Here is a 57,671-nt window from a genome sequence, read left to right on the forward strand (position 1 = left end):
TTCGGGGGTGTACCGAAGGGGTGGTTGGTGGCGGCCGGAGGCCGGTGATAGGATCACGGGATGCAGTTTCCTGATACAGGAGCGCCCCATGTCCAGCCTCGACACTGACAGCCTGTCCCCGCACGAAGCCGTGTTCCTGGCCATGCAGGCGGTGGAGGGCGTGCGGGTCGGCACCGGAGAGGTGGCATTGGACGCCGCCCTGCGCACCGCCCGCTATATGACGCTGCGCCGGCGCTATCTGGTCAGCGACCAGAGCATCCGGGGCGGCAGCGTCATCCTGCGCGGTACCCGCATCACCGCCGCCTCCGTCGCCGCCCGTATCGATTATGGCGAGGCGCTGGGCGAGATCGCGGCGGAAAGCCCGGAGATTCCGTCCGAAGCGTTCGAGGCGGCCCTGATCTTCGCCAAGGCGCAGAAGGAAAGCCGGCGCGAGCAGGTGGCGTGAGGGAAAGTCGGGTTATTCCAACATCAGGAATGCAGAAACCGCGATGATTCTGGTGCGGCCATGTCGGCGCAACGACAGCAGGTCTCGCTTGTCACCCGTGACGAGGAGATCGGCCTGTCCAGCCATGGACAGTGCCAGCAGGTAATTGTCGAACGGATCGGGACAGACATCGACCTTGGGCAAATTCTCGATCAAGATGGCAAGGTCGCGCAATTCATTGATCAGCCGGCCTGCCAAGGCAGGCGGTAAGCGTTCCCTGATCTTTGGATAGCGTGTGACCCGCCGCAAATCATCAAGCTGTTCATCGCAGGTGAGCAGGGTGAAATGCCCGTGCCGCCACAAGCTGATCAGCGCGGCAGGCGGGGATTTGGGTGACAGCAGGGCGCTGATCAGGATGTTTGTGTCAATGACCAGCCGCATGGGCTCATCCGCGAGCGCGGGTCGCTGTTACCGCTTCATCCAGCAAGGCATCAAGTTCATCGGCCGGCAGATCGGCGAATTTCCCGCGGGCTTCCGCCATGGTCTGGTCCAGCACCCGCCATTTCACCGCCTCTTCGATGAACCTGGACAGGTCGCCCTGCTTCATGCCGCGCTGTGCCAGATGACTGCGCACCGTGTCGTCCGTGTCCTTCGACACGCTGACCGTCCAGCGGGTGATGTTGTCAGCCATGATGGAGCCCCGGGGCAAGTTCATTGAACGGTCAGTTTAGACACAGATGCCCGGTCTCTCAACTCCCCCGATAGGTCGAATAGCTCCACGGGCTGAGCAGCAGCGGCACGTGGTAATGGCCGTCCGCCTCGGCGATGGCGAAGCGGAGGGGGATCTGGTCCAGGAAGGGCGGATCGGCCAAGGCCACGCCATGGGTGCGGAAATAATCCCCGGCATGGAACAGCAGTTCATAGGCCCCCACCGTGATCGTGTCGCCAGACAGCAGGGGCGCGTTGGTGCGGCCGTCATTGTTGGTCCAGTCGGTCTTGACCAGGGCACGCTGGTCCCCTTCAAGACGGAACAGTTCCAGCTTCACGCCCGCCGCCGGGCGGCCGCTGCTCGTGTCCAGCACATGCGTGCTCAGGCGGGCCATGTCGTGCTCACCAGTTCGGGTTGATCATAGGCCTTGAGATCGGCCAGGAAATGGTCCTGGTCGGCCAGCCACAGGTCGCGGATCAGGCTCTGGACCAGCCGCTGCACCCCGTATTTCATGCCGCTGATCGAAGCACCCGACAGGCCCATGGAAAGCGTGGCGCCGAAGGTGAAATTGTGGATGTTGGCCAGGTGCGGGGCGCAGCCGGGCACGCGCTCGGTGAACTGGAAACCATCGCCCAGGTAGGGGTAGCGGATCAGCAGCGGGTTGCCTTCGCCCCTGGGTGGGGTGAAACGGTCGGCCCAGGTGGCGATATCCTTGGCAAAGGCGGCCACTTCCGGCCGGAACGCCGCCTCCACGATGAAGCCGGTGCCCACCACCAGGAAATCGAACGCCATCACCCCCTTGGGCGTGCCGACATGGATTTCGTTGCCATCCATGCGCAGCCATTCCCACGGGCAGGAGGTATGGAAGGCGAAGTTGGGATGCATGGCGCAGCGGTGGAACGTGTCCTGCGGCGGCGGCTGGTTCAGGTCGAAGATATGGCGCATGTAACGCCAGCGGTTCAGGTCGCCCATCGCGGCGAAATGGCCCAGGAAGCCGGAAAACTCCATCCAGCGATAGGGGTTGACGCGTGGCAGGTCGGGCCGGCGCAGGCAGAGATCGACCGAGGCCACGCCCGCCTCCAGCGCCGTGCCGGCATTGTCGAAGGCGGACGCGCCGGCGCCCAGGATGCCGATGCGCTTGCCCCGCAGACGGTCGAAATCGATGAATTCCGAGGTGTGGGCGTAACGGTCCTCCGGCACCACGCCGCGGATGAAATCCGGGACATGCCAGCGCCCGGCCCCGTCGATGCCGGTGGCCAGCACCAGCTTGCGGGCCAGGATCAGGGTCTCGCCGGCCGGCGTGTCCACCGTCAGGCGCAGGATGCCGGTATCATCCTCCGGATCGATGCGGACCAGATCGTGCTGGTTGCGCACGGGGATGGCGAGGGTGCTTCGGTACCAGTTCAGGTAATCCTGCCAGATTTCCTTGGGCAGCTTGCCCAGGGTCGCCCAGGCGTCGGTGCCGTACTTGGCCTCGTACCACGCCCGTGGCGTCAGGCTGGGCACGCCCAGATCGGGACCGGTCAGGTGCTTGGGCGTGCGCAGGGTGATCATGCGGGCAAACGTCGTCCACGGCCCTTCGTCGCCCGCCTTGTTGCGGTCGATGACCAGGATATTGCCCACTTTCTCCCGCATCAGGCCGAAGGCGGTGGCAAGGCCAGCCTGGCCGCCGCCGACGATCACCACGTCGAAGACATGCCCGTCGGCATGGGCGCGGGCCGGCACCCAGGGGCGGGCCGGGTAGTCCAGCAGGGTCAGGTCACGGGCGACCTGGGCCTCCAATGCCGCCAAACCATCTTCATTCATGTCCCAAGAAGCCCCTCCAGGCGGAATTTGGCGATCTTGGCGACTTCTCCCAATGCTGTTTTCAATTCCACGGCGGGATCGTTGTCCAGCCGGGCCGCCAGGGCGGTCTTGATGCTGTCCCTGGTATTTTCCTTCACCGCGATGATGAAGGGAAAGCCGAAGCGTTCACGATAGGCCGCATTGTGGCGGTCGAACCAGTCAAATTCCGCGTCGCTCAACCGGTCCAGGCCCAGACCCGCCTGTTCGGCCGTGCTGTGCGCCGTCAACCCGCCACCCCTTGCCAGCTTGCCGGCAAGGTCGGGATGGGCGCGCAGCAGGGTCAGTTGGGCGGTCTCGCCGGCATTAGTGACGGCGCGCACCATCTCATTGTGCAATGCAGCAATATTTGCGAAGGGGGCGGCGGGGAAGGCGGCGACGGCGACCCAGGGGCTGTCCTCCCATATGGCGGACAGACGTTCGACGAAAGCCGCGCGCGACAAGGCGTTCAGCGCAGATAACGTTGGTCGTTCGAGGGTGTCGTTCTGATGTTCGGCCATATCATATGGTGCCACGGATTTTTTTGTGCGCAAGCGAAACGATGCGTGACATCATTCGTGAAAATCCAGCCTCCGACGGACAGGATATTGCCCATGGCCGATGCCTATCCCCGCGACCTGATCGGCTATGGCGCCCACCCGCCGCATCCGCGCTGGCCGGGGGATGCCCGCATCGCCGTGCAGATCGTGATGAATTACGAGGAGGGCGGGGAGAATTGCCTGCTGCATGGCGATGCCCATTCGGAGGCGTATTTGCAGGAGGTGGTGGGCACCCAGCCGCTGGTGGGGCAGCGTAACCTGTCGGTGGAGTCGGTCTATGAATATGGCAGCCGGGCCGGGTTCTGGCGGCTGATGCGGCTGTTCGACAAATACGGCATCAAGATCACCTGCTACGCCGTGGCCATGGCGCTGGCCCGCCATCCCGACGCGGCGAAGGCCATGGCGGCGGCGGGGCACGAGATCGCCTCGCATGGCTGGCGCTGGATCGACTATCAGAACGTGCCGGAGGATGTGGAGCGGCAGCATATGAAGCGCGCCATCGACACGATCCGCGAGGTGACCGGGGAGCGGCCGCTGGGCTGGTACACGGGGCGCATCGGGCCGAACACGCGGCGGCTGGTGGTGGAGGAGGGCGGCTTCCTCTATGACGCGGACGCGTATAATGACGATTTGCCCTATTGGCTGGGGCCCGGGACCTATGAGGGGCAGGGGGAGCCGCATCTGGTCATCCCCTATACGCTGGACGTCAACGACATGAAGTTCGGCACGGCCCAGGGGTTCAACCAGGGCGACGATTTCTTCACCTATGCCCGTGACGCCTTCGACGCGCTGTATGCGGAGGGGGAGACGGCGCCGAAAATGATGTCGGTGGGGCTGCACACGAGGCTGATCGGAAGGCCGGGGCGGGTGCGGGGGCTGGAGAGGTTCCTGGACCATGTCCTGGCGCATGAAAAGGTCTGGATGGCGCGGCGGGTGGATATCGCGCGACATTGGCGCGCGGTGCATCCCTGGCGCGGATGAGGTAGACAGGATTGTTAAGACCAAGGAGGGGTGTGGCGTGGATCTGAAGCCTTTCATTCCCTATCTGATCATGGGCCTCGTCGTGCTGATGCTGGCACGGCGCACGCACAAGGCCCGCCGGGTGCGCAGCTGGGGCGTGTTCATCGTGCTGGGGCTGCTGACCCTGGGGGTCGGCGCCTATATTTTCGGCCATGTCATGGTCGGGCCGCATGTCGATGCGGGGGGCTGGCTGATCATCGCCGTGTCGCTGCTGGCCGGGGCGGGTTGCGGCGCCTATGCCGCGCGCCATATTCACCTGTTCCGCGATCCGCAGACGGGACATGCCATGTCGCGGCTGACCCTGACCGGGCTGCTGTTCATCGTGGGGCTGGTGATGGTCAAGCAGGTGGCGCGCCAGCTGGGCCTGGAAAGCCCGGAGGCGCATGGGTTCGGCCTGCTGTCCGACAGCCTGTTCGCGCTGGCCATGGGGACGGTGTTCGTGCGCCAGATCCTGATGCTGCGCCGGCTGCGGGCGCTGCCGGTGGTGGCGGACTGACAAAACGGGTGGGTTTGAGATTTTCGGTGGTGCGAGGTGGGCTGCTGGGGTTTCGCCATCATCTACCGTCACCCCGGCGGAGGCCGGGCCCCAGGTCGTAGAGCGAAGCGCTTGTCACTTGGGCCCCGGCTTCCGCCGGGGTGACGGTGGAGGGGTGGGAATGAAGGTGCCTAAACTGAAAGGGCGGCCGTTGCGGGCCGCCCTTTCGTTTTTCGCTGTGTCGAGACCCTTACCGCGCCTCGCGCAGTTCCGTGAAGTCGCTGTCCTGTTCGGTCAACCCGCCCAGCTCACCCCGCGCCCGGGCCTTGCGGCCATAGACCAGTTCGAACAGGGGCGAGGCCATGAGCGTGGTGATGATGGCCATCAGCACCAGCATGGAGAACAGGGCCGGGCCGATGATGCCCTTCTGCAACCCGATATTGATGATGATCAGTTCCATCAGGCCGCGCGCATTCATCAGGGCGCCGATGCCCAGGGCCGTGGCGTTGTCCTGGCCCGTCAGGCGGGCGGCGGCCCAGCAGGCACCGCCCTTGGCCAGGATGGAGGCGGCCAGGATGCCGAGCGTCACCAGCACCAGACCCCAATTATCCACCAGCGTCAGCTGGGTATGCAGGCCGGAATAGGTGAAGAACATCGGCAGCAGCACGACGACGGCGAACGGTTCCAGCTGCTTGCGCAACTCCGTGGCCAGCACGCCGCGCGGGATGACGCAGCCCAAGAGGAAGCCGCCGAACACGGCATGGATGCCGGCCGCATCCATGGCCCAGGCCGACAGCAGGAACAGGATCAGCACGATGCCCAGCGTGGAATGGCTGACCTTGCCTTCCCGCTCCGCCTTGGCTCCAAGCGGGGCCAGCAGGCGGGGTCCCAGGGTCAACATGAAGATGGCGAAGGCGGCACCGCCGCCGATGGCCTTCACCGCCACCATCGGCCCTTCGCCGAAGGTGGCCAGTACGATGGCCAGCACCGTCCAGGCGCCGGCATCATCGATGGCGCCGGCCGACAGCGACAGGGTGCCCAAGGGCGTGCCCGACAGGCCGCGTTCATGGATGATGCGGGCCAGCATGGGAAACGCGGTGATGGCGATGCAAGCACCCATGAACAAGGTGGCCTGGGGAATGGTCAGGCTCTCATTGAAAAGACCATGGCTCATCAGCCAGGGCGTGATCAGGATGGCCAGCAGGAAAGGGGCGGCCATACCCGACAGCGACACGGCGGCCGCACTGCCGGCATTGGACTTGAAATGGTCGCCACGGAAGCCCAGCCCGACCAGGAACATGTAGAGCCCCACGCCGAACTGCGCGCCCACGAACAGCACGCCCTTCGATTCCTTGGGAAACAGCATCCCCTGCGCCTCGGGCCAGAACAGGCCCAGCAGCGACGGCCCCAGGATCACGCCGGCGATCATCTCCCCCACCACCTGGGGCTGGCCCAGATAGCGCTTGGCCAGCCAGCCGACCCCGCGGCAGGCGATGATGATCACGGCCAATTGCAGAAAAAATACCACGCTGAGCTGAGCTGGCGTCATGAGCCCCTGTCCTCCCACCGGACAACGTTGTCTGAAAAGCGTTAACCGCTTCTTAAGAAAAGTTCCAACCAGACAGCCTATATCAGCGCTGTCATTCCTGTGAAAGCGCCAAATTTCCCCGCTGGAATTTCGGCGCTCCCGCCTGGAAGGACTCTGTCCTGCCCGCTTCCTCGCGTGGGTAAAGTCATCGCGGTGCAGCATGCCTTTCCTGCATGTCACAAAACCGTCATAATCCGTTCTGTACTTGGCCCCTGTGGTTAATCTGCATCACCGTCATGGTGACGTCACACAGCAGACCTTGCGCCATCTTGAAAGCCCGCCCGGCCCACTCCATGCTGTAGCGCAACATGGGCAGGAAAACCCGGCCGGGGCGACCCGGGCGGGTTTTTCCATGCGGAATTACGGCGAACGCCTCTCAGGCAACAGAGAAGGGGCGGCGCCTTGGACCGGAATCGACGCTGGCGGCATGAACCGCCGCAAACAAGTTGGCTCTGAAGGGGGCATTCCATAATGCGTAAAGGCAATCCGTCTTTCGTCCGGCTGCTGGCCGGCGCCACCAGCCTTGTCGCCCTGTCGATGGCGGCACCCGCCGCCGTGCAGGCCCAGGCCGTCCTGGACGAGATCATCGTCACGGCCACCAAGCGCGCCGAGAACCAGCAGCAGGTGCCGGTTTCCGTGGGCACCGTGTCCGGCGAGAAGCTGGGTGCCGTCCTGTCGGGCGGCGTCGACCTGCTGGCCCTGTCGGCCCAGGTGCCCAGCCTCTATGTCGAGTCCACCTTCGCCCGCACCTTCCCGCGCTTCTATATCCGCGGCCTGGGCAACAGCGATTTCGACCTGACCTCCACCCAGCCCGTCGGTCTGGTGATCGACGAGGTGGTGCAGGAAAACCCGATGCTGCGCGGCTTCCCCGTGTTCGACGTGGAGCGGGTGGAAGTGCTGCGCGGGCCGCAGGGCACGCTGTTCGGCCGCAACACGCCGGCCGGCACCGTCAGTTTCATCTCCAAGAAGCCGACCCAGGATACCTCGGGTTACCTGACCGCCAGCTATGGGTCCAAGAACACGATCGGTGCCGAGGGCGCCATCGGCGGCGCGCTGGTGGACGGCATCCTGTCGGCCCGCCTGTCGATGAAGTATGACCGCAAGGACGATTTCATCGACAACACCTATACGGGTGAAAAGGACGCCATCGGCGGCCATAACGAGGTCGCGGCCCGCCTGCAGATGCTGTACGAGAAGGGCCCGCTGACGGCCCTGTTCAACGCCCATGCCCGCGACCTGGACGGCTCTGCCCGCGTGTTCGTGGCCAATGCCATCACCAAGGGCAGCAACAACCTGTCCTCCACCTTCTCGCGCAACTCGGTGTTCCAGAACGGCCAGAACGAGGCCAGCGTGTCCAGCCAGGGCGGCAGCCTGAAACTGGAATATGATTTCGACGGCGTCATCCTGACCTCCATCACCGGCTACGAGACGGTGGAAGTCTATACGCGCGGCGATATCGATGGCGGCGTGGCCGGCACCGGCCCCGGCTTCATCCCGTTCGACAGCGAGACGGCCGATGCCGTGCCCGACCATGCGCAATGGACCCAGGAACTGCGCCTGTCGAATGCCGACGGCGAGCGGTTCCGCTGGCAGGGCGGCCTGTTCTATTTCAACGAGGACGTGACCGCCCACGGCTTCTCCTATGGCAATGCCGCCGATCCGCGCGGCATCGGCATCTTCACCAACAGCCAGCAGGAAACCAAGACCTGGGCGGTGTTTGGCCAGGCCAGCTATGACCTGACCGAGCAGGTCACGCTGACCGGCGGCGTGCGCTACAATGATGAAGAGAAGGACTTCACCGTTGTCCGCACCATGCCGGGCGTGCCGGGTTCCACGAACGGCAATGCCGACCTGACCGACGGCCAGGTGACCTGGGATGTCAGCCTGACCTACAAGGCCACGGACGACATCAACCTGTTCACCCGCATCGCCAACGGCTATCGCGCGCCGTCGATCCAGAGCCGTCCGCTGTTCTATTTCGGCAACAACATCAACCGCGACGCCCTGTCGGTGGCCAAGGCCGAGACGCTGATGTCGTATGAAGCCGGCATCAAGTCGGACCTGTGGGAACGCAAGGCCCGCCTGAACGTCACCGCCTTCTATACCGACATCGAGGATCAGCAGTTCACCGCCGTCGGCGGTGCGTCGAACAACAACACGCTGATCAATGCCAAGGGCGGCGAAGGCTATGGGTTCGAAGCCGAGCTGGAGCTGCTGCCGACCGAACAGCTGCTGCTGACCGGCGGCCTGTCCTACAACCACACGGAAATCAAGGACAACACCCTGCGCATCCCCGTCTGCGGCGGCGGTTGCACGGTCACCGACCCGGTGGTGGGCGGCTTCGCCCTGCTGGACGGCAATTCCTTCCCCAACGCGCCGAAGTGGATATTCTCCGCCACGGCCCGGTATGGAATTCCGGTGGAGTCGGGTGAGTTCTATGTGTTCACCGACTGGAACTACCGCTCCAAGGTCAATTTCTTCCTCTACACGTCGGAGGAGTTCTATTCCGACAGCAAGCTGGAAGGCGGCCTGAAGGTCGGTTACGTGTCGGATGACGAGAAGTTCGGCCTGGCCGTCTTCGGCCGCAACATCACCAACGAGAAGTCGCTGGAAGGCGCCATCGACTTCAACAACCTGACCGGCATCGTCAACCAGGCGCCGTTCTATGGCGTGGAGTTGACGTCGAAGTTCTAAACCTGCTTCCAGCAGGTTTAGAGTTTTGCATGTTCCCTCAGGCGCCGGGCGCCGCCATCCGGCGGCTTGGCTTACGCGGCACGTGCCGCGCGGCGGCGGTCGCCGCCGGAGTGGTTTGCGAAAACACGCAAACCACTCTGTCTGAGATTTGCTTGCGATCGTGTAAGGGCCGTGCCGGGAAACCGGCGCGGCCCTTTTCATGTGGGTGAAGCGCTGAATGGGGAGCCGTAGGTCAGGTCGAGCAAAGCGAGCCCTGACACTTATCGGCACTGTCGCTTGTCAGGGCTCGCTTTGCTCGACCTGACCTACGAAACGGAGACGGCTTTATACCGCTCCCACCACAGGGTCCGCGCCGCCGCCTCATCCATCACGATGATCGGGTCGGTCCATAGCTTGCCGCGGTAATTACCGCCGATATCGCGGCGGGCAAGCTTCTCCGGCCAGCCCATCAGCTGGATCGCCTCCGATATGGCGATGATGCGGTCGGCCTTCTTGATCAGGTCGGTCTGGGCCTGCGGCAGGGGCCAGGGCAGGCCGGCGGCCAGGAACAGGGCCCGGTCCAGCCGCGCCTTGACCTCCTTCAACCCGGCCGTGGCGAACAGCTTGCCATAGGGCGTGACCACGTCGCCCAGCCCCCCGCCCTCATGCAGATCATGCATCAGGGCCGCCAGCCGCAAGGTGGGGGAGGCATCGGGGGCCAGCAGGGTGAGGAGCACCTGTTCCAGCAGCACCGAATGCTGGAGGACGTTATAGGCCAGGTCCCCCCGCGTCTGCCCGCCCCAGCGCGCCACGCGCGAGGCGCCCGTCACCCAATCCTCCAGCACGATGTCGGCGGGGGAGGGATCGTACAGGTTCACCCAGCGCCCCGACCGCATCAGCAGGTTGGTGCGCGGGGCGTCGAGATGGGTGGGGACGGGGGAGGGCTTGTTCATGGGCCCATGCCAGCATCCGTGCCCCTCGACGTCAATGGGGAAGCACCCGATAAAGTTTGGGCTGTGCGGGTTCCATCAATCTCTACCGTCACCCCGGCGGAGGCCGGGGCCCAAATGACAAGCGCTTGGCTCTACGACCTGGGCCCCGGCCTCCGCCGGGGTGACGGTAGAGGGGTGGCAACGAAGGTGCCTTCGCTTCCACCAGAAGGCCTCACCCCAGGATCCCCGGCAGGTCCAGCCCCTTCTCCCGTGCGCAATCCCGCGCGATCTCGTACCCCGCATCGGCATGGCGCATCACGCCGGTGGCCGGGTCGTTCCACAGCACGCGGCCCAGTCGCCTGGCGGCCGCTTCCGTGCCATCGGCGACGATGACGACGCCGCTATGCTGGGAGAAGCCCATGCCGACGCCGCCGCCATGGTGCAGCGATACCCAGGTGGCACCCGATGCGGTGTTGAGCAGGGCGTTCAGCAGGGGCCAGTCGGAGACGGCGTCGGAGCCGTCCATCATGGCTTCCGTCTCGCGGTTCGGGGAGGCGACGGAGCCGCTGTCCAGATGGTCGCGGCCGATGACCACGGGAGCTTTCAGTTCCCCCTTGGCCACCATCTCGTTGAAGGCCAGGGCCAGCCGGTGGCGATCGCCCAGGCCGACCCAGCAGATGCGGGCGGGCAGGCCCTGGAACTTGATCTTTTGCCGCGCCATGTCCAGCCAGTTATGCAGGTGGGCATTGTCGGGCAGCAGTTCCTTCACCTTGGCGTCGGTCTTGTAGATATCCTCCGGGTCGCCTGACAGGGCCGCCCAGCGGAAGGGACCGATGCCGCGGCAGAATAGCGGGCGGATATAGGCCGGGACGAATCCTGGGAAGGCGAAGGCGTCCGTGACCCCCTCCTCCAGCGCCATCTGGCGGATATTGTTGCCGTAATCGAGCGTCGGCACGCCGGCGGCGTGGAAATCCAGCATGGCCTTGACCTGCACGGCCATCGAGGCGCGGGCGGCTTTTTCCACGGATTTCGGGTCCTCCTCCCTTCCCTTGGCCCATTGGTCGAGCGTCCAGCCGACGGGCAGGTAGCCGTTGATCGGGTCGTGGGCGGAGGTCTGGTCGGTGACCGCGTCGGGGCGAACGCCACGGCGGACCAGTTCGGGGAACACATCCGCGGCATTGCCCAGCAGACCGACGGAGACGGGCTTTTTGGCCTTGCAGGCCTCATTGATGATCGCCAAAGCCTCATCCAGGCTGTCGGTGGCGCGGTCCAGATAGCCGGTGCGCAAGCGCATGTCGATGCGCGAGGGCTGGCATTCCACGGCCAGGCAGGAGGCGCCGGCCATCACGGCGGCCAGCGGCTGGGCTCCGCCCATGCCGCCCAGACCGCCGGTCAGGATCCATCGGCCGCCCAGGTCGCCGCCATAATGGCGGCGGCCCACTTCCACGAACGTCTCATAGGTGCCCTGGACGATGCCCTGGGTGCCGATATAGATCCAGCTGCCGGCCGTCATCTGGCCGTACATCATCAGGCCCTTGGCATCCAGCTCGTGGAACTTGTCCCAATTGGCCCAGTGCGGCACCAGGTTGGAATTGGCGATCAGGACGCGCGGCGCATCTTCATGGGTGCGGAACACGCCCACCGGCTTGCCCGACTGCACCAGCAGGGTCTGGTCATCCTCCAGCTGCTTCAGCGCTTCGACGATGCGGTCGAAGCTGGCCCAGTCGCGCGCGGCCCGGCCGATGCCGCCATAGACCACCAGTTCCTCCGGCCGTTCGGCCACGTCGGGGTCCAGGTTGTTCATCAGCATGCGAAGCGCTGCTTCGGTCAGCCAGGATTTGGCCTGCAGCGTGGTGCCATGGGCGGCGCGGATCAGGCGGGTATTGTCGATGCGGGTCATTGCTTCACTTCCCCATGGGTCGCCCAGCCGATGCAGGCGTTCAGGATGCGGGTCAGCGCCTTCACCATCGGGGCGGCATAGGCGGCGTCGAAGGAGGGGGGCCAATTGTCGGGCGCCGGTTCCTCGTCGGGTTCAAGCATGTAGCCGCGGCAGGCCAGTTCCATCTGTACGGCGTGCACGCCCTTCTGGGGCTGGCCGTAATGGCGGGTGATGTGGCCGCCCTTGAAACGGCCATTGGTCACGCGGGTGAATTGTGTGACGTCACACGCCGCCTCGATCACCCTGGTCAGGCCGGGATCGCAGCTTTTGCCCTCATAGGTGCCGATATTGAAATGCGGCAGGGCGCCATCGAACAGGCGCGGCACGAAGGACCGGATGGAGTGGCAATCATAGAGCACCACACGCGGATGGGTGCGGCGCAGGCGCAATATCTCCGCCATCAAGGCGGCGTGATAGGGGGCGTGGAACAGCTCGCGCCGGCGCAATGTCTCCATGGCGTCGGGCTCCCGCCCCGGCTGGTACAAAGGCTCGCCATCGAAGCTGGTCAGGGGGCAGAGGTCGGTGGTGGCCTGACCCGGATAGAGCGAGGCGCCGTCGGGCGGGCGGTTCACGTCGATCATGGTGCGTGAACAGGTGGTCTGCACGATTGTGGCACCCAGATCGCGGGCGAAGAAATACAGCTGGTCCACCCACCAGTCGGCATCCTTGCGGGCCAGCCAGGGGTCGGCCAGGCCCTCCTCGATCTCCTCATCGATCTCCGTGCCCGCATGCGGGATGGAGAGGATGAGGGGGGCGTCGCCTTGGTGGATGATCAGCCAGTCCGGATGTTCGGCCATGATGTTCCCCCGCGTGATCGATCAAACCGTGGGCAGGTCCACGCCGCCCGCCGTCACGGCGGACAGCAGGGCACCGGAGCGGACCAAGGTCAAGGCGGCCTGGATGTCGGCGTGGAAATAGCGGTCATTGTCGAGATGCGGCACCGCCGCGCGCAGGGTGGCGCGCACGCCCTCCAGCACCGTGGAGCTGCTCAGGGGGGCATGGAAGTCGCAGCCCTGCGCTGCCGCCAGATATTCGATGGCGATGACGCCGTCGGCATTCTCCACCATGGACATCAGCCGCCTTGCGCCATGGGCGGCCATGGAGACATGGTCCTCCTGGTTGGCGGAGGTGGGGATGCTGTCCACACTGGCCGGATAGGCCCGCTGCTTGTTCTCCGACACCAGGGCGGCGGCCGTGACCTGCGGGATCATGAAGCCGGAATTCAGGCCGGGCTTGGGCGTCAGGAAGGCGGGCAGGCCGGACAGGGCCGGGTCGACCAGCATGGCGATGCGGCGTTCGGACAGGCTGCCGATCTCGCACACCGCCATGGCGATCATGTCGGCGGCGAACGCCACGGGCTCGGCGTGGAAATTGCCGCCGGACAGGACGCTGTCATCCTCGGCGAAGACCAGCGGATTGTCTGAGACGGCGTTGGCCTCGGTCAGCAGCGTGTGGCCCGCCTGACGCAGCAGGTCGAGCGCCGCCCCCATCACCTGCGGCTGGCAGCGCAGGCAATAAGGGTCCTGGACACGGACATCATCCTCGCGGTGGGAGGCGCGGATGGGGGAACCATCCATCAGCTGGCGCAGCGTGTCGGCGACCGCGATCTGACCCTTGTGACCGCGCAGCAGGTGGATGCGCGGGTCGAAAGGCGTGTCGGAGCCCTTGGCGGCCTCGGTCGACAGGGCACCAGTGGCCAGCGCCGATCCATGCAGGCGCTCGGCCTCGAACAGGCCGGCGAGCGCGTAGGATGTCGAGAACTGGGTGCCGTTCAGCAGTGCCAGCCCTTCCTTGGGACCGAGCGTCAGGGGTGACAGGCCGGCGGCGGCGAGCGCTTCGGCTGCGGCCATGCGGGTGCCGTTGGCGATCACCTCGCCATGGCCGATCATCGCGGCGGCCATGTGGGACAGCGGCGCGAGGTCGCCCGAGGCACCGACGGAGCCCTGGGCGGGGACGACGGGCAGGATATCCTTGACCAGCAGGGCTTCCAGCAGGTCCAGGGTTTCCGGCCGCACGCCCGAGGCGCCCACGGCCAGGCTGGACAGCTTCAGCGCCATCATCAGGCGCAGCACATTGCGCGGCATCGGATCGCCCACGCCCGCGGCATGGGAGAGCACGATGTTGCGTTGCAGCAATTCCAGGTCACCGGTGGCGATGCGGACCGAGGCCAGCTTGCCGAAACCGGTATTCACGCCATAGACCGGATCGCCCTTGGCGATGATGCGGGCGATGGTGGCGGTACTGCGCTCCACGGCGGGGCGGCAGGCGGGGTCCAGCTTGATCCCGGCACCCTGGTAGATCTGGCGCCATTCGGACAGGCTGACGGCACCGGGACGCAGCGTGACGGTCATTAAATCCCCCTGTGGACACGGGCATGCAAGGGGTTGAACCCCATGCGGTAGACAAGTTCGGCGGGACGCTCGATATCCCAGATGGCGAGGTCGGCCTGCTTGCCGGCCTCCAGCGTGCCGATATCGTTGAGGCGGCCCAGGGCCTGGGCAGCATGGCGGGTGGCACCCAACAGGCACTCCTCCACGCTCATCCGGAACAAGGTGGCGGCCATGTTCATCGACAGCAGCAGCGAGGTCAGGGGCGCGGTGCCCGGGTTGTTGTCGGTGGCCACGGCCATGGGCACGCCATGGGTGCGGAACAGGTCGATGGGCGGGACCTTGGTATCGCGGGTGAAATAATACGCACCGGGCAGCATGACGGCGACGGTGCCGGCTTGGGCCATGGCGCGCACGGCCGGTTCGTCTACATGTTCCAGATGGTCGGCCGACAAGGCCCCGCATTGGGCGGCCAGGGCCGCACCTTGCAGGTTGGACAGCTGTTCGGCATGCAGCTTCAGCGCCAGCCCATGGGTCTTGGCGGCATGGAAGACGCGGCGGACCTGGGTCAGCGAAAAACCGATGCTCTCGCAGAACCCGTCCACGGCGTCGGCAAGCCTATGCTGCGCAACATGCGGGATCATGACGCGGCAGACCAGATCGATATAGGCGTCGTGGTCCTCGGCATATTCCGGGGGCACGGCATGGGCGCCCAGGAAGGTGGTGGCGACATCGACGGGGCGGTGGTCGGACAGCGCGCGGGCGGCGCGCAGCATCTTCACCTCGTCATTGAGGGTCAGGCCATAGCCGGACTTGATCTCGATGGTGGTCACGCCCTCGGCCAGCAGCGCGTCCAGGCGGGGCAGGGCCTGGCAGACCAATGCCTCTCCGGTGGCCGCTCTTGTATGGCGCATGGTGGAGACGATGCCGCCGCCGGCGCGCGCGATCTCCTCGTACGTGGCACCCTTCAGCCGCAGCTCGAACTCGTGCGCGCGGTCGCCGGCATGGACCAGATGGGTGTGGCAATCAACTAGGCCCGGCGTGACCCAGCGGCCGGCCAGATCGGTGGTTTGGGCGGCATCAATAGCGGGGGCGTCGGCGCGGGGGCCGGCGTAGAGGATGCGGTCATGCTGCACTGCAACAATCGCATCTTCGATGATGCCCAGGCCGGGCATATCGGCGCGCATTGTGGCCAGCCGCGCGTTGGTCCAGAGATGGTCAGCCTGCATGGATCACCCCCGTTTCCCGGCCCTCTGCGTCATCCCGGCGAAAGCCGGGACCCAGGGGCCAGATCCCCGACCTGACGGCTGCGTAGAAGGGGGTGAAGACCGGCGTGGTGCCTGTGGCCCCTGGGTCCCGGCTTTCGCCGGGATGACGGGAAAGGGCCGGATGGGGGAGGTGGCTGAAAAAACCATGCCGCATGTCCGAAACCTTTTCCCCGCTGAACCGTTCATATCGGCGTCTGGCGCGCCTCTCCCCTTCTTTTATGTCTATACATAATTTATGTCTATACATTAATATATGAAGGAAGAATGAAAATCTGGGGGTACGGGTGATGGCCGGGTTCTGGTTCCAGCAGGCGCTGCTGCCGGGCGGTTGGGCGGATGGGGTGCGGGTGGAGGTCACCGATGGGGTGATCCACGCCGTGACGCCGGATTGCGCCGCCGACCCCACCGATGAACGCCATGCCATCGCCCTGCCGGGCATGCCCAACCTGCACAGCCACGCCTTTCAGCGCGGCATGGCCGGTCTGGCGGAGGTGCGGGGGCCCGGCGATGACAGTTTTTGGACATGGCGGGAGGTGATGTACCGCTTCGCCCACCGCATCGGCCCGGACGAGATGCAGGCCATCGCGTCGATGGCGTTCGTGGAGATGCTGGAGGGTGGGTTCACCCGCGTCGGCGAGTTCCACTATATCCACCATGACCTGGACGGCCATTCCTATGACAACCCGGCCGAAATGGGCGTGCGGCTGGCGGCGTCGGCGGCGGAGACGGGCATCGGCCTGACGTTGCTGCCCGTGCTGTACCAGTATGGCGGCTTTGGCGCGCAGGCGCCGAGCGAGGGGCAGAAGCGGTTCATCAACGGGCTGGACGCCTATGCCCGCCTGCTGGAACGCTCGCGGGCGGCGGTGGCGGGGTTGCCCGACGGGCTGGTGGGGGTGGCGCCGCACAGCCTGCGCGCCGTGAACCCGGCCAGTCTGGCTCAGGCGGCTCTGCTGGCCGAGGGCGGGCCCATCCATATCCATATCGCCGAACAGATCAAGGAAGTGGCCGACTGCCATGCCTGGTCGGGGCAGCGGCCGGTTTCCTGGCTGTTCGACCATGCGCCGGTGAATGCGCAATGGTGCCTGGTGCATGCCACCCACATGGATGCGGCGGAAACCGCCCGGCTGGCGGCCAGCGGGGCGGTGGCCGGCCTGTGCCCGATCACCGAGGCCAACCTGGGCGACGGCATCTTCAATGCCCGCGATTTCCAGGCGGCCGGCGGGCTGTTCGGCATCGGGTCGGACAGCAATGTGCTGATCGATGCGGCGGAGGAATTGCGCAGCATGGAGTACGCGCAGCGTCTGGCGCACCGGGCGCGCAACGTGCTGGGCCGGCGCGACACGCCGTCCACGGGCCGCGTGCTGTTCGAAGGCGCCTTGGCCGGTGGGGCGCGGGCGCTGGGCCGGGCGGCGGGGCTGATGGTGGGGGCGTCGGCGGATTTCGTGACGCTGGAGGCCACGCAGCCCAGCCTGGCGGCACGGCGCGGCGATGGGCTGCTGGATGGCTATATCTTCGCCGGGCAGCGCATGGTGGACGGGGTTTGGCGGCGCGGGCGGCGCGTGGTAAGCGGGGGTCGCCATGTCGTGCGCGACGCCGTCGCCGCGCGTTACCGCCTGGCCCTGGGAACCATCCTGTCATGAGTCTGGCCGAGACCGTTATCGCTCCCCTGCATGCCCGCATCCGCGCCGATATCGAAGGGGCCATCCTGTCGGGCACCTTGCGCCCCGGCGACCGCATTCCGTTCGAACATGAACTGATGGCGCAATATGGCTGCGCCCGCATGACGGTGAACAAGGCGCTGTCCGGGCTGGTGGAGGCGGGGCTGCTGGAGCGGCGCAAGCGGGCCGGCACCTTCGTTTCCCGCCCGCAGATCCATATGGCCGCATTGGCCATTCCCGACATCCAGGCCGAGGTGACAGGGCGCGGCCAGACCTATCGCCTGGAGCTGCTGGCGCGCGACGTGCTGCCGGCGATCAGCGTTGATCCGGAGCGGATGAAGCCGCCACGTGGCGCCAAGGTGCTGGCCCTGACCTGCCGGCATCTGGCCGATGGGGTGCCGTTCGCGGTGGAGGAACGGTTGATCAGCCTGAAGGCGGTGCCCGAGGCGGCGACGGCGGACTTCACCGAGGTGGCGCCGGGGTCGTGGCTGCTGGCGCATGTGCCGTGGACGGAGGCCGAGCACCGCATCACGGCGGCCCCGGCCGGGCGGTTGGCAGGCGCGCTGGGCGTGGCGGAGGGCACGGCGTGCCTGGTGCTGGACCGCCGCACCTGGCGCGGGGATCAGCCCATCACCCATGTGCGGCAGGTGTTTCCGGGCGAGGGCTTCGATCTGGTGGCGCGGTTCACGGGGGCTTGAGCATGGATATCCTGCGCGCCGCCGACCGGGTGGCCACGCCTTGGAAGAATGGCGGCGGGGAGACGTCGAACGTGGCCGTGTACCCGGAAGGGGCCGGCCTGTCGGATTTCGACTGGCGGGTGTCCATCGCGCGGGTGGATGGCGACGGGCCGTTCTCGTCCTTTCCCGGTATCGACCGGACGCTGACCATCCTGTCGGGTGGGGCGATGGCGTTGAACGGTGTAGTGCTGACGCCGGAGAGCGCGCCGTTTTCCTTCGACGGGGAACGACCGGTGATGGCGACCGTCAGCGGCGGGCCGATCCATGACCTGAACGTCATGACGCGGCGGGGGCGGTTCACGCATCGCGTCGAACGGGTGGCGGGGCCGCGCGTCCTGCCAGCGGCGGCGGGGATGCGGATGCTGCTGGCGCTGGATGATGGCGGGTTGCCCGGCCTTTCCCGCTGGGATGCCTGGATTCTGCCGGCGGCGGCGGTTCACATCGCGGCCGAAGGCGATCTGATCCTCATCACCCTCACGCGGGTTCGCTGAACCAGAGCGAATAGTTGAGGCGGGACCAGCCGGCCGCGGCCGGCGACAGCGGTTCCACCGCATGTTGGGTGGAGACGTTCGGGCTGAAAACGACCAGGCGGTTGAACAGCGGGTCGATCCTGTCGATCCCGTTGCCGTCCGCGCGCTGCATCAGCAGGCGCCCATCATAGGCCGGCTGCCAATCGTCATGCAGGTAGATCACCATGCAGAGCGCGCGTCCGGGGGACCGGTCGCTGTGCCAGCGCAGGAAATGGTCGGCGTTCAGCCGCTTCAGATTGACATTCTGCAACGCGCCGATCCCCAGGCCGGTGATGGCGGAGAGGAAGTCGGCAAAGGGCCTGCTGCCGACAAACATCCGGAACAGACGGTCATGCAGGGTGGGCTGCGACATGGCGTGCCCCGGCTTGGGACCCGTATAGATATGTTCGTGGATGAACCGTTCCTCATCGGGCGCCTGGACGAACCGGTCCCCGTCGACCCAGCCCGATTCGGTGTAGAGCTTGTAGGCGGTCCTCACCTCCCCCTCCTCCTGGATGAGGTGGCGGATCTGGGCCAGCCTGGCGGGGTCCATGATGTCGTCCAGAACGACATAGCGTTCGTCGCGGCCGTTGAACGCGCGATGGGCTGCCGCAATGGCATCGGGTGTCAGGTGCCGGGCGGTGATCCACTTGCCCAGGGCGCCGATCGTGGTGTGGGAAAGGTCAGACGGCAAGGTCGGGCATCCGGAAGGCCGAGGACGCCCGACCCTAACACACTCCTCCCTACGGGCGCAGCGTCACCAGTGTCACCGATTTCGACGGCAGGCGCAGGCCAAGCTTGTCCCCCTTCAGCCGCACATCCAGCGCCTTGGGCACGAACGGGTCGGGCGCGTCGAAGGTGATGCTTGTGTCGATGGCGGGGGCGGTCAGCATCTTGGCTTCGGCGGTCTTGAACTTAGCCCCGGCCAGCACCGTGTCCAGGTCCAGGGCGCTGTTGGGGTCCAGGTTGACCAGGGTCAGGTGCACGGCCCCATCCTTGTCGCGCGAGGCGGAGACGGACAGGCCGGGCAGGCGCGTGTCGCCCTTCACGTAATCCGGCGCCTTCACCTCCACCGGCAGCAGGTGCGCGTCCTGATGGACCTTGTACAGATCGAAGACGTGCCAGGTGGGGGTGACCACCATCTTCTCCCCCCTGGTCAGGACCAGCGACTGGATGACATTGACCATCTGGGCGATGTTGGCCATGCGCACCCGGTCGGCATGGCGGTTGAAGATGTTCAGGCTGTGGCCGGCGATCACCGCGTCGCGCAGGGTGCTTTCCAGGTAGAGGGCCGACGGCGCGTCCTTCTCGCTGTCGAACCAGGCGCCCCATTCATCCACGGCGATGGCCACCTTCTTCTCCGGATCATGCTTGTCCATGATGGCGGCATGGCGGGCGATCAGTTCGTCGGTGAAATCGGCACGCTTCAAGGCGGCCACATAACCGGCCTCGTCGAAGCCGATATTGCGGCCCTTGTTGCGCCAGTCATTGCCGGCGAACGTGTAGAAATGCAGCGACAGGCCCCACATCAGCGGCCGGTCGTTGACATAGGCCAGCGGCGTGGGGTCGGGGCGCCATTTCATCGCCTGGGCCATCAGGGTCTCGGTCCAGGCGTAATCGTCGGTGTCCGCACCCACGGCGATCAGCTTGGCCTTGGGTCCGGAATAATTGCGCAGGAAGGCGGCGTAATGGCGGAAGCTGGCGGCGTAGGTCTCCGCTGTCATGTTGCCGCCGCAGCCCCAGGTCTCGTTGCCCACGCCGATGAAGGGCACCTCCCACGGGTCCTTGCGGCCGTTGGCGGCACGCTCCGCCCCGGGGCTGGTATCGGCGGGGGCGGTCATGTAGCGCATCCAGTCATCGGCCTCCCGCACGCTGCCGCTGCCGACATTGACGGAGATGAAGGGGGATGCCGCCCCGATCTGGCCCAGGAAATCCATGAATTCGTGGGTGCCGAAATGGTTGCTTTCCGGCTGGTTGCTCCAGGAGGCGTTGATGCCCATCGGGCGCTTCTCACGCGGGCCCAGCCCGTCGCGCCAATGATAGCCATCGGCGAAACAGCCGCCGGGCCAGCGGATCAGGGGCACGCGGACGCGTTTCAGGGCATCGACCACATCGCTGCGGATGCCGCGCACATTGGGGATGGGGCTGTCGGGGCCGACCCAGATGCCCTCATAGACGCCACGGCCCAGATGTTCGACGAACTGGCCATAGATATTGCGGTCGATGGTGGGACCGGGCTGGTCGGTGGCCACGCGCAGGCTGGCCGGCTTGGGCGGCCCCTCGGCCGCCATGGCGTGGCCCGCCAGCAGCAGACCGCACGCCATGCCCATGACCCGCTTCAGCAGGCCGTTTCCACCCTTCGACATGTTCCGTCTCTGAGTCTGATTTATCTTATAATAAGATTAATCGATCAGGACGAAAGAGGGAAGCCTTACGCCTGGGCCGTCCGCCGGTTCAGCAGGAACAGGGTGACGGCGATGGCACCCATGGGGATCAGCGCCATGTAGAACGCCGTCTGGCCGCCCAGCCGGTCGAACAGGAAGCCGGTGACGAAGGACCCGAATGTGCCGCCCAAGGCGGAGAACACCACGATCAGGCCGGTCATGGCGGCATGGTCGTGCCGGGGCAGGGCCGAGAGGATCACCGAATTGATCACCGGATAGATCGGCGCCATGAACAGGCCGATCAAGGGCAGCATGAAGGCGGCGATGGGGGCCGCGAACCAGTTGGCTTCGGCCATGGGCAGGGCGCCGGCGGCCAGCGGCAGGGTCAGCAGCACCAGAGCCGCCATCGCGGCCAGACAGGCGGCCAGGAACGGGAACCAGCCGATGCGCGCCAGGGCGGCACCGGCCCCCAGACGGCCCAGCGCGATGCAGGCGGCGAAGATGCTGGTGGCCTGGATCGACATGGCGGCGGGCAGATGCAGCACTTCGGCATTGAAGGTGGGCAGCCAGGTGCCGATCGCCTGTTCGATCAGAACATAGAGGAAGGCTGATGCCAGGAACACGACCGCGATGGGGGTGACGGCAAGGCGGGCCATCTGACGGATGCCGGGCTTGGCATCGGGCGCATGCGCCCCGGTTTCGTCCAGCGGGGTCACGGCCCACAGGGCAGCGGCGGTCAGCGACAGGGCCGAGAGCAGCCAATAGACGTTCAGCCAGGAGGGATCGGCCGGATTGTCATGGTCGACGAACAGGCTGAACAGCCAATAGCCGCCCAGCACGCCGACCATGAATAGCCCCTCGATCAGGTTGGTCAGGCTGGCATGGCCCTGTTTGTCGCGGGTCAGCAGGCCGATGGAGGAATAGACGGCGACCTTGGCCCCGGCAAAGCCGACACCGACGCAAAAGAACATCAGCTTCATCGCCCAGAAGGCGGACAGGATGGGCATCAGGGCAGCGGCCACCCCTTCCAGCACCAGCACGATGATCATCGCCCTTCGATAGCCCACGCGCGGCAGGAAGGAGGCGATGATGAAGCTGGTGATGGCGATGGGCAGGTCCTTGTAGGCCTCCAGCCGCCCCGCCTCCAGCTTGGTCACGCCGAAGCTCTGGATGGATTGCAGGATCACCGTGCCCACGGAATTCAGCAGCATCGCAAAGACGATATAGGTCAACGCCACCGCGAGGATCGCCCGCCCGTTCCGCATGTCTGTGTGTTCCTTCCCTGGGGGTGTTCTTGTTGTTTTTGGGGGGATTGTCAAAGAAGTAACGCCCTCCCCCCAAGGGGGAGGGCGTATAAAACGACGTCTTAGAACTTCGTCGCCACCGACAGCTTCACGTTACGCCCGAAGATCGGGCGGCCCAGGAAGACGCCGCCGGTGTTCGCACCGCCGATGATGCGGGTATTGCCCTCGGTCAGGCCCAACTCGTCGGTCAGGTTGGTGCCGGACAGCTGTACCGTCACATCCTCGCCGATGGTGGCGGAGATGCCGGCATCGATGGTGTTGTAGGACGGCAGGCGCTGGGCGTTCTCCACATCGGCGAAGCGCTTGCCGATATAATTGTAGCTGGCGAAGACCCGCAGCTTGCCCCAGTCGGTGGGGAAGTCATAGGACGGCGAGACGCTGAACTGGATCTTGGGCTGGCGCTGCACCTGGTTGCCGGAATTGGTGCCCAGGTCCTTGTATTCGCCCTTCTGCCAGTTGCCGCGCAACGCCAGGTCCAGGTTCTCCACCGGGGTCACCAGCAGTTCGAATTCCACACCATAGGCCTTGCTGTCGCCGATGCGGTTGATCTGGGTCTGGGTGCCGTCGGGATTGATGATGAACTGCTGGAAGGGCAGGCCGTCGAACGTGTTGCGGAAGAAGGTGACATAGGCCGCGTAATCGGCGGTGCGGGTCTTCAGGCCCACTTCCTGCTGGTCGATCTTCTGCATCTGGCTCTGGCCGTCGCGCAGATTGTCGAACTGCGGGAACTTGAAGCCGCTGTTCAGGCGGCCGAACACAGACAGTTCTGGCATCAGGTAGTAATTCACGCCCGCCGTCCAGGAGGTCTCGGTGTTCTTGTAGGAGAGCGTGCGGAAGGTGCCGTTCAGGACGGAGGTATTGTTGTTGGCCAGCGTCAGCGGGTTGCCGTCCAGGTCCACGCCGCCGGAGACGTTCTCCAGGGTGGCATTGACCTTCTGCTGTTCGACACGGCCGCCGACATCGACGCGCAGGTCTTCGGTCAGTTCCCATTCATCGGCGATGAAGCCGGCCAGGTTCTGGCCGTTATAGGTGGCGTTCACCGCGAAGAAGGGGGAGCCGACGAAGCCGGCGCGGGTGGCCTGCACGCCATTGTTCAGCGCGACATTGATCAGCTTGGCGTTGGGCGTGGCGGTCATCAGGGCGTTGTTGCCCAGGTACCAGACATCCTTGGACGAATAATCGGCGAAATAGGCGCCGATGGTCAGGGTGTTGCCCTCGAAGATCTCGCGGCTGAGGCGCAGATCGTCGGTGAAGCTCTCGATATCCTTGTCCACCGACCACAGGCCGGCGACGATGACCTGGGTGTTCAGGTCGGTGATGGCGCCGGTGCCGTTGGCGAAGCTGGCGGTGCCGGCCGTGGCCGCACGGCCGGCGGCGTTGCGCACGGCGGTATTGGCATTGGCCGACGCGATGGTGTCGTTGATGAAGCTGCCCAGGGTCTGCGGGTTGGCACCGGTGAACAGGCCGCGGGTATTGGCCTCACCGCTGGTGTAGTTCATCTTGTTGGAGAAGGACCAGTCACCGAATTCCAGGTCCATGGTGGCGCCGACAATGGCGGCATCGACGCCGCGGCCATCGGCGAAGTCCTGGCGGATGGACTGGCCCGGGGCCACTTCCAGCACGACATTGCGCAGGTCGTTGCCCAACAGCGTACCGGTGCCGGCGTCGAAGCCGGGGAATTCCTTGATCTTGCCGTTGTCGTTGACCAGCGGCATGGCGGTGTAGAAGGCGTTCTTGTCCTTGGTATAGCGGCTGTAGACCGTGATCTCGCCATTCTCCAGGACCTTGGTGACATTGCCGCTGACCTGGCCGCCGCGGTCGGCGGGGTACTGGGTGTCGCGGATGCCGTCGGACGTGCGGTAGAAGCCGCCGACGGAGAACAGCAGATCCTTGTCCAGGGCACCCTGGTAATAGGTGTCGAAACGGTACAGGCCCTCATCCCCCACGGTCAGCTTGACGCTGCCCTCCGGGTCTTCCTTGCCCTTGCGCTGGATGAAGTTGATGGTCGCACCGGGCTGACCATTGGAGAAGATCGGCGACGGGCCGCCGCGCAGCACCTCCACCCGCTCCACCGTGTCGTCCAGGCGGAACAGGGAGGAGTTTTCCAGGAAGGAAAGGGTCGGCGGCGGGAAGATGGCGGAGCCGTCCAGCTGCACCGTGATGAAGGGCGCATCGCCATCGGCGGGGAAACCGCGCACGGAGATGTTGGCGCCGGCGGTGCCGCTGGTGCTTTCCACCCAGACGCCGGGGACGATCTTCAGGAGGTCGGCCGTGCTGCTGGGCTGCTGCTCGGCGATCTGTTCGGCCGTGGCGGTGGTGATGGAGAAGCTGGCATCCAGCTTCTTCAGGCCGTCGGACCGGGCCACGCCCGTCACGATGATCTCTTCCAGCATCACGCTTTCGCCGTCGCTGGTCTTGGCTTCCTGCGCCTGGGCGGCGGGCAGCAGCAGGGCCGCCAGGGCGGCACCGGTCAGCAGCTTCTTGTCGAACTTGGTCATGAGGGACCTCCCGTATGAGCATCACCCGGATGCTTCTTGTTGATGGGTGTGGCGGTATGGGGATTGCCGGGCGGCCTTGCATGTGCCGCCCGATTGTCAGGCCGGGCGGACGAAACTTTCCAGCCGGAACTGCTTGATGTGACCGATGACCGCATCGGCCTCTGTCAGGATGCCGGGATCGCCGATGCCGACGGCCGGCATGCCGGCCGCCTTGATGGCGGTGATCCCGGCCATGCTGTCCTCCACGCCCAGGCACGCGGACGGGAGGACATCCAGGGCCGCTGCCACGGACAGAAAAATGTCCGGTGCGGGCTTGGGATTGGGGATCGCACCGGCATCGGCGACATGGTCGAACAGGTCGATGATGCCCAGGCGGGCCAGCAGGGTGGGGGCGTTGCGGCTGGCCGACGCCACGCCCAGCTTCAGCCCGGCCGCCTTGGCGGCCAGCAGCAGGTCGCGCACGCCCTCGAACAGGTCGTCGGGGGAGAAGCGGGCGATCAGGTCCTGGTAATAGCCGTTCTTGCGCGTGGCCGCTTCCAGCTTCTCGGCATCTGTCAGGACCTTGTCGGAGCCGGCCAGGATGCGCTCCAGGCTGCCCATACGGTCGATGCCTTTCAGGGCCTCGTTCTGTTCCCGGTCGAAGGGCACGCCCAGCTCATCCGCCAGACGCTGCCAGGCCTGGTAATGGCCCTCCGCCGTGTCGGTCAGAACACCATCCAGATCGAAGATGATGGCCTTCACCGGGGCGGGGAAGACGCCGTTGGCAAGCGTGGTGTCGCGGCCGGCCGTCAGGGTCACGGGCTTGCCGTGATGCTGGATGGTCAGGTCGGGGCCCGACAGCAGGCTGTAGGTGGTGCCGGCGGCATCGACGGCGATGCGCAGGCGGCGGCCCCGCCAGTTGATGCCGAAACCGTAGCGGGTCCAGCCGGGCGGCAGCACGGGGGCGAAGCGGGCGGTGCCACCCTGCCAGCGCAGGCCGCCGAAGCCCCAGGCGATGCCCAGCCAGGACCCGGCCATGGCCGCCATATGCACGCCATGGCTGGCATTGCCATGCAGATCATCCAGGTCGATGCGGGCCGTTTCGGTGAAGTAACGAATGGCCTTTTCGCTGTCGCCCAGCTCGGCCGCCAGGATGCCGTAGGTGCTGGGCGACAGGGTGCTGTCATGTACCGTTACGGCTTCGTAATAATCGAAGTTGCGGCGCTTCAGGTCTGGGCCGAACCTGTCGCCGGCCAGCAGCATGGCCAGCACCACGTCGGCCTGCTTGCACACCTGATGGCGGTAGATGGCCAGCGGGTGATAGTGCAGCAGCAGCGGGTACTTGTCCTGCGGCGTGGTGGCGAAGGGCCAGACGGGCTTGGCCAGGAAATCGTCATCCTGCGGGCTGACACCCAGGTCGGGGTCGGTGGGCAGGTACATGGCGTCGGCCGCGCGCTGCCACAGGGCGACCTCATCCGCCGACAGGCCGATGCGGGCGGCCAGTGCGGCCAGTGCGTCGGGCGCATCATTGCCCATGCGGCGGTACAGGTCGGCGGCATGGGCCAGATGGGCGGCGGCCATGGCGTTGGTGTAGAAATTGTTGTTCACCAGCGCGGTATATTCGTCCGGCCCCGTCACCTCGTGAATGGTGAAGGCACCGCCCTTGCGGGCGTTGAAGTGCCCGACCTGCGGCCAGATGCGCGCGGTTTCGAACAGCATCTCGGCGGCGTGGGCATAGAGGAAGGCACTGTCGCCGGTGGCTTCCTCATAGAGGCGGGCGGCAAAGGCGATGTCGGCATTGATATGGTACTGGGCCGACCCGCTGGGGTAATGGGCGGAACATTCATCGCCGGCGATGGTGCGCCAGGGGAACAGGGCACCGGCCCCATGGCCCATGCCGCGCGCATGGGCGCGGGCCCGGTCCAGGCGGCCGATGCGGTATTCCAGCATGCGCCGGGCCAGTTGCGGGGCGGTGAAGGCCAGGACGGGCAGGATGAAGGTTTCCGTGTCCCAGAAATAATGGCCCTCATACCCTTCCCCCGTCAGGCCCTTGGCGGCGATGGAGGTGGCACCGTCGCGGCCCGTGGACTGGTAGAGATGGAACAGGTTGAAGCGGATGGCCTGCTGCAGGCCGGCATCGCCGTCGATCACCACATCGGCATCGGCCCAGAACCGGGCCAGGTCGTCGGCCTGTTCCTTGGCGATCATGTCCCAGCCATCGGCCTGGGATGCTGCCAGGGTGGCACCGGCATCGGCGAACAGCTGCGCCTCATCCCCGTCATGGTCGGCCCATTCATAGGCGGCGAACTTGACCAGGGTCACGTCCTGGCCCGGCGTCAGGTCGGCATGGAAGGGCTGGCTGATGCTGTCGAGCGTCAGGAAGGGGGCTTCCGCCGACAGGCCGGCACCCGGCACATGGGCCTGGCGCAGCAGGGCGGTGCGGCGGGACAGACGGGCAGTCTGGCGCACGGCCGTGGGGATGCCATCGGTGGTCAGGGGATGGCTGTCCACCCCGCCGCTGCCCAGCGAGACGCCGATGCGCGGATCATCGCCCTGACCCTCGGCCCGGCGGCCCCAGCGCAGGTCGGAGATCAGGGTGGCGGGACCGGTGTAATCGACCGACTTCAAGGTCAGTTTCAGGGCCAGCAGGCCGGGCCGCGCGAATGAGGCCAGGCGTTCGGTGGCAAGCTCCACCGTGCCGCCATTGGCCGCCTTGAAACGCAGCGATGTGCGAAAACGGCCGGTGGCCAGATCCAGTTCGCGCACCAGGGCTGCGGTGGGGTCCTTGGCCAGGTCGACGGTTTCGCCGTCCAGCACGACGCGCACATGCTTGGCATCGGCCACGGGCACGCGGGTGTCGGTGGTGAAGGCGAAACCGGTGAATTTCTCGTGGTAATGGATCGGCGCCTGCTCGAAGAAGCTGGCCAGGAAGGTGCCGTCGCTGGAACTTTCCACCCCGTCGACGCCGCCGCGCACGCCCAAGGCGCCGTTGGCCAGTGCGAACAGGCTTTCATCGCGCGCCGCGGTTGCCGGGTCGAAACCCGTCACGCGGATGGTCCAGCCATCCCCGGCATCGGCACGCACGTCTCCGGCGCGGACGTGAGATGCTCTCTCCGCCACGGCAAACCTCCCCGAAATACACTTGGTCCCCCGCCAGGATGCGGTGGTTGGACGGTAAGCTACCATCAATGTTATCGATGTCAAGATATCGATGTCATTTTTCGACTACGTATGCGCCACCCCCTGTGACCTGCCCGGAAGGGTTGCCGCCAACCCCTTGGAAAATGCCGACACACGTGCGAATGTCGGTCCCGCATTTCCCTTTCCGTCACCCCCGCCGGATATCCATGACGAAGCTTGCCGAACGTGGACGCGAGATCGAAGTTAAGGCCGCGCCGGCCGGGCGCCTGACCATGGCCGACCTGGCGGAACTGGCGCAGGTGTCGAAGATCACCGTGTCCCGGGCGCTGCGCGACAGTGCCACCGTGAAGCCGGATACCCGTGCGCGCATCCAGGCGCTGGCCAAGCAGCATGGCTATAAGTTGAATCTGTCGGCGCGCAGCCTGCGTTTGCAGCGGTCCAACACCGTGGCGGTGGTGGTGGAGATGAAGCCCAGCCCCGACCGGCCGCTGACCGGTCCGTTCCCCATGGCGCTGATGGGTGGCATCTGCCAGGAACTGACCAGCATCGGCTATGCCGTGGTGCTGACCACCCGCGACGGGGTGCATACGCCGGCGGTGCAGACGGCCGACGGCATCATCCTGCTGGGCCAGGGCAGCAATGACGAGGCGGCGGTGCAACTGGCCGATGCCGACGTGCCCCTGGTCGTCTGGGGAGCCGAGGCGCCGGAGCATGATTATGTGACGGTCGGGTCCGACAACCGCCAGGGCGGGGCGCTGGCGGCGGAACATTTCCTGTCCATCGGGCGAAAGCGCGGCCTGTTCCTGGGCGACACCAGCCACGCCGAGATCGAACAGCGCCATGACGGTTTCCGCGAGGCGCTGCTGGCCGGCGGGGGGGAACTGGCGGGCGGCATTTCCTGCCCATTCGGCATTGCCGCCGGGGCGGCCGCCATTGCCGCCTGGGTGGATGGCGGCGGGGCGCCGTTCGATTGCCTGTTCGCGGCCAGCGACCTTCTGGCCATCGGCGCCATGCAGGCCCTGCAGGAACGCGGCATTGGCGTTCCGGGCAAGATATCCGTGATCGGTTACGACGATACGCCGCTCGGGGCCTGCCTGACGCCGCCGCTTTCGTCGGTTCACCAGGATTGGCAGGCGGGTGGTGAATTGCTGGCCCGGCGCATCCTATCCCTGATCAACGGGGAGGATGTGACGTCGGTGAGCTTGCCGGCGCGGTTGGTCGTGCGGGGGACCTGATTTTTGTTCCCTCAGGCGCCGGGCGGGCGCATCCGCGCCCTTGGCTTACGCGACCATGGGGTCGCGGGCCGGCGGTCGCCGGCCTGAACGCGCTCCCTCAGGCGCCGGGCGCCGCCATCCGGCGGCTTGGCTTACGCGACCATGGGGTCGCGGGCCGGCGGTCGCCGGCCTGAACGCGCTCCCTCAGGCGCCGGGCGCCGCCATCCGGCGGCTTGGCTTGCGCGACCATGGGGTCGCGGGCCGGCGGTCGCCGGCCTGGAGAAGCGACAGCATCCCAAGGTCACAGGACCTGACCCTAATCCCCCTGGCGGGGCTTACCCCGTTTGGCGCATGAATTGCTTGTAGAGGCCCGGGGTGCCCGCAAAAGGCGGGCGTCCCGGAAATATTTGCCGGCCGGAGTCCAGCCCCATGCCCAGCTTGAAGACCGTCATCGACAGCGTGATCGCCGGCGGGGAACCCGTGACGGACGAGATCGAGCTGTTCCGCGATGTGTTGAACCAGGCCGGCATGGCCTGGGGCGGGGAGCGGGTGGCCAACGGCGCCCAGGACAGCGTGGGCATGGTGGACGACAAGCTGGACAGCTGGTCGGATTATCGCACCGTGGCCAGGAAGGACCTGGGCATCATGTACCGGAACCTCCAGTTGGGGGACATCCTGCATTTCGTCTGGAACAACGGCACGGTGATCGAGGCGCACAGCGTCATCGTCTATGCCGTGGACAAGCTGAACGGCATCATCACCGCCTTCGATGCCGAAGGCACCGGCGGCGCGCCGCACCTGTTCACCCTGACGCCGGAGACCATCCAGGGCCCGGTGCAGGTCCAGAGTTTCAACAACAGCCGTTCCGAACGGCTGCGCGGCGACATCAAGGACCGGTTCGAGAATTACATCGACGGCGGCGACGGCAACGACACGATCGATGGCGGCCTTGGCAACGACACGCTGATCGGCGGGTCGGGCGATGACAGCCTGATCGGCGGCTATGGCGATGACAGCCTGGAGGGCGGCCATGGCAATGACACGCTGGTGGCCACAGCCGGCGACGATGTGCTGATCGGCGGGGCCGGGCTGGACCGGCTGGTGGGCGGGTCGGGCAGCGACCGTTTCGTCTTCGCCCGCGTCAGCGACACGCGCCTGTCCACGGCGCTGACCTTCAATTCCATGGATACGCTGGTCAATCTCGACCTGGGTGGCAGCGGCACCCTGCTGGCCGACAGCATCGAATTGCCGTTCGCCGTGACCAGCGTGGCCGGTGGCGGCGTCATCCGCGCCACCGGCGTGTCCTTCTACGAGGCGGTGAACGGCCTGTTCGCGCGCGGCAAGCCGATGTACGACACCAACAAGGCCGGCCTGTTCAGCTATCTGGGCGAGGTCTATCTCATCGTCTCCGGCGCCACGCGCAGCGCCAATCTGGGCTCCGACGACTATATCTTCCGCATCCAGGGCTATTCCGGCGTGCTGGACGTGTCGGATTTCGGCTATTCCTACACGACGGTCGCGGGCGGCAAGGTGACGGTCAACACCACGTCGGCCGCCTATGAGATGTCGGCGGGCGAGGACAATCTGGTCTATCTGGGTGTCGGCAATTTCCGCGGCACCGGCACGGCGCTGGCCAATTCCATCCGCGGCGGGGCCGGGAACGACATTCTGGATGGCGGTGCCGGCAACGACACGCTGGTCGGCGGCGACGGCAACGACATCTATGTCGTGGACAGCGTCGGCGACACCATCACCGACACGGACGGCATCGACACGGTGCGCACCAGCCTGTCGACCTATGTGCTGGCGGCCGATCTGGAACGGCTGGAATTCACCGGCACGGCCAACGCCACGGGCACGGGCAATGCCGGCGACAACAGCCTGCGCGGCGGGTCGGGCGACGACACGCTGACCGGCCTGGCCGGCAACGACACGCTGGATGGCGGCGTGGGGGCCGACAGCCTGGTCGGCGGGGCCGGCAACGACATCTATATCGTCGATGATGTGGGCGACGTGATCCTGGAACTGGCGGGCGAGGGCACCGATACGGTGCGCGCCCGCGCCGACAGCTATACGCTGGGCGCCGAACTGGAGAATCTGGTCTATACCGGCCTGGGTGTCTTCGCCGGCACGGGCAACACCCTGGCCAATGCCATCACCGGCGGGGCGGGGGCCGACACGCTGGATGGCGGTGCCGGCAACGACACGCTGGATGGCGGGGCCGGCGCCGATATCCTGATCGGCGGTGCCGGCAACGACACCTATATCGTCGATGCCGGGACGGCCGACATCACCGAACTGGCGGGTGGGGGCACGGATACGGTGCGCACCGGCCTGGCCGCCTTCACCCTGGCGGCGGAGGTGGAGAACCTGGTCTATACCGGCACGGCGGCGTTTGCCGGCACGGGCAGCGATGGCGACAACGGCCTGACCGGCGGCGACGGGGCCGACACGCTGGACGGTGGGGCCGGCAACGATATGCTGGATGGCGGGGCGGGTGCCGACAGCCTGATCGGCGGGGCCGGCAACGATATCTTCATCGTCGATGATGACGCGGATGTGGTGGTGGAGGATGCCGGCGGCGGCACCGACACGGTGCGCACCAGCCTGGGCAGCCACACCCTGGCCGCCAATGTCGAGAACCTGGTCTATACCGGCGGCGGCAATTTCGATGGTACCGGCAATGCCGACGCCAACGCCATCACCGGCGGGGCGGGCGCCGATACGCTGGCGGGCGGCGGCGGGGCGGACACCCTGACCGGCGGCAGCGGGGCCGACCGCTTCGTCCTGGCGGCCGTGGCGGAAAGCACCGTGGCCACCCCCATCACCATCGCCGATTTCAGCAGTGCCGAGGGCGACCGCATCGACCTGTCGGGCATCGACGCCAACAGCGCCACGCCCATCGACGACGCCTTCACCTTCCTGGGTGTGGCCGCCTTCACCAATGTCGCGGGCCAGCTGCGCATCCAGGTGGTGGGCACCGACCTGCAATTGCTGGGCGACATCAATGGCGACGGCACCGCCGATTTCGCCATCACCCTGACGGCACTGACCACGCTGACGGCGGGGGATATTGTTTTGTGAGCCAATGGTCATTGAAAATGACCGTTGGAGGCCGGCGACCGCCGGCCCGGCGCACGTGCGCCGTAAGCCCAAGCCCACGGATGTGGGCGCCCGGCGCCTGAGGGAACAATGTATCAAGCCAGTGCCGCTTCCACCCGGTTGCGGCCGTTGCGTTTGGCGCAGTAGAGGGCGCTGTCGGCGGCCTTCAGCAAGGTCGGCCAGTCGTTGCCATGGGCGCCGTACCAGGCGACGCCGAAACTGGCGGCGACGCTGACCGGGCCCTCGGCGCTGGCGATGTCCAGACGGGCCACGGCGGCCCTGATCCGTTCCGCCATGGCCACGGCGTCGTGACCGGTCATGCCCGGCAGCAGAACACAGAATTCCTCGCCCCCCAGCCGCGCCACATCCTCTCCCGGACGCAGCAGCAGGCGCGCGGCCTCCACCACGCCCACCAGGGTGGCGTCGCCCACGACATGGCCGTGGGTGTCGTTCAGCTGCTTGAAATGGTCCAGGTCGAAGGTGGCGAGCGCGAAACCCGCACCGTCGCGCGCCGCCCGCGCCCGTTCCTGTTCCAGCCGCGCCTGCAGGGCCCGGCGGTTCAGGGCACCGGTCAGCGGGTCGGTGGCGGCCTGCTGGACCAGATGTTCCTGCAACCGCCCCACCACCATCCAGACCAGCCCCAGCGCGTGGCAGGTCAGCATCAGCGTGGCCACCAGCATGGTGGGCCCCATCAGGTCGATGGCCGCCTTCAGATCGAAGCCGGTGGTGGCGATATAGAGGACGCGCGCCACGGCGAACAGCAGCCAGACACCATACTGCGCCGCCAGGGTCAGGGCCGCCGGCCGCAGATGGCCCCGGCCATGGCGATGGAGCAGGACGGCGTTCACGCCGGCCACGCCGGCATGGGTGGCCACCGTCAGGGCCATGATATAGCCGGGCGTGCCGCGCATGAAGGACAGGGCCGACAGGCCCGCGACCACCAGCAGGAAGGCGGCGATGGCCATGCCGGTGACCCGCCGGCGCACGCCCAGGAAGCGGTGGAAGCCCAGGCTGGTCACCAGGGTGCCGGCAAAGGTGCAGAAGAAGCCGGGCAGGGCCGCCCGCTGGAACGGGTCGGTCATGGAGACGTAGAGCATCAGGAAGGCGATGGCATAGGCGGCCTGCCCCACGGCCCAGCTGCCGATGCCCTTCAGGTCGGGATGGTGGCGGCGGATGATGGCCAGAACGGCGGCCGCCACGCCGGTGATGATGGCGTTCGACAGGAAGAGGGACGCCAAATCCAGGGCCGGCAGCATCGGACAACCCGTATTGTTCACCCCGATGCTACACGTTTCCCGAATAGCCGCAATTGGGTATCCAGAAAGAACAGGTTAGGTGGTGTTTATATCCCCCGCTCGATGCGCTGCACATAGGATTGCACCAGCTGGCGGATCAGGGTGGGGGCGGCGCGCAGCAATTCTTCGAACCGCTGGCGGGGGATGACCTCGCACACGGTCAGTTCCACGGCGGTGACGCTGGCGGCGCGGTTGGCGTCGCGCAGCAGGGCCATTTCCCCGAACACCGCCCCCGCCCCGGCCTGGCCCAGCACCATCACCTGGTCGTCGGCCGTATCCTTCCAGATCTCCACCAGCCCGGACTGGATCAGGTAGGCGCCATGCGCCTCGTCCCCGCGGCGGAAGATGACGCGGCCGGGCGCGAACGTGTCGCGGCGCAGCAGCTTGTGCGTGCGTTCCGACACGATGGGATCGTCGATGAAGATCGGATCGCCCTGGTCGGTGGGGATGCCGTTGATCGACCGCAGCGTGCGCACCAGCGAATGCAGGACGAAGCGCACCAGCGGCGGGCTGGCCCGCAGCTGCTTCACGAACAGGTCGCGCGAGATCACCACCAGCCGCGTCGGTTCCATCGTGGCGATGCAGGCCGAACGCGGGGCATTGTCGATCAGCCCCATCTCGCCCGCGATCTCCCCTGGACCCAGGGTGGCCAGTCGGTGCTTGGTGCCGTTGACGGCGCGGAACACCTCCACCCGGCCGCCGGTGATCAGGAACGCATCCCCGCCGCTGTCGCCTTCCTTGATGAGCAGACGGCCGGGGGCGACATTGATCTCTTCCAATTCCGGTTTCCTGATCGGTGACGGGCGGGGCGCAGTCTGCCCCCGGAATATTGATTAATCATTTACGGGTCACAGATGTGTGACCGCAAGCACGAGATGTATTTGTATGTTCCCTCAGGCGCCGGGCGCGGCCGTCCGGCCGCTTGGCTTGCGCGACCATGGGGTCGCGGGCCGGCGGTCGCCGGCCTGTGGCGGCTTTCAGCCAATATTCATGTCGCCGGTATGATTTCATGCGGCCGATGGGTGTGGACTGTTGTGCTTTTCCAATCCTTGACTGAAAGTGCCGGGACGACGGGCCGGGGCGACGGCGCGGCGCGATCAAGGCGGGGACATGAGCGATAACGGCTTCTTTGTGCGGTTTTGGGGCGTGCGCGGCAGCATTGCCACCACGGGGGCCGACACGCTGGGCTATGGCGGCAACACCACCTGCCTGGAGATGCGCTGCGGCCCGCACCTGCTGATCTTCGATGCCGGCACGGGCATCCGCCTGCTGGGCAATGCATTGGAGGGGACGGGCGAACCGGTCACGGCCGACCTGTTCTTCACCCATACCCATATCGACCATGTCGTGGGCTTTCCGTTCTTCGGCCCCTTCCATGACAAGCGCAGCCGCATCAGCCTGTGGGAGGGGCATCTGGCCCCCGACCTGACGCTGGGCCGGGTGCTGGGCGGCCTGATGGCCGCCCCCCTGTTCCCCGTGCCGCTGCGCGGGCTGGAACGCTGCATGGATTATCGCAAGTTCACCGCCGGCCAGGTGCTGGAGCCGCGGCCGGGCCTGATGGTGCGCACCTGTCCGCTGAACCATCCCAACGGCGCCACGGGGTATCGGGTGGATTACCAGGGGCGGTCCATCTGCCTGATCACCGATACCGAGCATCCGGCCCGGGGCCACGACGAGACCATCGCCGATCTGGTGCGCGGCGCGGACGTCATGATCTATGACGCCACCTACAGCGACGCCGAATATGCTGACCATGTCGGCTGGGGCCATTCCACCTGGCAGGAGGCGCTGCGCCTGGCCGCCCATGCGGGCGTGCGCCATCCGGTGATCTTCCACCACGCGCCCGAACGCACCGACGCCATGCTGGACCGGATCGGGGAAGAGGCGCGGGCCCTGCATCCGGGCGCCCTGGTGGCGCGCGAGGGGCAGGTCATCACCCCGGATGGGGAGCCGGTGCGCTGACCCCAAGCATCGACGGCACGCGGAAAGCGAGTAACCACCAAAGGGTGTGTAATCCACCGCCCTCGATCGTATTTCTATTTGGCCACTTCTATGGTTAATGCGGTTGTCACGGGCGTGTTAATGCATAAACGACTGGCCTTGGCCGCCCCCTCCGGCTTACATCTTTAGGCAAGAAGTGAGGGAAGGCCCGGGGGAAGATGCGTCGCTGCTTGGCATTTCTGGGGGTGGCTGCCGTCCTGGCGCCGGCCGGTGCTGCTGCGCAGTCCGCGCCCGGCCGCCTGCCCGGCAGCGTGGAGCCCGGTCGCCCCACCGTGCCGGCCCCGCTGGAGGAGCTTCGCCGGGCGCCCAAGGCGCAGCTGCAATTCTCCATTCCCGCCCAGCGCAAGGGGGCGCCGGCCGCCGGTGCCGCCGATCTGCGTTTCACCTTGTCGCGCATCGCGGTGGAGGGGGCGGCGGCCATCGACCCGCAAACGGAATTCGCTGCCGATATCGCCGCCCTGATCGCCAGACCCGTGACCCTGGCGGACATATCGGCCCTGGCCGACCGTATCCAAGCCCGGTACCTGGCCCTGGGCTATGGCCTGACGCGGGTGTTCGTGCCGGCGCAGGAGCTTCGTGACCAGACCATCACCATCCGCGTCATCGAGGGGCACCTGGAACGCGCCCGCGTGGAAGGCGGGGGCCCGCGGGAACGCGCGCGGGTGGAGGCGCGGCTGGCCGATGCCCTGGCCGCGCGTCCGGCGCGGGTGGAGCTGATCGAGCGCGGGCTGCTGCTGGTCGATGATCTGCCGGGCGTCACCGTCACCGGCCTGATCCGGCCGGGCGACAGTTTCGGGGCCGCCGAGCTGCTGGTCGGCTATACCGAGACGCCGTATGCCATGGTGGCCGGGGTGGGCAATCGCGGGTCGGAATTTGCCGGCCCCTGGTCGGCCTTTGTCGACCTAGCGGCCAATTCGCCGTTCGGGCTGGGGGAGCAGCTGGGCGTGACCCTGTCCGCCACCCCGCAGATCAAGGAACAGCGGTCGGCCAATGGCCGCTGGGTGCACCCGCTGGAGGGTTCCGGCCTGTCGCTGACCAGTGCGGTGAATTACAGCCGGGGGCGCCCCGGCGCGTCGCTGAAGCCCTTCGCGGTGGCCACCGAATCCTATGGCATGGGCCAGCGCCTGTCCCTGCCCCTGATCCGCTCGCGCGCCCGCAACCTGACCCTGGAAGTGGGCTGGAACGCGCAAGCCGCCAATGTCGCGCTGCTGAACCTGCCCTTCAGCCGTGACCGGTGGCGCAGCCTGGATGCGCGCGCCACCTACAGCCAGCTGCGTTTCCTGGGCGGCGACCTTTATGCCCAGTTGGGCGTGACCCAGGGGCTGGACGTGGCGGGTGCCACGGTGCGCGGCGATGCCGCCGCCTCGCGCCTGCGCCCGGAGCCCTGGTATTCGAAATTCAATGCGGAAGTCGCCTATGGCTATCGCCTGCCCGCCGATATCGGCGCCACCCTGACGGTGGCCGGGCAGTACACGCCCGACACCCTGCTGGCCGGCGAGGAGTTCGCGCTGGGCGGCAGCCGGTTCGGCCGCGGCTATAATGGCGGCGACCTGTCGGGGCCCAACGGGGTGGGCGGCGGGCTGGAACTGCGGCGGTCGTTCAATCCGGGGATCGAGCGGGTGGAGGGCTTGACGCTCTACGGGTTCCTGGATACGGGCCGGGTGTGGGACAGCGTGGCGGCCAGCACGCATCTGGTGTCGGCCGGCGGCGGCGTGCGGCTGGGCCTGTTCGGCAAGGCCAGCCTGTCGGCGGAACTGGCCCGCACCCTGCGCGCCCTGCCCATTCCGGGGGCCGAGGGCAGGCGCACGCGCCTGTTCATCGACCTCACGGTCCAGATCTGAGGGGGCGGGGAATGGCGGCGGCGGTGCGGTGGCAGGCGGGGCGGGACAGGCGGTGGCGGCGGGGTTTCCGCGCCCTGACGCTGGCATCCGTCTTCACCCTGCCGGCCGCCGCCCAGTCGCCCCAGGGCGGTACCGTCGTCGTGGGCGGGGCGACCATCGCCGCCGGCCAGGGCGGCCAGACCCTGATCAACCAGACCAGCGACCGCGCCCTGATCGACTGGCGCAGCTTCGATATCGGCAAGGACGCGTCGGTGCTGGTCACCCAGCCGGGGGCGGGGTCGCTGCTGGTCAATCGCGTGACCGGTAACGGTGCCGGCACGCGCATCGACGGGTCGCTGAGTGCCAATGGTCAGGTCGTGATCATCGACAAGGCCGGCATCGTCATCGGGCGCGCAGCACGGGTGGATGCCGGCGCCTTCCTGGCCACGACGGCCGATATCGACAATGCCGATTTCGCGGCCGGGCGCCTGGTGTTCGGCAAGGCCGGGCTGGCCGGGGCTTCGGTGGTCAACGAGGGCACGATCCGCGTGGCGGACGGCGGCTATGCCGTGCTGGCGGCACCGGAGGTGCGCAATGGCGGGCTGGTGGAGGCACGGCTGGGCCGGGTGGTGCTGGCGGGGACGGAGCGCTTCACGCTGGATCTGGCCGGTGACGGCCTGCTGCGGTTCGAACTGCCGGCGGATGTGGCGGGACGGGTGGTCAATGACGGCACCCTGACGGGAACCCGGGTGCTGATGACCGCGCGCGCGGCGCGCGACGGCATGGCAGGCGTGGTCAATGCCGGCGGCCTGGTGGAGGCCACGGCGGCGCGGGAGGTGGATGGCCGCATCATCATCGGTGGCGAGGGGACGGAGACGGCGGTCACCGGCACCGTGCGGGCCGAGGGTGGCGCCATCGACATCCTGGGTGACAAGGTGGCGCTGGCCGGGGCGACCGTCGATGCCACGGGTGCCGTGGATGGCGGCAGCATCCGCATCGGCGGTGATTTCCAGGGCGGCGGCGACCTGCACCGGGCACAGACTACAAGCATCGATGCCGGCAGCCGGATCAGCGCCGATGGCGCCACGGGGGCCGGCGGGCGGGTCATCGTCTGGGCCGACGGGCGCACCGATCATGCCGGCGCCATCAGCGCGCGCGGCGCCACCGATGGCGGCTTCGCGGAAGTGTCGGGCAAGGGCACCCTGCGCTTCGCCGGCACTGCCGACCTGGCCGGCGGGAAGGGCGGCAAGGCGGGGCAGCTGCTGCTGGACCCGACGAACATCACCATCGGAACGGTGGCGGATGTCGATGGGGCGGGGTCGCAGGATGATGACATCCCGAGCAATGGCACTATCGGTTCCGGCGATTACAGCGGTGCTGACAGCCTGATCACGGCATCGGCCATCGTCAATCTGCTGAACAGCGGCACCAGCGTCACCCTGGCGGCCGGCAACGACATCAATGTCAACAGTTCCATCGCCAAGACGGCCGGCACCGGTGCCACCCTGTCGCTGAATGCCGGGCGCGACCTGAGTTTCGCCTCGGGCGTGGGCGTGACGTCCACCAGCGGTGCCCTGTCCATGGATTTCGATGCCGGCCGGTCGTTCCAGGCGACCGGCGGCAGTTTCACCAGCAATGGCGGCAATATCAGCGTCACCGCCACCGGAACCGGTGCCACCACCGGCATCAATCTGTCGGGCGCCAGTTTCAGCAGCGGTTCCGGCAGCCTGACCCTGGCGGGTGCCGGATCGGCCACGGGCGTCCATCTGGGCGGCAATAGCAGCCTGTCCGTCGGCAATGGCGGCATGGGTGTGACCGGTACCGGTGCCGTCGGCGTGGATTTCGCCTATGGCACGGCGACATCGACGGGTGTGGGCGATATCGCCATCACCGGCACCTCCAACGGCACCGGTGCGGGTGCCGTCGGCATAAGGCTGGATCGCAGCAGTGGTGGCGCGATCAGCGCCAGTGCCGGCGATATCAGCCTGACCGGCACGGGTGGTGGCGGCACGGGCACGGCGAATTACGGCGTGCTGGCCAGCGGCGGCTTCGCCGTATCGGCCGGGTCGGGCGATGTCGCGGTGACCGCCACCGGCGGGACGGGCAGTGTCGGGCTGGCGGTCGGTGGCAGCGCCACGTTCGGCGGGTCGGGCCAGTCGGGCACGGTGACGCTGCGGGCCGACGGCATGGTTCTGGATGGCGCTACCATCCGATCGTCGGGCCGGGTGCATCTGCGCGCCGACAGCGCCAGCCGCGCCCTGATCGTCGGCGGCACCGATGACAGTGCCGGGCTGGCCCTGTCCACCACGGAACTGTCGGGGGTGACGGCCGGCGTCCTGACCCTGGGCGACAGCACTGGCGGCACGGTCACGGTGTCGGCCAACCCGTCCACCACCAATATCGGTGCGCTGGAACTGGTCAGCGCCACGATGAATGTCGGCAGCGCCATTGTCGGGCTGGTCGAGAGTTTCCTGAACGCCGGCAAGAATGCGACGCTGGAGACGGGCGGCGCCATGACCGTGACCGACGGCATCGCCAAGAGTGCGGGTGGCGATGCCAGTCTGACCCTGCGGGCCGCGGGCGACCTGACCTTCAACAGCGGCATCGGCGTCACGGCCGGCACCGGCAAGCTGGGGATGGCTTTCACCGGCGGCTATAACGGGTCGGGGACGTTCGGTGCCACCGGTGCCGGCAGCTTCACCAGCAATGGCGGCGACATCACCCTGGCCGGCCAGTCGGGCCTGACCCTGTCCAGCACGACGGTGACCGCCGGGGCCGGCACCATCATCCTGGCCGGCGGCGACATCGCCCTGACCGGCACCAGCATCACCAGCACGGGCCGCGTGCAGCTGCGCCCCTATGCCACCGGTGGCCAGATGGATATCGGCGCCACGGGGGCCGGGTCCGGCGTGGCCAATGTCTCCCAGGCCGAATTGAACCAGATCAGCGCCGGGATGCTGCGGCTGGGGGCGCTGGATGGCGGCAATCTGGTGATCAGCAGCGCGCTGAGCCATGCCGGCGACGTGGTCGAGCTGGCCAGTGCGGGGGCGGTGACGCAGACGGCCGACATCAATGTCGCCAGCCTGTCGCTGCTGGGCACGGGCGGCAGCTACACCCTGACCCGCACCGGCAACGACGTCACGACCCTGGCCGCCAATACCGGGTCGGTCGATTTCCGGAGCAATCTGAACCTGACCGTGGGCACGGTGGCGGGTACCACGGGCCTGACCTTCACGGGCAATGCCAGTCTCTATGCGGGCGATGCGCTGATCACCCTGGCCCAGGCCGCCAATTATGCCGGGTCGGGCACCGGCACCCTGACGCTGTCCAGCGACATCGATGTGGCGGTTCAATCAACCGCTACGGTTGGATGCTTGACCACTAACCCAAGTACCTGCACCGGCAAGCTGAACATCGTGCTGGCCGCCGACGGGAACGAGGCGGGCACGCCGGGCAGCGTGCTGGTCAGCGGGGCGACGCTGTCCACCAATGGCGGCAACATCACCATCGGTTCCGGCACCAATCCCGCGACGCGGGCGGCGGAGGGCCGGGCCGCCACCGGCATCGGCGTCGATATCACCAACAGCACGCTGAATGCCGGCAGCGGCGGGACCATCCTGGTCAATGGCGATGGTGCCCCCGGCGGCACCAACAGCACCACCGGCATCGGTATCAGCATCTCCGGCAGCAGCACGCTCAGCGTCGCGGGCAACGGGTCCATTACGCTGAACGGCACCGGCGGGGCCAACAATGATACCGGCATCGGCATCAACATCTCCGGCGGCAACCTGACCGCGACCGGCGCCGGAACCATCACGCTGAACGGTACGGGTGGGGCGGGCAATACCCTGACGGCGGGCGTCGCCATCGGTGCGCACAGCATCATGAGCACGGCCACGGGTGCGCTTTCCATCAACGGCACCCAGGCCGCGACGGGTACCAACAAGTACGGCATCCTGCTGCGCGGCGACCCGGGCAGCGACGATGCCACGCGCAGCGCCATCTATTCCACGGGCGGCGGTTCGGTGTCGCTGACGGCCATCGGGGCCGGTGCGCGGCTGGTGGCCAACCGCGACAGCGGGGCGGAGTTCAGCCGCGCCTTCATCGGCTGGAACGGGACCACGGCCGGCGGCGGCACCGTCACCCTGACAGCCGACGATGTCGGCCTGTCCAACGGGTCGGGCGGGTCGTCCCTGTCCATCGGCGGGTCGGGCAACCTGGTGGTGCAGCCCCATACCATCGCCGCCAGCATCGGCGTGGGGGATGGCGCGTCGGGCGACATGGCGCTGGGGCAGGTGGAACTGGACACGTTCCGCGCCGGGTTCAGCAGCGTCACCATCGGCCGGTCGGACGGCACGGGCGCCATTTCCGTGTCGGGAGCGGCATTCCGCGACAATACCAACATCATCAGCAACAATGGCGCCATCACCATCGCCGGGGCGCTTTCCACGGGCAGCGGCGGCGATGCAGGCACCCTGGCGGTCGCAACCAAGGGATTGCTGACCATCAGTGCCGCGATCAGCACCCAGAACCAGGACATCACCCTGTCGGCCGACCGGTTGAACCTGACGGGCAGCCTGAATGCCGGGACGGCGACCGCCACCTTGACCACATCCACCGCCGCTCGCGCCATCGATCTGGGGTCGGCCACCGATGCGGCATCGGCGCTGGAGATTTCCAGTGCGGAGCTGAACCGGGTGACGGCCGGCACCATCCGTATCGGGTCGTCCAGTGCCGGGGCCATCGGCATCAGCCAGGCCATCGCCCCCACCGGGTCCGGCACCCTGCATCTGCGCAGCGGCGCAGGCGTCACCCAGAGCGGGGCGATCACCGTCGCCAACCTGGCGGTGACGGCCACGGGGGCGGTGGCGCTGGCCTCGGCCAACAATGCCGTCACCAGCTTCGCCGCCGGCACCACCAACAGCAATGTCGCCTTCCGTGACGATACCGGCTTCGCCATCGCCAGCGTTGACAGCGTGGCCGGCGTGTCGGCGGGGACCGGCAATCTGGCGCTGACCAGCACGGGGACGGTGACGCAGACCACCGCCATCACCGCCGCCGGACTGGCCCTGACGGGGACGGGTGGGGCCTACACGCTGGCCCATGCATCGAATGCCGTTGCCACCGTCGCGGCCAATACCGGGTCCATCGATGTCGGCCTGTCGGGCGCGGGCAGTGTCGGCACGGTGGGGTCGGTGACGGGGATCACCACCAGCGGTACCACCAAGCTGACCAGTGGCGGCAACCTGACCATCGCGTCGGGTGCCGTGGTGTCGGCCAGTGGCACGGGCGATGCCCTGGTCCTGGCCGCCAACGGCAATTTCACCAATAATGGCGGGTCGGGCGCCCTGGTGGTGACCGGCGGCGGGCGGTTCCTGGTCTTCTCCCACGCGCCGTCGACCAGCAGCGTCGGCGGCATTTCCGCCCTGCCGCTCTATAACCGCGCCTTCACCTTCAGCGGCCGCACCTATGCCACGGTGTCCAATACCGGCAACCGCTTCGTCTATAGCTACGCCCCCACCCTGACCGTGACGCCGGACAGCGTCAGCCGCACCTATACCGGGTCCACCATTACGGGATTGACCTATACGGTGAGCGGACTGGTCACGGGGGACACGCTTTCCGATGCCGTCAGCGGCACGGGCACCATCACCGGGGCGGGACGTAATGTCGATGCCTACACCTTGACGGCGGGGGCGGGGACGCTGGCGTCGGACCTGGGATACGGGTTCAGCTATGGCACCGGCACCCTGACCGTGACGAAGAAGGCCCTGACCTATGAAGTGGCCAATGGCAGCAGCACCTATGGCACGCTGGCCGGCAACGGGGCGGTGACCTGGACGGGGCTGGTCGGCGGCGACGATGTGGACGGCACCGTCACCACCTATCGCGGGGCCACGGCGGAAACGCTGGCGGTGCGCACCAATGTCGGCAGCCTGACGCAGAAGGTCACGGCCCTGACCGGCACCGATGCCGGCAATTACGAGATCGCGGCGACGGGCAATACCGACGGCACCCTGACCATCGCCCAAAAGGCCCTGACCTATAGCGTGGCGGCGGTGGACAGCATCTATGGCACGCTGGCCACGCTGGCCGGTGCGGTCCTGACCGGTGTCGTGTCGGGCGATGACGTGACCGCGACCGTGGGCCTGTCGGGGGGCACGCTGGCGCCCAAGCTGGCGGCCGGCAGCTATAGCCAGACGGTGACGCTGGGCGGGGCCGATCTGGGCAATTACTCCTATGCCAGCGGCCATTCGGTGGGCCAGCTGACCGTGGCGCGCAAGCAGATCACCTATGATATCAGCGATGTGAACGCCACCTACGGCACCCTGGCCGTGCTGGGCACGCCGGTGCTGACGGGAGTGGAGACGGGCGATACGGTGACGGCCGATGTGCTGCTGGGCAGCGGCACCCTGACCAACCGGCTGTCGGCCGGGACGCATGGTCTGGTGCTGAGCAGCCTGGCGGGCACGTCATCGTCCAATTACGTGCTGGCCGGGACCGGCAACCGCAACGGCACCCTGACCGTGGCGCAGAAGGCGCTGACCGCCAGCATCGCCGCTGTTTCCGGCACCTATGGCCAGGCGATCGCCGCCGGTGCCGTCAGCCTGACCGGATTGGTGACGGGTGACAGCGTCACCGGCGATCTGGTGGTGGAGGCGGGGGGAAGCAGCGTCAATGTCGGGCCGACGCTGGCCGCGGGGTCCTATACGCAGCGCGTGACGGGCCTGTCGGGCGCGGATGCGTCCAACTATGTGCTGCAGGGCGGGCCGTTCACATCCACCCTGACCGTGACGCCGGCCCTGTTGACCGTGACGGCGGCGAACCTGGCCAAGATCTATGGCACGGACGACCCGTCCCTGACCTACAGCGTGACCGGTCTGGTCAATGGCGACACATTGTCGGGCGGTTTGACCCGGGCTGCCGGCCGCAATGTCGGCACCTACGCCATCAGCCAGGGCAGCCTGTCGGCCAGCAGCAATTACACGCTGAGCTTCCAGGGCGGGACGCTGACCATCAATCCGGCGGCATTGACCATCACCGCCGCATCCGTGTCCAAGGTCTATGGCACGGATGATCCGGCATTGACCTATGGCGTGACGGGGCTGGTGGCCGGTGACAGCCTGTCGGGCAGCCTGGCCCGTGCGGCGGGCCGCGATGCAGGGACCTATGCGATCAGCCAGGGCAGCCTGGCGGCGGGGCCGAACTATACGGTCAGCTTCGTGGGCGGCACCCTGACCGTGACGCCGGCACCCCTGACCATCAGTGCCGCATCCGTGACCAAGATCTACGGCACGGATGATCCGGCCCTGACCTATGGCGTCACCGGTCTGGTGGCCGGTGACAGCCTGTCGGGCACCCTGACCCGCGCGTCCGGCCGCGATGCCGGGACCTATGCGATCAGCCAGGGCAGCCTGTCGGCGGGGCCGAATTATAATGTGACGTTCCAGGGCGGGACCCTGACCATCACCCCCGCCCCCCTGACGATTACGGCCGCGTCGGCGACAAAGGTCTATGGCACGGACGATCCGGCATTGACCTACAGTGTCAGCGGGCTGCTGGCGGGGGACAGCCTGTCGGGTGCGCTGGAGCGGGCGGGGGGCCGCGATGTCGGCACCTATGCCATCACCCGGGGCAGCCTGGATGCCGGGGCGAACTATACGGTCGGCTTCCAGGGCGGGACGCTGACCATCACCCCGGCGGCCCTGACCATCACGGCCGCGTCGGTGACCAAGGTCTATGGCGACGATGATCCCGACCTGGCGTTCAGCGTTTCCGGCCTGGCGGCGGGGGACAGCCTGGGGGGCGCCCTGGCCCGCGCGGGCGGGGAGAATGTCGGGACCTATGCCATCACCCGGGGCAGCCTGGATGCCGGGGCGAACTATGTCGTCAGCTTCCAGGGTGGGGCGCTGACGGTTACCCCGGCGGCGCTGACTGTGACCGCCGATGCCATTACCAGCCTCTATATGGACCGCGACCCCGCGCTCACCTATCAGGTTTCCGGGTTGAAGCGCGGGGATGAGGCGGGTTCCGTCCTGTCGGGTGCGCTGGTGCGGGCGGCGGGCAGCGATGTCGGCACCTATGCGATCGGCCAGGGCGGGCTGACGGCCAACGCCAACTACCGGCTGAACTTCACCGGGGCGGAATTCACCATCCTGCCCGTCAACCTGACCCTGTCGGTGGTGGCCGCCAACCTGACCAAGATCTATGGCGATGGCGACCCCACCCTGACTTTCACCGCCACCGGCCTGCGCGGCAAGGATACGCTGGAGGGCGTGCTGTCGGGCAGCCTGTCGCGGGTGGCGGGGGAGGATGTGGGCAGCTACGCCATCACCCAGGGCACGCTGGCCGCCACCAGCGCCAACTATGTCATCGCGTTCACGCCCGGTACCCTGACCATCACCCCCGCCAACCTGTCGGTGGCGGCGATGATGGTGACGCGGACCTATGGCGATGGCGACCCCACCCTGACCTACAGCGTCAGCGGCCTGAAGCGTGGGGATAGTGCCGGTTCGATCCTGTCCGGCGGGCTGGTCCGCGCGGCCGGGGAGGATGCGGGGACCTATGCCATCAACCAGGGCAGCCTGGCGCTGGCCAGCGGCAATTACACGATGTCCTTCACCGGCGGGCAGCTGACCATCAACCCGGCCCTGCTGTCGGTGACGGCCAATGCCGTTGCCCGGCTGTATGGTGCGGCCGACCCGGCTTTGACCTATGCGGTCACGGGGCTGAAGCGGGGGGATGCGGCAGGGACCGTGCTGTCGGGCGCGCTGGCCCGTGATGGCGGCGGCAATGTCGGGCGCTATGCGATCGGCCAGGGCACGCTGGCCGCCAACGGCAATTACAGGATCAGCTTCCAGGGGGCGGAACTGACCATCAATCCCGCCCCGCTGTCGGTGCTGGTGGACAGCGTGACGCGGGCCTATGGCGCCGCCAACCCGGTCTTCACGGCGCGGTTCCAGGGGCTGGTCAATGGCGATACCGGCGACAACCTGACGGGCCTGCGCTTCCAGACCCTGGCCGACGCGACTTCCGCCGCCGGCCCCTACGCCATCAATGCCGAGGGCATCACCAATGCCAATTACCAGATCACCTATGTCGGCGGGCAGCTGACCGTGACCGGTAGCGGCGTATTGCCGCCCGCCGTGGCCGAAGCGGCGCCTGTCACCACCATCACCCAGCCGGCCCGCGCCCCGTCGGTGCCCAGTGTGACGGTGGCGGCCCCCGTGGCCGCCGCCCCCGTCGCGCCGCCGCCGGCACCGGCCGGCAGCACGCCCGCCCCCACCGTCGACGGCGCGTCGGCGGCACTGGCGGCGGTGAACCAGAATGTGCAGTCGGCCAGCGGATCGGCCGCCGATGATGACAGTGCCGCGGAGGAGATGATCCCCGGCCTGCTGTCGCAGCAGCGGCGCCTGCCCGGCGAGGCGCCGGAGGGCACGCCCGGCCTGGAACAGCAATTCCCCAATCTGGGCAGGGTCTGGTGATGGCGCGGCCTCTCGCCCCCCTGTTCCTGGCGCTGCTGCTGGCCGGCTGTGCCGCCAAGGGGCCGGGGGTGCCCGCGAAACCGGCGGCCGGTGGCGCCGGCCCCATCGCCATGGGCCGCAACCTGATCGGCGAGGAATGCCGCGCCGTGCCGGTGGAAAGCGGCGAGGGCACCGCCTATTCCCTGTTCTGCGGCAGCTGGGAACAGCCCAGCGGCGGGCTTTCCGTCACCGATCTCTATGATCCCCTGCCCAAGGACAAGGCGGCGTGGGAGCGGCAGGTCCTGCTGGAGAACAGCCGTACCGCCTGGGCCGGCGGGCTGGCGCAGAAGGCCATCTGCCAGCCGCCGGCCAACCAGACCGGCCCGCAAGGCCATCCGGTGCTGGTCAGCCATTGCCAGTTGCGCGAGGGGGGCTGGCCCTATCTGGCCGTCACCCTGTTCGACGGACGGCGCATGGTACAGGCCGATGGCATCCCGGCCCTGGCCGAGCTGATGATGGATGCCGGCAACCGCATGAAGGCCGAGCCGGTCACGGGTGTCGCGGCAGGTAACGACTGGTCGCTGGCGCTGCGGGCGGCGTTGGGGGAGGGCGCGATTTCCTTCGGGCGCGGCGATCTGAACGCGTTCGAGCGGACGTCGGAGGTGGGGCGCCTGTCCAATTCGGTGGAGGATTACGCGGGTGCGGAGGCCGCCTACCGCAAGGCGCTGGATATCCAGACCAAGGCGCTGGGGCCCGACAGTCCGGGGGCCGGCGACACGCTGATGACGCTGGCGCTGGAAGTGTCCAACCAGGGGCGGGGGCCGGAGGCCGATGCCCTGTTCCGCCGTGCCGACGCGCTTTTGCAGAAAAGCTTCGACAAGGCGGCCCGCGCGCGGCTGGGCAGCTATATGGCCTTCCATGCCGCCAATGGCGGCGATGCGCGGCGCGCCCTGTCGCTGGGCCGCGACAGCAGCGCCATCCGCCGCGCCATCGTCGATGATCTGGAGGAACAGGCCGGCGGCGGGGCCAACCGCGCCGTCCTGGGCAGCCTGGCGGCGGCCAGGGGCGACCTGATCCATTCGCTGCTGCTGGAGGCCACGGTTTCCCTGCGGCTGGAGCAATATGGGCTGGCGGATGCGGCCGCACAGGAGGCAGCGACCCTGTTCAGCCGCACGCGCGGCCTGCCGCCCTGGTGGCATGCGCGCATCCTGGGTATCCAGGGACTGGCCAAGGCCGGCAAGGGCGATGCGGCCGGCGGGGCCGCCCTGATGTCCAAGGCGGTGGCGTCCAACAAGCAGCTGTTCGGTGCCGGCTGGCCGGTGGCGTCCAGCATGCTGGAACTGGGCCGGGTCTATGCCCAGGCCGGCATGGATGATGAAGCGCTGGCGATCTATCGCGAGGCGTTGGGCATGCTGGCGGGGCTGGACACCGAACGGGGGCAATTGCCGCTGGACCGGCTGGCGCCGTTCCTGGATGTGCTGTACCGGCGGTCGCAGGCCCAGCCCGACAAGCGTGCCGAATACCATGCGGAGATGTTCCGGGCGTTGCAGGCGGTGCGCGAGGGGGTGGTGGGCCAGACCATCACCCGCACCGCCGCCCGCTTCGCCAGCACCGATCCCGCCGTGTCCGACCTGATCCGCCGGCAGCAGGACGGGGTGCGCAACCGCGACCGTTTGCGGATCGAGGCGGCGGCGGAAACCGCAAAGCCGGATGTGCAGCGTGACCGGGCACGTGAAGAGGGACTTGCCAAGCAGCTGGAGGCGGCGACGGCCGACGCCCAGGGGCTGGAGCGGCAGTTGCAGGCCGCCTTCCCCGATTATGCCCGGCTGACCAAGCCGGCGCCGGTGGAGCCGGCTTCGCTGCGGGCCCGGCTGCGCGAGGGGCAGGCGCTGGTGCAGTTCGCCTTCGCGTCCGGCGGCTCCTATGGGTTCATCCTCACGAAATCCAAGCTGATCGCGTATTCGGTCACGATCGGGCGCGCCGACTTGCAGGATAAGGTGGCGGAGCTGCGCCGGTCGATCACGCCGCGGGCAGGCGTGCTGCCGCCGTTCGACCTGGACCTGTCGCATGACCTCTATGTCCGGCTGTTCGGCGGGGCCGGCGATGCGCTGGCCGGGGTGGAGCATCTGCTGCTGGTGCCGTCCGCGGCCCTGGCCAGCCTGCCGCCGGCCCTGCTGGTGCGGGAAAAGGCCCAGGCGGGGGATTATGCCCGGGCATCCTGGCTGGTGCGGGACATGGCGGTGTCGGTTATGCCGTCGGTACCGGCCTTCCTGGCCCTGTCGGGGGCCGTGACGCGACCGCAAGCGGCCAAGCCCTTCATCGGGTTCGCCGCCCCGCCCTTCCAGGGTAGGGATGCGGGCGGGCTGAAGGCGCTGGGCGAGGAATGCCGCACCGATGCCGCCCTGGACCCGGCCCTGCTGCGCGCCCTGGCGCCGCTGCCGGAAACGGCGGGGGAGATCGGGGAGATCGGGCGGCGGCTGGGGGCCACGCCGGCCGATCTGCTGACGGGCGGGGCGGTGACCAAGGCGGCGGTGCGCGCGGCGGGACTGGAGCAGTACCGCATCGTCTATTTCGCCACCCATGGCCTGCTGCCGGGGGAACTGCGCTGCCAATCGCAGCCGGGGCTGGCCCTGGCGCCGCCCGACACGCCGCCAGCCAGTGCGGCGGATGATGGATTGCTGACCGCGTCCGACATCGCGCTGTTGCGCCTGAATGCCGATCTGGTGGTGCTGTCGGCCTGCAACACGGCGGGCGGCGACGCGCGGCTGGGCGGCGAGGCGCTGTCCGGCTTGGCGGAAAGCTTCTTCTTCGCCGGTGCGCGCGGCCTGCTGGTCAGCCATTGGCAGGTGCCGTCGGCGCCGACCGTGCTGCTGATGACCGGCCTGTTCGCGCAAGATCCCGGTCTGGACAAGGCGGCCGCCCTGGCGGCGGCACAACGATCATTGGCGTCGTCGCCCGCGACGGCGCATCCTTTCAACTGGGCGGCCTTCACCCTGGTGGGTGCGGCCGCCAACCCTGGCAATGGAGCCTGATCCCATGGTCCGCCCCGCCCCGCTTCTGGCATTCGCCCTGCTGTTCGCCACGTCCGTTCACGCCGCCCCGCTGGTGGTGGCGGAGGCCAAGGGCATCGACCTGGCTCCCGGCGCCACCGTGGATGACAAGGCGGCGCTGACGCTCGCCGACGGGGCGCGGCTGGTGCTGATCGGGGAGGATGGGTCGCAGGTGACCTTGCGCGGGCCGTTCAAGGGCGCGCCGGCCGGCGCCGGCCAGGGGGCGACGCAGCAGCTGGCCGGCCTGCTGTCGGCGCGCGGCACCGACGCGACCAGCCTGGGTGCCGTGCGCGATGCCGGGGCCAAGGCGGCATTGCCCGATCCGTGGCTGGTCGATGCGGCCTCATCGGGTTCGGCCTGTGTGAAGGTGGGGCAGGAGGTGGTGCTGTGGCGCGCCGATGCCGCCAAGCCGGCCAGCCTGACCCTGATGCCGGCCGATCGCGCCTGGACCGCCAATGCCGAGTGGCCGGCGGGAGAGGGGCGGCTGGCCCTGCCGGAACTGCCGATCACCGATGGCGGCACGATGCTGTTCGAGCTTGACGGGGCGGCGGCGGCCGTCACCTTCCACCTGCTGCCGGCGTCGGTGACGGCGCCGAGGATGGCGGCGGGCTGGATGGCGGCCAAGCAGTGCGACCGGCAGGCGCGCGCCCTGCTGGCCGCGAACTGACCGGCCATGGACCTGCGCCGCCTGCCCATCATCCTTTCCATCCTGCTGCTGGCGGGTCTGGCACCCCTGGCCCTGGTGCGGGCCGCACCGTTTTTGCAGGGGATCGAGAACTGGGTGGCGGATTACCGGGTGGCGACGCGCACGCCAGCGGCCGCCCAGCAGCCGGACATCGTCATCGCCGCCATCACCGAGGATACGCTGGCGCGTTTTCCCTATCGCTCCCCCGTCGACCGCGCCTTCCTGGCCGATCTGCTGCGCATGCTGGAGGCCAAGGGGGCGAAGGCGGTGCTGCTGGACGTGCTGCTGGACCAGCCGACGGAGCCGGCCAAGGACCAGGCGCTGGCCGAGGCGATCCGGGGGCTGGGCATCCCGCTGGTGGTCAGCCATGGTGGTGCCGCGGAGGGGCTGACCGAGGCGCAGGTCGCCTATATCGACGCGTTCGTGCCGGCGCCACGGCGTGGCTGGGCCAATCTGGTGAAGGATAACCTGGACGGCACGGTGCGCTGGATATTCCCCGGCAAACCCGCACCCGACGGGCATTGGCAGGCGGGCGTGGTGCCCGCACTGGCCGCGCATCTGGGCCTGACCCCGCCGCGCGGGTTGACCCCCATCGCCTGGCGCGGCCGGCCGGATGCGGCCACGGCACCGTTCCGGCAGTTCCCCGCCCATGCCGTGGCGCTGCTGCCGCCGGCCTGGTTCAAGGACAAGATCGTGCTGGTGGGGGCCGACCTGTCGGACCGCGACCGCCACATCACCCCGTTCCGCACGGCCTTTGCCGGCAATGCCGGCGTGCTGCCCGGCATCACCATCCATGCCCATGCCCTGTCGCAGTTGATCGAGGGCCGGGTGCCGCCGGAACAGGGACTGGCGCTGGCGGTGATTGTCGGGCTGGTGGCCGCCGGGCTGGGTCTGGCGCTGGGGCTGGTGGAGATATCGCTGTGGCTGCGGGCGCTGCTGGGGCTGGGTCTGATCATCGGCCTGTGGCTGCTGGCCGATCCGGCCTATGCCAAGGCCAATATCCTGCTGCCGCAGATCGGGCCGTCCTTGTCGGTGATGCTGGGCCTGTGGCTGACCGATATCTGGCGCGGGCGGCAGGAGCGGGACCAGCGTCGTTTCGTGCAGGCGGCCTTTGCCAAGTACCTGTCGCCCGTGCTGCTGGACGATCTGATCAAGGACCCGTCGAAACTGTCCATCGACCCCAAGCGCCGCGACATGTCCTATGTCTTCACCGACGTGGCGGGGTTCACCACCATATCGGAGGGGATGGACGCCGCCACCCTGGCCGATGTGATGAACCGGTACCTGGACGGGATGGTGAAGGTGGTGTTCGCCCATGGCGGCATGGTGGACAAGTTCATCGGCGATGCCGTCTTCGCCCTGTTCGGCGCACCGCGCGACATGGCCGACCATGCGGCGCGCGCGGCGGCCTGTGCCCTGGACCTGGACCGGTTCGCGCAGAGTTTCCTTGTGGCGGAAACGGCGGCGGGGCGGCCGTTTGGCGTCACCCGCATCGGGGTGCATTCCGGACCGGCCAGCGTGGGCAATTTCGGGTCCGACGCGCGGTTCGAATATACGGCCCTGGGCGACGCGGTGAATACGGCGGCGCGGCTGGAGGGGCTGAACAAATATTTCGGCACCCGCGTGGCGATGAGCGGGGCGACGGCCGGGCGCTGCCCCGACCTGGCCCGCCGGCCCATCGGCCGCGTCGTGCTGAAGGGCAAGACGGAGCCGATCGAGGTTCTGCAGCCGCTGGACAAGGCGGAGGCGGAGAGCGCCTTCATGATCGCCTATGGTGCCGCCTACGCCGCCATGGCGGCAGGCGACGCGGGCGCGCTGGATGCCTTCGCGGCACTGGCGGCGGAACGGCCGGATGATGGCCCGTCCAGCCTGCATCTGGAGCGGCTGGCCATGGGGGGCAACCGTGATCTGGTGGTGATGGCGGACAAGTAATAGGGCAACAAAACCTTGCCAGGGGGCGGGCGGGGAACGATAACAGGCGTATGCTATCTAAGGGGTCGGGAAATGGCCGAAGGTATCCTCAACCGCAAGTTCGTGCCTGCCGGCAAGCAGCTGTTCCTGACGGGTGAACGCGGCGACCATATGTACTTGGTCCAGTCGGGCCGCATCCGCATCTGGCGCGGCGAACCGGAGCATCCCGTGGTGCTGGCGGAGGTGGGGCCCAATTGCCTGTTCGGGGAAATGGCCCTGATCGATGACGGCACGCGCTCGGCCTGCGCCCATGCGGTGGAGGATACGACCCTGATCGTCATCTCCGGCGAGAAGGTGCGTCAGCGCCTGGCGGAGGCCGATCCGTTCGTGGCCAGCATCGTGCGCATCCTGGCCCGCAACCTGCGTTCCGCCAACGACCATCTGGAAGGGCTGATGGGCCAGATGCTGGCCGTCAGCGCCATCAAGGCCCGCGAGATCGCGCCCAACGACGATGTGAAGAACCTGACCGGCGCCGCCGAGGGGTGAAGGGCGGGCTAACCGTAGGTCAGGTCGAGGCGTGAGCCGAGCCCTGACGAACGACGGTGCCAATAAAAATGTCAGGGCTCGCTTCGCTCGACCTGACCTACGGCCAATGCGAACGGCTTGGTCACCCCTGCGCCAGCAATGGCCATGCGGCCTTGCAGCGTTCGGAGAAGACGCGCAGATGGCCGATGGCACGCACGCCGGCGGCTTCCACCGGGACCACATGGTGGGTTACCGTCGCCGCCGGGAAGAAGGCGGCATGGTCGCGGACCACGGGGGGCGGGATCATCTCATCATCCTCGATGGCGATGAGCCGGACCTCGCCCTTCATGCGGGACAGGTCGGGCTGCGGCAGGGTGCGGCCCCAGTCGGTGCGGTAGAAGCCGCGGGTCGTGCACCAGCGCCGCCACTGCCAGAAGGCGCGGGCCGGCAGGTCGGCCCCCTGGCCCAGGGCCCAGCCCGGCATGTATCCCAGCACCAGGGTCGTGACCGGTCCCAGCACGAACCAGAAGGCCGCCGCCTTGGTGATGAAATTCCGTGGATGGCGGGTCCAGTGCGAGGGGCCGGTGGCCACCGTGGTCAGGCGGCGCACGCGCGATCCCTTTTCATGGAAGGGCAGGCCCATGCCGCCCAGGGAATGGCCCATCACCTCCAGGGGCAGGTCGGGATAGCGGTCGGCCAGCCAGTCCAGGGCCGCCCCCTGGTCGGTGACGGCCCAGTCGCCCATGTCGGCCCGCGCCCGGCGCACGGGGCCGCGGGCGGAATGGCCGCAATCGCGGTAATCATAGATCAGCACGGCGGCCCGCCGGTGCCCGGCCAGCCAGGCGGCGAACCGGGCGTAGTAATCGCGCGGCACGCCCGTGGCCCCGTGCAGCACCAGGGCCAGTTCCGGCGGCTGGTCTTGCGGTGGCAGGAACAGGCGCCCGGCCAGGTCGCAAGCGTCGGGGCATCGGATGGTGGCGGGTTGTTCGATGCTTGCGATGTCCGCTTCCATGGCGGTTTCCTCTGCCTATCCGACGTTGTCGACAGGATAACGAACGATCGTGCTAAACGCAATCCCACCACCAATGTGACAATCGATTGATACTGCCGGCGATTGTTGCCGCCATGATTGCGCTTCACTAGATTGGTAATCCTTTCGGATCGGCGGGGGGCTGTGATGCAGGTGAATGGTACGGCGGGGAACGATTCACTGGTCGGCAGCTTCGGCACGGACACATTGGCCGGCGGGGCCGGCAATGACACGCTGGATGGCGGTTACGGCAATGACAGCGTCGATGGCGGGGCCGGGGATGACCTGCTGGCGCTGGATTACGGCGACGACACGCTGCGCGGCGGCGCGGGTGCGGACATCTTCACCTTCAACAGCGCCTCGGGCAACGACCTGGTGCAGGATTTCGATCCGGAGGTCGACCGTGTCAATGCCGGCACCTGGGTGGCGCTGGGCGGGGTGACGCTGCGCCTGGACGGGTCCGGCAATACCGTGATGTCCATCGCCGGCCTGACCGCCGTCACCCTGCAGGGCGTGGGCCAGTCGCAATGGTCGCGCATCCGCGACGTCGGTGGCACCAGCGTCTATTCGGTATCGGCGGATGATTATGCCGCCAGCACGGCGACCACGGGCCGGGTGACGGTGGGGGGCACCGGCACCACCGGCCGCATCGAGGCCACGGGCGACGCGGACTGGTTCGCCGTGGATGTCACGGCCGGCACGCAGTACCGCTTCACCCTGTCGGGGATAGACGGGGCCGGCGGCACCCTGTCGGACCCGTATCTTGAGCTGCGATCGTCCAGCGGCGGCCTGCTGCTCAGCGACGATGACGGCGGCACGGGCCTGGACAGCCAGATCAGCTATACGGCCACCGGTTCGGGTCGGCTCTACCTGGCGGCCTCGTCGTTCGATTTCCTGTTCGGGGATATGGGCACCTACCGGCTTTCCGCCGTGGCCGTGACGGCCCCGGTCGCGGACGATTACGCCGCCAGCACGCTCACCACGGGCCGGGTGACGGTGGGGGCGGCGGGCACCACCGGCAGCATCGAGAGGGTGGGCGACGAGGACTGGTTCGCCGTGGATGTCACGGCCGGCACGCAATACCGCTTCACCCTGGCGGGCCGCGACAGTGACGGCGGCACGCTGTGGGACCCCTATCTGCGGTTGCTGACCTCCAGCGGGGTGCTGCTGTTGTCCGATGATGACAGCGGCACGGGCGTGGACAGCCAGATCACCTATACGGCGGCCAGCACCGGCCGGCTCTATCTGTCGGCCACAAGCCTGATGTCCGGTACCACCGGTTCCACCGGCACCTACCGGCTGTCGGCCACCGCCCTGGGTACGGCCGATGATTATGCCGCCACCACGGCGACGACGGGCCGGGTGACGGTAGGTGGCACAGGCACCACCGGCAATATCGAGACCACCGGCGACAAGGACTGGTTCGGCGTGGATGTCGTAGCCGGCACCCAGTACCGCTTCACCCTGTCGGGCGTGGATGGGGCCGGCGGCACGCTGGTGGACCCTTACCTGCAGCTGTTGTCATCCAACGGGCTGCTGCTGACATCCGATGATGATGGCGGCACGGGCCTGGACAGCCAGATCACCTATACGGCGGCCAGCACGGGCCGGCTCTACCTTGCGGCCGGGTCGGCCGATTTCCAGACCACAAGCAGAGGCACCTACCGTCTGTCGGCCGTGACCGTGACGGCCCCCGCCGCGGACGATTACGCGGCCGGCACGGGCACGACGGGCCTGCTGACGACGGGGGCGGCGGGGGCCGCCGGACGGATCGAGGCGGCCGGCGACAAGGACTGGTTCGCCATCGATCTGGTCGCGGGCAACCATTACATCTTCACCCTGTCGGGGGCCGATGGCGGTGGCGGCACGCTGGTCAACCCCGCCCTGCAGCTGATGTTCATCGAGGGAAGCCCGACCAGCTCCGACGATGACGGGGGCACGGGGCTGGACAGCCAGATCACCTATACCAGCCATTTCACCGGCCGCTACTATCTGTCGGTCGGGTCCAGCGCCAACCTGGCCTCCGGGACCGGCAGCTATCGCGTGTCGGCCATGGTGATCCCCGACGATCAGGTTTCCGGGTCGATGACCACGGGCCGGGTGGCGGTGGGCGGCACGGGCACCACCGGCACCATCGAGATCCAGGGCGACGGGGACTGGTTCGCCGTCGATGTGACGGCGGGCAGCCGGTACCGGTTCACCCTGTCGGGTGTGGATGGCGGGGGCGGCACCCTGGCCGATCCCTATCTGGTCGCGCATTCCATGCTGAGCGGCGACATCGTGGCGCAGGACAATGATGGCGGCACGGGCCGGGACGCGCAGATCACCTACACCGCGACCAGCACGGAAACGCTGTATCTCGCCGCCAGCACGCTCTACCAGGCGAACGGTACGCCCGCCACCACCACCGGCACCTACCGCCTGACGGCCGAACTGGTGACCACGCCGGCACCCGCCGACGATTATGCCGCGACCACCGCGACGACGGGGCGGGTGGTGGCGGGCGGTGCCGCCACCACCGGCCAGATCGAGAATGTCGGCGACAAGGACTGGTTCGCCGTCGATGTCACCGTCGGCACCCGGTATTATTTCGTGCTGAACGGCACCGCCACCTCCGGCCTGGGCAACCCGACGCTGGAGCTTCTGTCCGCCACCGGCACGCGCCTGGTGGCCGATGATGATGGCGGCCCGGGGCTGGGCAGCCAGATCGCCTATACGGCGACCGGCACGGGCCGGCTCTACCTGTCGGCCGCGGCCAGCAGCCAGACGCCGGGCATCGTCGGGAACTATCAGCTTTCCGCCCTGATCGACGATTATGGTGACGCGGTGACCGGCACCGGCATGCTGGCCGTCGGCGGGTCGCTTTCCGGCACGATCGAGGCGGAGGGGGACAAGGACTGGTTCGCCATCGACGTGACGGCCGGCACCCAGTACCGGTTCAGCCTGTCGGGCCGCGACGGCGGCGGCGGCACGGTGGCCGATCCGGGGCTGGAGCTGCGCTCCGCCTCCGGCCTGCTGCTGGCATCCGACGATGATGGCGGCACGGGCTTCGACAGTCTCCTGACCTACACGGCGACCAGCACGGGCCGGCTCTATCTTGTCGCCGATGCCTCGCTGATCACCCCCACCACGGGCAGCTATCGCCTGTCCGCCAGCCGGGTGGAGGTGGTGGATGATTATGCCGGCACCACCGGCACGACGGGACGCGTGGCCGTGGGCGGCAGCGCCACCGGCAACCTGGAGGTGGCGGGCGACAGCGACTGGTTCGCCGTCGATCTGGCGGCCAATACCCGCTATGTGATCGGCCTGTCGGGCCGCGATGGCGGCGGCGGCACCCTGTCCGATCCGCTGGTGCAGATACACAACAGCTTCGGCACGCTGCTGGGCGACAATGACGATGGCGGCATCGGTGCCGACAGCGAGCTGTCCTTCACCACCACCAGCGCCGGCCGCTATTACATCGCCGCCACCGCCTATGATGGTGCCTACACCGGCACCTACAGGGTGGCGGTGACCCAGGCGGCGACCGACGATTATGCCGGCACCGCCGCCACGCAGGGCACGGTGGCGGTGGGCGGATCGGTCACGGGACGGCTGGAGGCGGTGGGCGACCAGGACTGGTTCGCCA

The 57,671-nt window shown here is 67.6% G+C and carries 36 protein-coding genes (1 of these 36 cut by a window edge); 17 read left to right on the top strand and 19 right to left on the bottom strand.

Features of this window, described 5'->3' with window-relative positions:
- Positions 1-88: 88 nt before the first annotated feature.
- A complete protein-coding gene (locus ACM9HJ_RS21840) occupies positions 89-445 on the top strand; it encodes a DUF433 domain-containing protein (RefSeq protein ID WP_416573880.1) in 357 nt (118 codons plus the stop codon).
- 12 nt (positions 446-457) lie between these two features.
- On the opposite strand, the gene ACM9HJ_RS21845 is transcribed toward ACM9HJ_RS21840, so the two are convergent.
- The 5 genes from ACM9HJ_RS21845 to uraD are packed head-to-tail and all read right to left on the bottom strand — an operon-like array spanning position 458 to position 3,418.
- Positions 458-865 carry a putative toxin-antitoxin system toxin component, PIN family gene (locus tag ACM9HJ_RS21845; RefSeq protein ID WP_416573881.1) on the bottom strand — a complete coding sequence of 136 codons (408 nt, stop codon included), beginning with the start codon at positions 863-865 and terminating at the stop codon, positions 458-460.
- A 4-nt stretch (positions 866-869) separates the two neighbouring features.
- Positions 870-1,115, bottom strand: coding sequence for a ribbon-helix-helix domain-containing protein (locus ACM9HJ_RS21850; protein WP_416573882.1), 246 nt, complete (start codon positions 1,113-1,115; stop codon positions 870-872).
- A gap of 58 nt (positions 1,116-1,173) precedes the next feature.
- Positions 1,174-1,527, bottom strand: a complete 354-nt coding sequence (gene uraH, locus ACM9HJ_RS21855; RefSeq protein ID WP_416573883.1) for a hydroxyisourate hydrolase — start codon at positions 1,525-1,527, stop codon at positions 1,174-1,176.
- A complete protein-coding gene (locus ACM9HJ_RS21860; RefSeq protein ID WP_416573884.1) occupies positions 1,515-2,939 on the bottom strand; it encodes an NAD(P)-binding domain-containing protein in 1,425 nt (474 codons plus the stop codon). Before ACM9HJ_RS21860 ends, uraH begins: the two co-directional genes overlap by 13 nt.
- Positions 2,936-3,418, bottom strand: coding sequence for a 2-oxo-4-hydroxy-4-carboxy-5-ureidoimidazoline decarboxylase (gene uraD, locus ACM9HJ_RS21865; RefSeq protein WP_416573885.1), 483 nt, complete (start codon positions 3,416-3,418; stop codon positions 2,936-2,938). Before uraD ends, ACM9HJ_RS21860 begins: the two co-directional genes overlap by 4 nt.
- 150 nt (positions 3,419-3,568) lie before the next feature.
- Between uraD and puuE the strand changes: the two genes are divergently transcribed.
- Entirely contained in the window at positions 3,569-4,495 is a 927-nt protein-coding gene (puuE, locus tag ACM9HJ_RS21870) for an allantoinase PuuE (RefSeq protein ID WP_416573886.1), read from the top strand.
- 37 nt (positions 4,496-4,532) lie between these two features.
- Positions 4,533-5,030, top strand: a complete 498-nt coding sequence (locus tag ACM9HJ_RS21875) for a hypothetical protein (protein ID WP_416573887.1) — start codon at positions 4,533-4,535, stop codon at positions 5,028-5,030.
- Between the two features lie 229 nt (positions 5,031-5,259).
- On the opposite strand, the gene ACM9HJ_RS21880 is transcribed toward ACM9HJ_RS21875, so the two are convergent.
- On the bottom strand, positions 5,260-6,558 hold the full coding sequence (locus tag ACM9HJ_RS21880; protein WP_416573888.1) for a cation:proton antiporter: 1,299 nt from the start codon (positions 6,556-6,558) through the stop codon (positions 5,260-5,262).
- 510 nt (positions 6,559-7,068) lie between these two features.
- On the opposite strand from ACM9HJ_RS21880, the gene ACM9HJ_RS21885 reads away from it, so the two are divergent.
- On the top strand, positions 7,069-9,291 hold the full coding sequence (locus ACM9HJ_RS21885) for a TonB-dependent receptor (protein WP_416573889.1): 2,223 nt from the start codon (positions 7,069-7,071) through the stop codon (positions 9,289-9,291).
- A 305-nt stretch (positions 9,292-9,596) separates the two neighbouring features.
- Here the strand turns inward: ACM9HJ_RS21885 and ACM9HJ_RS21890 are convergent, their stop codons facing one another.
- From ACM9HJ_RS21890 to hutI, 5 genes are all read right to left on the bottom strand, one after another.
- Positions 9,597-10,223, bottom strand: coding sequence for a hydrolase (locus ACM9HJ_RS21890; RefSeq protein ID WP_416573890.1), 627 nt, complete (start codon positions 10,221-10,223; stop codon positions 9,597-9,599).
- 211 nt (positions 10,224-10,434) lie between these two features.
- Positions 10,435-12,102 (bottom strand): urocanate hydratase, encoded by a 1,668-nt coding sequence (gene hutU / locus ACM9HJ_RS21895; RefSeq protein WP_416573891.1) that lies wholly within the window; start codon positions 12,100-12,102, stop codon positions 10,435-10,437.
- Positions 12,099-12,938 carry an N-formylglutamate deformylase gene (hutG, locus tag ACM9HJ_RS21900; RefSeq protein WP_416573892.1) on the bottom strand — a complete coding sequence of 280 codons (840 nt, stop codon included), beginning with the start codon at positions 12,936-12,938 and terminating at the stop codon, positions 12,099-12,101. Before hutG ends, hutU begins: the two co-directional genes overlap by 4 nt.
- A gap of 21 nt (positions 12,939-12,959) precedes the next feature.
- On the bottom strand, positions 12,960-14,492 hold the full coding sequence (gene hutH / locus ACM9HJ_RS21905) for a histidine ammonia-lyase (protein ID WP_416573893.1): 1,533 nt from the start codon (positions 14,490-14,492) through the stop codon (positions 12,960-12,962).
- Positions 14,492-15,697: an imidazolonepropionase gene (gene hutI, locus ACM9HJ_RS21910; protein ID WP_416573894.1), complete on the bottom strand. Its 1,206-nt coding sequence runs from the start codon at positions 15,695-15,697 to the stop codon at positions 14,492-14,494. Before hutI ends, hutH begins: the two co-directional genes overlap by 1 nt.
- 326 nt (positions 15,698-16,023) lie before the next feature.
- Between hutI and ACM9HJ_RS21915 the strand changes: the two genes are divergently transcribed.
- Genes ACM9HJ_RS21915 through ACM9HJ_RS21925 form a run of 3 tightly spaced genes read left to right on the top strand, consistent with a single transcriptional unit; the run spans position 16,024 to position 18,622 of the window.
- The gene (locus ACM9HJ_RS21915) at positions 16,024-17,376 is read left to right on the top strand and encodes a formimidoylglutamate deiminase (RefSeq protein ID WP_416573895.1); all 1,353 of its coding nucleotides are present in this window, start codon (positions 16,024-16,026) and stop codon (positions 17,374-17,376) included.
- Complete coding sequence (hutC, locus tag ACM9HJ_RS21920; RefSeq protein ID WP_416573896.1) at positions 17,373-18,092, top strand: histidine utilization repressor; 720 nt, start codon at positions 17,373-17,375, stop codon at positions 18,090-18,092. The genes ACM9HJ_RS21915 and hutC overlap by 4 nt, the downstream gene beginning before the upstream one ends.
- 2 nt (positions 18,093-18,094) lie before the next feature.
- A complete protein-coding gene (locus tag ACM9HJ_RS21925; protein WP_416573897.1) occupies positions 18,095-18,622 on the top strand; it encodes a HutD family protein in 528 nt (175 codons plus the stop codon).
- On the opposite strand, the gene ACM9HJ_RS21930 is transcribed toward ACM9HJ_RS21925, so the two are convergent.
- From ACM9HJ_RS21930 to pgmB, 5 genes are all read right to left on the bottom strand, one after another.
- On the bottom strand, positions 18,606-19,334 hold the full coding sequence (locus ACM9HJ_RS21930) for a 2OG-Fe(II) oxygenase (protein WP_416573898.1): 729 nt from the start codon (positions 19,332-19,334) through the stop codon (positions 18,606-18,608). The genes ACM9HJ_RS21925 and ACM9HJ_RS21930 overlap by 17 nt on opposite strands.
- A gap of 49 nt (positions 19,335-19,383) precedes the next feature.
- The gene (locus ACM9HJ_RS21935; RefSeq protein ID WP_416573899.1) at positions 19,384-21,006 is read right to left on the bottom strand and encodes an alpha-N-arabinofuranosidase; all 1,623 of its coding nucleotides are present in this window, start codon (positions 21,004-21,006) and stop codon (positions 19,384-19,386) included.
- 65 nt (positions 21,007-21,071) lie between these two features.
- A complete protein-coding gene (locus tag ACM9HJ_RS21940; RefSeq protein WP_416573900.1) occupies positions 21,072-22,289 on the bottom strand; it encodes an MFS transporter in 1,218 nt (405 codons plus the stop codon).
- Positions 22,290-22,390: 101 nt separating this feature from the next.
- The gene (locus tag ACM9HJ_RS21945; protein WP_416573901.1) at positions 22,391-24,826 is read right to left on the bottom strand and encodes a TonB-dependent siderophore receptor; all 2,436 of its coding nucleotides are present in this window, start codon (positions 24,824-24,826) and stop codon (positions 22,391-22,393) included.
- Between the two features lie 96 nt (positions 24,827-24,922).
- Complete coding sequence (pgmB, locus tag ACM9HJ_RS21950) at positions 24,923-27,925, bottom strand: beta-phosphoglucomutase (RefSeq protein ID WP_416573902.1); 3,003 nt, start codon at positions 27,923-27,925, stop codon at positions 24,923-24,925.
- A gap of 227 nt (positions 27,926-28,152) precedes the next feature.
- Here pgmB and ACM9HJ_RS21955 point away from each other — a divergent pair, with 227 nt between their 5' ends.
- Entirely contained in the window at positions 28,153-29,181 is a 1,029-nt protein-coding gene (locus ACM9HJ_RS21955; protein WP_416573903.1) for a substrate-binding domain-containing protein, read from the top strand.
- 408 nt (positions 29,182-29,589) lie between these two features.
- Complete coding sequence (locus ACM9HJ_RS21960; protein ID WP_416573904.1) at positions 29,590-32,244, top strand: hypothetical protein; 2,655 nt, start codon at positions 29,590-29,592, stop codon at positions 32,242-32,244.
- 113 nt (positions 32,245-32,357) lie between these two features.
- Here the strand turns inward: ACM9HJ_RS21960 and ACM9HJ_RS21965 are convergent, their stop codons facing one another.
- Both ACM9HJ_RS21965 and ACM9HJ_RS21970 read right to left on the bottom strand, forming a co-directional pair.
- A complete protein-coding gene (locus ACM9HJ_RS21965) occupies positions 32,358-33,518 on the bottom strand; it encodes a diguanylate cyclase (RefSeq protein ID WP_416573905.1) in 1,161 nt (386 codons plus the stop codon).
- An 86-nt stretch (positions 33,519-33,604) separates the two neighbouring features.
- The gene (locus ACM9HJ_RS21970) at positions 33,605-34,336 is read right to left on the bottom strand and encodes a cyclic nucleotide-binding domain-containing protein (RefSeq protein WP_416573906.1); all 732 of its coding nucleotides are present in this window, start codon (positions 34,334-34,336) and stop codon (positions 33,605-33,607) included.
- 331 nt (positions 34,337-34,667) lie between these two features.
- On the opposite strand from ACM9HJ_RS21970, the gene ACM9HJ_RS21975 reads away from it, so the two are divergent.
- The 7 genes from ACM9HJ_RS21975 to ACM9HJ_RS22005 all read left to right on the top strand — a co-directional run bounded on the left by ACM9HJ_RS21975 (position 34,668) and on the right by ACM9HJ_RS22005 (position 53,034).
- A complete protein-coding gene (locus tag ACM9HJ_RS21975; RefSeq protein WP_416573907.1) occupies positions 34,668-35,519 on the top strand; it encodes an MBL fold metallo-hydrolase in 852 nt (283 codons plus the stop codon).
- A 197-nt stretch (positions 35,520-35,716) separates the two neighbouring features.
- Entirely contained in the window at positions 35,717-37,399 is a 1,683-nt protein-coding gene (locus ACM9HJ_RS21980) for a ShlB/FhaC/HecB family hemolysin secretion/activation protein (protein WP_416573908.1), read from the top strand.
- Positions 37,400-37,410: 11 nt separating this feature from the next.
- On the top strand, positions 37,411-46,863 hold the full coding sequence (locus ACM9HJ_RS21985; RefSeq protein ID WP_416573909.1) for an MBG domain-containing protein: 9,453 nt from the start codon (positions 37,411-37,413) through the stop codon (positions 46,861-46,863).
- Positions 46,863-49,874, top strand: coding sequence for a CHAT domain-containing tetratricopeptide repeat protein (locus ACM9HJ_RS21990; RefSeq protein WP_416573910.1), 3,012 nt, complete (start codon positions 46,863-46,865; stop codon positions 49,872-49,874). Before ACM9HJ_RS21985 ends, ACM9HJ_RS21990 begins: the two co-directional genes overlap by 1 nt.
- Positions 49,875-49,878: 4 nt before the next feature.
- Positions 49,879-50,559 (top strand): hypothetical protein, encoded by a 681-nt coding sequence (locus ACM9HJ_RS21995; protein ID WP_416573911.1) that lies wholly within the window; start codon positions 49,879-49,881, stop codon positions 50,557-50,559.
- Positions 50,560-50,565: 6 nt separating this feature from the next.
- Complete coding sequence (locus ACM9HJ_RS22000; protein ID WP_416573912.1) at positions 50,566-52,509, top strand: CHASE2 domain-containing protein; 1,944 nt, start codon at positions 50,566-50,568, stop codon at positions 52,507-52,509.
- 72 nt (positions 52,510-52,581) lie between these two features.
- Positions 52,582-53,034 carry a Crp/Fnr family transcriptional regulator gene (locus ACM9HJ_RS22005; protein WP_416573913.1) on the top strand — a complete coding sequence of 151 codons (453 nt, stop codon included), beginning with the start codon at positions 52,582-52,584 and terminating at the stop codon, positions 53,032-53,034.
- Positions 53,035-53,155: 121 nt separating this feature from the next.
- Here the strand turns inward: ACM9HJ_RS22005 and ACM9HJ_RS22010 are convergent, their stop codons facing one another.
- Positions 53,156-54,025, bottom strand: a complete 870-nt coding sequence (locus ACM9HJ_RS22010; RefSeq protein ID WP_416573914.1) for an alpha/beta fold hydrolase — start codon at positions 54,023-54,025, stop codon at positions 53,156-53,158.
- A 165-nt stretch (positions 54,026-54,190) separates the two neighbouring features.
- Between ACM9HJ_RS22010 and ACM9HJ_RS22015 the strand changes: the two genes are divergently transcribed.
- Positions 54,191-57,671 carry the 5' portion of a pre-peptidase C-terminal domain-containing protein gene (locus ACM9HJ_RS22015; protein ID WP_416573915.1) on the top strand. It continues 2,774 nt past the right edge of the window, so the window shows 3,481 of its 6,255 coding nt (coding positions 1-3,481); it begins with the start codon at positions 54,191-54,193; its stop codon lies beyond the right edge, outside the window.

Source organism: Niveispirillum sp. KHB5.9 (genome assembly GCF_048066115.1).
GTDB lineage: Bacteria > Pseudomonadota > Alphaproteobacteria > Azospirillales > Azospirillaceae > Niveispirillum.

Coding starts and splice junctions, on each gene's coding strand:
- ACM9HJ_RS21840 (WP_416573880.1), top strand. CDS start 89: ATGTCCAGCCTCGACACTGACAGCCTGTCCCCGCACGAAGCCGTGTTC.
- ACM9HJ_RS21845 (WP_416573881.1), bottom strand. CDS start 865: ATGCGGCTGGTCATTGACACAAACATCCTGATCAGCGCCCTGCTGTCA.
- ACM9HJ_RS21850 (WP_416573882.1), bottom strand. CDS start 1,115: ATGGCTGACAACATCACCCGCTGGACGGTCAGCGTGTCGAAGGACACG.
- uraH (WP_416573883.1), bottom strand. CDS start 1,527: ATGGCCCGCCTGAGCACGCATGTGCTGGACACGAGCAGCGGCCGCCCG.
- ACM9HJ_RS21860 (WP_416573884.1), bottom strand. CDS start 2,939: ATGAATGAAGATGGTTTGGCGGCATTGGAGGCCCAGGTCGCCCGTGAC.
- puuE (WP_416573886.1), top strand. CDS start 3,569: ATGGCCGATGCCTATCCCCGCGACCTGATCGGCTATGGCGCCCACCCG.
- ACM9HJ_RS21880 (WP_416573888.1), bottom strand. CDS start 6,558: ATGACGCCAGCTCAGCTCAGCGTGGTATTTTTTCTGCAATTGGCCGTG.
- ACM9HJ_RS21885 (WP_416573889.1), top strand. CDS start 7,069: ATGCGTAAAGGCAATCCGTCTTTCGTCCGGCTGCTGGCCGGCGCCACC.
- ACM9HJ_RS21890 (WP_416573890.1), bottom strand. CDS start 10,223: ATGAACAAGCCCTCCCCCGTCCCCACCCATCTCGACGCCCCGCGCACC.
- hutU (WP_416573891.1), bottom strand. CDS start 12,102: ATGACCCGCATCGACAATACCCGCCTGATCCGCGCCGCCCATGGCACC.
- hutG (WP_416573892.1), bottom strand. CDS start 12,938: ATGGCCGAACATCCGGACTGGCTGATCATCCACCAAGGCGACGCCCCC.
- hutH (WP_416573893.1), bottom strand. CDS start 14,492: ATGACCGTCACGCTGCGTCCCGGTGCCGTCAGCCTGTCCGAATGGCGC.
- hutI (WP_416573894.1), bottom strand. CDS start 15,697: ATGCAGGCTGACCATCTCTGGACCAACGCGCGGCTGGCCACAATGCGC.
- ACM9HJ_RS21915 (WP_416573895.1), top strand. CDS start 16,024: ATGGCCGGGTTCTGGTTCCAGCAGGCGCTGCTGCCGGGCGGTTGGGCG.
- hutC (WP_416573896.1), top strand. CDS start 17,373: ATGAGTCTGGCCGAGACCGTTATCGCTCCCCTGCATGCCCGCATCCGC.
- ACM9HJ_RS21925 (WP_416573897.1), top strand. CDS start 18,095: ATGGATATCCTGCGCGCCGCCGACCGGGTGGCCACGCCTTGGAAGAAT.
- ACM9HJ_RS21935 (WP_416573899.1), bottom strand. CDS start 21,006: ATGTCGAAGGGTGGAAACGGCCTGCTGAAGCGGGTCATGGGCATGGCG.
- ACM9HJ_RS21940 (WP_416573900.1), bottom strand. CDS start 22,289: ATGCGGAACGGGCGGGCGATCCTCGCGGTGGCGTTGACCTATATCGTC.
- ACM9HJ_RS21945 (WP_416573901.1), bottom strand. CDS start 24,826: ATGACCAAGTTCGACAAGAAGCTGCTGACCGGTGCCGCCCTGGCGGCC.
- ACM9HJ_RS21955 (WP_416573903.1), top strand. CDS start 28,153: ATGACGAAGCTTGCCGAACGTGGACGCGAGATCGAAGTTAAGGCCGCG.
- ACM9HJ_RS21960 (WP_416573904.1), top strand. CDS start 29,590: ATGCCCAGCTTGAAGACCGTCATCGACAGCGTGATCGCCGGCGGGGAA.
- ACM9HJ_RS21965 (WP_416573905.1), bottom strand. CDS start 33,518: ATGCTGCCGGCCCTGGATTTGGCGTCCCTCTTCCTGTCGAACGCCATC.
- ACM9HJ_RS21975 (WP_416573907.1), top strand. CDS start 34,668: ATGAGCGATAACGGCTTCTTTGTGCGGTTTTGGGGCGTGCGCGGCAGC.
- ACM9HJ_RS21980 (WP_416573908.1), top strand. CDS start 35,717: ATGCGTCGCTGCTTGGCATTTCTGGGGGTGGCTGCCGTCCTGGCGCCG.
- ACM9HJ_RS21985 (WP_416573909.1), top strand. CDS start 37,411: ATGGCGGCGGCGGTGCGGTGGCAGGCGGGGCGGGACAGGCGGTGGCGG.
- ACM9HJ_RS21990 (WP_416573910.1), top strand. CDS start 46,863: ATGGCGCGGCCTCTCGCCCCCCTGTTCCTGGCGCTGCTGCTGGCCGGC.
- ACM9HJ_RS21995 (WP_416573911.1), top strand. CDS start 49,879: ATGGTCCGCCCCGCCCCGCTTCTGGCATTCGCCCTGCTGTTCGCCACG.
- ACM9HJ_RS22000 (WP_416573912.1), top strand. CDS start 50,566: ATGGACCTGCGCCGCCTGCCCATCATCCTTTCCATCCTGCTGCTGGCG.
- ACM9HJ_RS22005 (WP_416573913.1), top strand. CDS start 52,582: ATGGCCGAAGGTATCCTCAACCGCAAGTTCGTGCCTGCCGGCAAGCAG.
- ACM9HJ_RS22010 (WP_416573914.1), bottom strand. CDS start 54,025: ATGGAAGCGGACATCGCAAGCATCGAACAACCCGCCACCATCCGATGC.